The sequence below is a fragment of the Mycobacterium sp. 1164985.4 genome, from assembly GCF_001668575.1.
In the GTDB taxonomy this organism is placed as follows: domain Bacteria; phylum Actinomycetota; class Actinomycetes; order Mycobacteriales; family Mycobacteriaceae; genus Mycobacterium.
Map to the genome: position 1 here is coordinate 57241 of NZ_LZMD01000085.1, position 56635 is coordinate 113875.

The window sequence follows — 56635 nt, forward strand, 5'->3', positions numbered from 1 at the left end:
CGCACTCTTCGAATTGCGGTCCGGCCGGATCCCGGGGACCCGTTGCACGGCCTCGCCGCGGGCCAGCCGATCGGCATGCTGGCCATCGACTTCGCCTCGCGCCGACGCGTCCGGGTCAACGGCATCGTCAGCGACGTGACCGCCGACGGCCTGACCGTCGACGTCGACCAGGCGTTCGGCAACTGCCCGAGATACATCCAGCCGCGCGATCTTTCCCCCGTGCAACCGTCTGCGCCGCCGCACGGGTACATCCGCTCGGACAAGCTGCAACCGTCACAGACGGCGCTCATCACCCGGGCGGACACGTTCTTCCTCGGCACCGAGCATCCGACCCGCGGCGTCGACGCGTCGCACCGGGGCGGCCCACCGGGTTTCGTCAGGGTCGAGGGCAGCCGGCTGTGGTGGCCCGACTATCCCGGAAACAACATGTTCAACAGCCTGGGCAACATCGCGGTCGATCCCGCGGCGGCCGTTCTGTTCATCGACTTCACGACCGGTGCCACCGTTGCGATCTCGGGCACCGCGGCGGTGGCGTGGCCCGATGATGACGACGGGACCGATCGGGGCGTGACGTTCACCGCCGAGGCCGTCGTCTCCGGCACGCTGCGCTAGCTGCTGCTCAGCCGGATCCGCCAGCGCACGAACGTCGTATAGCCGACACAGATGAGCGCGAGCATGGCCATGTCGAAGAGCCATGTCCCGGACGTGTGGTCCCAGTGCCGGTCGTTGGGTGTCAGCGGGCCCGGCACCAGCCGGATGAGGTCGATGGTCGAGGCGGACGCCGCGAAACCCCAACGGGCAGGCGTGAACCAGGACATCTGATCGAGCACGATCCGGTCCGTCACCGGGATCATGCCGCCCGAGAACACCAGCTGCGACATGATCGCGACGACCAGCAGCGGCATGATCTGTTCGTTGGATCTGGCCAACGCCGAGAGCGCCAACCCGACCATCGCCGCGGCCACCGTCGTCACCGCGATGTCGACGAACAACTCGATGCTGCGGTTACCGAGCAGCGAGCCGCTGTCCACCGCGCCGGGGCCCCAGCCCTTGCCGATGATCGCGATCACCGTGACGATCGCCGACTGCACGATCGCGAACAGCGTGAACACGAACACCTTCGCCAAAAGGTATGCGGTGGTGGACAATCCGACGGCCTGCTCGCGACGGAAGATCGCCCGCTCACCGATCAGTGCCCGAATGGTCAGCGCCGTGCCCATGAAAATGGCGCCGACGTTGAGCATGACCAGGATCTGACCCGGCTCGTTGGGTGCGGCACCGCCCTGCATCGCGGGCACCGGGACACCGAACCCGACGTCACCGGGCACCGAGAGCGACAGCACGCCCATGATGAACGGCAGCAGCATCAGGAACGCGAAGTAGCCGCGATCGGAGATCACCAGTCGCACCTGGCGCCGCGCGATCGTCGAGAACTGTCGCCGCACGCTCGTACTGGTGGGGCTGCCCAGATCGGACGGCTCCTCGGTGGGTGGCGCCGGCGGTGGGGGCCCGTGCTGAGACAGGAAGCGCTGGTTGGCTGCGTCGGGATCGCTGGCCACGCTGCTGAAGATGTCGGCCCAGTTGGTCGTGCCCATCGACGGGCCGATTTGGCTGGGCGGGCCGTAGAACGCGGTCTTACCGCCCGGCGCCAGCAGGAGCACCGAGTCGCAGACGTCGAGGTAGGTCAGCGAGTGCGTGACGACCAGCACGACGCGGCCGGCGTCGGCCAACTGCCGCAGCATCGTCATGACCTGGCGGTCCAGGGCGGGGTCCAGGCCCGACGTCGGCTCGTCGAGGATCAGCAGCGACGGGCCCGTCAGCAGTTCGAGCGCCACCGAGGCCCGCTTGCGCTGGCCGCCGGAGAGCTTGTCGACACGGGTCTCCAGATGCTTGGTCATCTCGAGTTCCTCGAGCACCTGCATGACGACCTGTTCGCGGTCCGCCTTCGTGGTGTCCGGCGGCAGGCGCAGTTCCGCGGCGTACATCAGCGCCTGGCGCACGGTCAGCTGACCATGGACGACGTCGTCCTGCGGCACCATCCCGATTCTCGAGCGCAGCGAGGCGTACTCGGCGTGCACGTTGTGACCCTCGAACGTCACCGTGCCCGTCGTCGGATGGGTATAGCCCGCGACCAATCGCGCGAACGTCGACTTGCCTGCGCCCGAAGGGCCGATCACGGCGGTCAGGGTGCCGGGCCGCGCGGCGATCGAGATGTTGTTCAGCAGCGTCTTGTTGTTCTCGATGGTCCACGTGACGCCGTGCACCTCGAGCCCGCCGGTGCGGGTCGCGGCCTCGGTCTCGGTGCGACGGACCAGCGTGCCGTCCGAGAAGACGAGGTCGATGTTGCCGATCGTGACCGTGTCGCCCTCGCGAAGCAGCGCCGACTCGACCCGTGCACCGTTGACGAACGTGCCGTTGATGCTGCGGTTGTCGACGATCTCGGTCCCGTCGGCCGTCGGCACCAGGGTGGCGTGGTGACGCGACGCCAGCACATCGGGCACGACGATGTCGTTGTCGGTGGCGCGCCCGATCTTGACCGCGCCGGGCACGTTGTCGGTAGGCCGGCTTCCGGGCCGCAGGATCCTGAGCATGCTCGTGGCGAGGTTGCTTTCGCTCGAGCGCGGCGCGGCCGTCGGGCCCATCATCGTCGCCGACTCGAGCGCAGGTGAGGACATGGGCTGCCGCGCGGGCCGCTGGGGGCTCGTATACGCAGCCGGCTGCGGCGTGCTCGGATACCGCGGCGGGGGAGGCGCACTCGGATAGGTCGGTGGCTGACGCCCCTGACCCGGCGGTGGCCCGTACGGCCGCCCGGTGTGGGGACCCGAGACATGCGGCGGCGGAGCCGTGGGGTAGTTGCCCGTCGGCCGGTTGTTGGCGATCGGCACGGCCACCGTCGGTGTGCGGCCCACCGCACCCTGGTGGCGGCCGACCTCGAACGTCAGCCGCGGACCGTCGGGATTGCCGATGTTGACCGTCTGACCGTCGGAGATGTCGACCGCCGGGACGCGGCGGTTGTTGACGAACATCCCGTTGAGGCTGCCGTTGTCGATCGCGACCCAGCGGCCCTGATCGAAGCGCAACACCAAATGCGCACGCGAGATAAGGGGGTGGGCGATACGAACGTCGGCGCGGAGGTCACGGCCGACGACGACGTCATTTCCCGCCGCGAAGGTCCGGGTCGATCCGTCGTACCGAACGGTCAGCGCGGGTGGGGCGGGTCGGCTCATCGACGCCAACTCTAACGGTAGGGACGTCGGAGGCGGAGGTCCGACTACGCGGTCACGGCCGGGGAATGTTCCACCTTGCGGTGTCGGTGATCTGATGCAGCGCCGCGATGCGGTCCTCGCGTGTGGTGATGACGTGTGCGAACGCTGCGTCGACGGTGCTTCGGCAGTCTTGGGCGGGACCCCAGTACCGGCCGATGACCACGACGCGATCGTCGTCGACCGCCAGATACTCGGACGGGTCGACGTGCATGTCGTACAGCGCTCCGATGCGGCCCCAGACCCCGGCGATCATGTCGGCCGGACCGTGATGCCGTCCGCCGACACCGTGTGGCATGCCGGCGCTGACGGTGCCGATGAAATCGTCGGTCAACAATTGGAAGAGCGCTGGACCGTCGGCACGTGCGAGCGCGCCGTACAACCGCCGGGCGACGTCGATGGAAGTGGACACGACTACCTCCTTGAGTATTAGAGATTAGTCTCTATTATAGGCTGTGGCAATGCCGAGGCCCGCGCGCTTCAGCGCCGACGTTCTCCTGGACGCCGCCGCGGCACTGCTCGCCGAGCAGGGGCCCGCCGCGGTGACCGTGTCCGCGGTGGCGCGTGCGGCGGGGGCGCCGAGCGGGTCGATGTATCACCGGTTTTCGGGTCGGGCGGCGCTGTGCGGGGAACTGTGGATGCGCACCGAGGAGCGTTTCGGTGAAGGGTTCGCGGCGGCGCTGAATGGTCCGGGCGACACACGCGCGCGATGTGTTGCGGGCGCCCGTCACACGGTCCAATGGTGTCGCGACCACCGCACCGAGGCGGCGGTTCTGCTCGCGGGTGCCGATGCGCTGTGCGCCGCCGAGTGGCCCCCCGAGTTGCACGAAAGAAGGCGCCGCCTGCACCGGCGCTTGCGGCGCCTGCTGTCCGGACTGCACGCCGACGGCGACCGGGTGAACGCGGCGGTGATCGACATCCCCTATGCCGTCGTGCGCCGACACCTGCTGGCGGGGACGGCGATTCCGGCAAGCGCGGATGCGATCGTCACCGAGTGCGCCGAGGCCCTCGTACCGGGCGACTGACGAAAGTTTGCCGGTCATCCGGCGAGTCGCGCGCGGTTGGTGGTGAAACGTGGTCACCATAGGGCATGGTGTCTCGGGCGCCTTTCGTGGTCGTCGGCATTGCTGGGCTTTGCCTCGCCGCGGCGTTCCTGGCGCCGACGGTCGACGCGCAGAGCGCGATCGCCATCGACGACCGCGGGTTCGTCGATTCGAAGGCCCGGTGCGAGGCGCCGTGGCAGCCAGTGGCTTTCGGCCGCACCCAGTTCGCGCTCGTGGCGATCTGCGAGCGGGGTGGCAGCCACGAGTACCGCGGTGTGCGGATGAAGGACGGCCTGGTGCTGACCGCCCCGGCGATCGAAAAGACCGACGGGGTGTTCACCGCCGAGAACGACGGAGCCACCTATACGTTCTCGGCGAAGGAACTCGTCGTGAGCGCGGACGACCGAGTGTTGGTCACCGAACCGATGGTGGCCTACGTCGAACCGCGGCCCGCCGTCGACGGCTGATAGTTGTCTGGCGCCCCCGTCAGCACGCAATGGGTGTGGCTGTAGATCGTCGGCATGCACTTGTTGCAGTGATCGCAGATCGACCGCACCGAGCTGTCCGCCTGGATGCGGTTCAGCAGATCCGGTTCGGCCAGCAGAGCGCGGCCCATTGCCACGAAGTCGAAGCCTTCGGCCATCGCCAGGTCCATCGTTTCGCGATTGGTGATGCCGCCCAACAGGATCAGCGGCAGCTTCAGCTCGGCGCGGAACTGCCGGGCATGGCGTAACAGGAACGCCTCGCGGTAGGGGTACTCGCGCAGGAACTTCTTGCCGGTCATCCGGATGCCCCACCGGATCGGCGGTTTGAAGGCGTTGGCGAACTCCTTGACCGGTGCATCGCCGTGGAACAGGTACATCGGGTTGACGAGCGAGCTACCCGCGGTCAGTTCGATGGCGTCCAATCCGCCGTCCTCTTCCAGCCACTTCGCTGTCTGCAACGCCTCCTCGACGGTGATGCCACCGCGCACGCCGTCGGACATGGTGAGCTTGGCCGTCACCGCGATCGGGTTGCCCTTCTTTGCGACGGCCTGGCGCACGGCCCGAACGACGCCGCGCGCGACCTTGGCCCGATTCTCCAGCGAGCCGCCGAACTCATCGGTGCGGCGGTTGAGCAGCGGACTCAGGAACGAGCTGGCGAGGTAGTTGTGGCCGAGGTGGATCTCGACCGCGTCGAACCCGGATTCGATCGCCAGGCACGCGGCGTTGGCGTGCGCCTCGGTGACCTCGCGGATGTCGTCGCGCGTGGCCTTCTTGGCGAACCGCATCGAGAGCGGGTTGAAGAAGCGCACCGGCGCCAGCGCCTTGGCCTTGTTGGTCCGTGCGTTGGCGACCGGTCCCGCGTGTCCGATCTGCGCGCTGATCGCCGCGCCCTCGGCGTGGATCGCTTCGGTCAGCCTCGTCAATCCCGGCACGGCCTCCGGCCGCATCCAGATCTGCCAGCCGTCGGTGCGTCCGCCGGGGGCCACCGCGCAGTAGGCGACCGTCGTCATGCCGACCCCGCCTGCGGCGGGCAGCCGGTGATAGTTGATCAACTCGTCGGTGACGAGCGCGTTCGGCGTCGATGCCTCGAACGTCGCCGCCTTGATGATCCGGTTGCGCAGCGTCACCGGGCCGAGTTTGGCCGGGGTGAACACATTGGGCTGAGTGTTCATAGAAAGCGAGCATGCCAGACTGAGACCCGTGGGTGCGATCACACTGGACGGTAAGGCCACGCGCGACGAGATCTTCGTCGACCTCAAGGAGCGGGTCGCGGCGCTGACCGCGGCCGAACGCACGCCCGGACTGGGCACGGTGCTCGTCGGCGACGACCCCGGCTCCCACGCCTACGTACGCGGCAAGCACTCCGACTGTGCGAAGGTCGGAATCAACTCGATCCGCCGCGACCTGCCCGCCGACATCAGCCAGGCCACGCTCGACGAGACGATCGACGAGCTCAACGCCAACCCCGAGTGCACCGGTTACATCGTCCAGCTTCCGCTGCCCAAACACCTCAACGAGAACTCCGCCTTGGAGCGCATCGACCCGGGCAAGGACGCCGACGGCCTGCACCCGACCAACCTGGGTCGCCTGGTGCTCAACGAGCCGGCCCCGCTGCCGTGCACCCCGCGGGGGATCGTGCACCTGCTGCGCCGCTACGAGGTGGAGATCGCCGGCGCTCACGTCGTGGTCATCGGTCGCGGAGTAACCGTCGGACGCCCGCTCGGGCTGCTGTTGACCCGACGCTCCGAGAACGCGACGGTCACGTTGTGCCACACCGCAACTCGTCACCTGCCGGAGTTGGCCCGCGAGGCGGACATCATCATCGCCGCGGCGGGCATGCCGCACATGGTGACCGCCGAGATGGTTCGGCCCGGCGCGGCCGTCGTCGACGTCGGGGTCAGCCGCGACGAGAACGGCAAGCTTGTCGGTGATGTCCACCCTGACGTATGGGATGTCGCGGGCCATGTGTCACCCAATCCGGGCGGTGTGGGTCCGCTGACGCGCGCGTTCCTGCTGACGAATGTGGTCGAGCGCGCGGAGGTACTGGCCGCGACGTGACGCCAAAGGAGTTCGCGCGCAAGGTTTTCGCCGGCCAATGGCCGTTCTGGTCGGTCGGCCTGATCTTCGCCGCCGCGTTCGTCCTGGTGGTCGCGGGCTATTGGCGGCGGGGCGCGCTCGTGATGGCGATCGGGGTCGGCGTGGCGGCGGCGTTGCGGCTGCTGCTGAGCGATGACCGTGCCGGACTGCTCGCGGTGCGCAGTCGCGGCGTCGACTTCGTCACGACCGCGATCGTCAGCGCCACCATGCTCTACATCGCGTGGACCATCGACCCGTTGGGTACCAGCTGACTCACAGGAAATTGCCCGGCATGCAATCTTGCACAGTAGGCAAGTTTGTGGTTACCGTGTTCGTATGGCCGGACTCCGGGAGCGCAAGAAGCTCGACACGAGGCGCGCGCTGAGCGACGCCGCGCTCAAGCTCGCGTTGGAGCGTGGATTCGATGGTGTGACCCGCGAGGCGATCGCCGACCTCGCGGGCGTATCACTGCGCACCTTCAACAACTACTTCAGCGGGAAGTACGAGGCACTGGCCTACCGTCAGACCCAACGGCTGCGGCGCAGCATCGCCGTGCTGCGCGACCGGCCCGCCGACGAGCCGCTGTGGACGTCTATCACCGAGTCCGTGCTCGCACCGCTGGAAGAGGACATGAGCGACGTCGACGGCGCGGAGCGCCGGATACCCAGTCGTGAAGAGTTCGCCGAGATACGAAAACTTCTGATGCGACCCGAGATTCGCGACGCGGTTTCGAGGGAGTTGTTCGATGAGTGGATGGAGGTGGTCGCCGAGCGCACGGCAACCGATCCGCAGCGCGACATGTACCCGCGGCTCGTCGCGGCCGTCGTGCGCGCCGTCGGCGACGCGGCAACCGAGATCTACGTGCGTGCCGATCCGCCGGTGCCGATCACCACGCTGATCCGTGCGGGGTTCGCGGAAGTGGCCGCGGGACTACCGGATCCGAGCACGTCGTGACCGTCGATAGCGTCGTCATCAGCGGAGCCGGCCCCAACGGACTGCTGCTGGCGTGCGAGCTCGCGCTCGCGGGTGTGCGCCCCGTGGTGCTCGACCGGCTCCCGGGTCCGAGTGACGAGCCCAAGGCCAACGGCCTTGTGGGCCAGGCGATCCGGCAACTCGACATGCGTGGGCTCTACCACGCTTTCGGCGGTGACGAGGGACCCCCGCGCCCCGCAGGCGGCTGGCCATTCGCAGGGATGGCGCTGAACTTTCTCGACATCGAACCGAACCCGATGCATGCGTTGCTAATTCCGCAGCCGCGGCTGGTGCGGCTATTGGAGAAGCACGCACGCGGGCTCGGTGTCGACATCCGGTGGGGGCACGAGCTGGTCGACCTGGAACCGGGTACCGAGTCCGTTGCGGTGACGGTCGCGGGGGACGGGCGGCCCTACGAACTGCGCACGCGCTATCTGGTCGGCGCCGACGGCGGCCGCAGCTTCGTCCGCAAGCGTGCGGGGATCGGATTCCCCGGGCACACGTCGCCGATCGAGAGCCGCGTCGCCCATGTCGGACTGCCCGACGAGTTCCTCGTTCCCGGCCAGGGATACGACATTCCCGGCTTCGGCCGCCTGAGGTTCGGCTACAACCGCTTCGAACGCGGAAGCATCATCCTCTTCCCGCTCGAGCCCGACCGCCCGCTGCTGGGCACCATCGAATACGGCAGGGCCAGTCAAAGCGCCGACGACATGACGCTCGACGAGTTGCGCGCCAGCGTCCGCCGTCTCATCGGGGTGGACGTGCCGTTGGACACACCGAAATCGGCGGGCCCGCACGCCCTTCGGCGGCTCGAGAACATCAACTCGCGTCAGGCCGACCGCTACCGGGCCGGCCGGGTGCTGCTGCTCGGCGACGCGGCGCATGTCCATTCGCCGATGGGAGGGCCGGGCCTGAACCTGGGGTTGGCCGATGCGGTCAACCTCGGCTGGAAGCTGGCGGCCGTCGTAAGCGGCTGGCACGTCGACGATCTGCTCGACACCTACGAGTCCGAGCGTTATCCGGTCGGCGAACGGGTGATGATGCATTCGCAGGCTCAGCTCGCGCTCTCGGCGCCTGGACCCGACGTCGAAGCGCTGCGGACACTGTTCGGCGAGCTGTCCCAACAGCGCGGTGTCTCACAGCATCTCGCAGATCTGCTGGCCGGCTCGGACGTGCGCTACGAGGTCGGCGACGACCATCCGCTGTCAGGGCGGATGGCGCCGGAGCTGACGCTGACTGACGGCCGTCGCCTCGCCGAACTCCTGCACCGCGGCCATGCGGTGCTGCTGGACCTCGACGGCGGGGTTGCTGCGGCGGTCGGCGAGCCGTGGGTCAAGCGTGTCGACCCGATCACCGCATCGGCGCAGGAGCGGCCCGCTGCGGCCATGCTCGTCCGGCCCGACGGGTATGTCGCCTGGGCCGCTGAGCGATTCGACGACGCGGGGGCCGACGCTCTGCGGATCGCTCTCACGCGCTGGTTCGGTTACCCGCTGCCGAACGTGAGCCAGGGCTGGTCGCGGAACAGGCCGACGCTCAGGCCAGCGAAGCGCGGATGCACACCGTGACGTACGGCAGCGCGAGCCCCGTCGAGTTGGCCAGTGCCGGATGGGTCGCCAACAGCTCGCGCACCCGGTCCAGCGTCCTGGTGCGCACCTTCTCCGGTGACGTGATGCAGTAGCTGCGCGACGCGACCAGGTCGATGAGAGCTTGCGGGGTCAGGTAACTCGTCCACTCGACCTGATGGCGTTCGACACCGGTGAACGGTTCGGGCAGCGCCACGGTGTTGCTGAACGGGTCGTGCTCTTGGCCGATGATGCGGCCGAGGTCTTTCACCCAGCCCAGCCGCTCGTCGCGGGTGTTCCACACCAGACCGAGCCGGCCCCCGGGGCGCAACACGCGCGCCACCTCCTTGACCGCGCGATCGGGGTCGAACCAGTGCCATGCCTGGGCCACCAGCACGGTGTCCACGCTGTCGTCGGGCAGCGGGATCTCCTCGGCGGTGCCGAGCAGTGCGGGCGTCTCGGGCAGCGAACTGCTCAGCAGCTCAAGCATTTCCGGGATCGGGTCGACCGCCACGACGTCGAGACCGCGCTCGACAAGGCGAGTGGTCAGCTTGCCCGTGCCCGCGCCGAGGTCGAGCACCTTGGAGGCATCCGACGGCAACAGCCAGTCGATCGCCTCGGGCGGATACGACGGCCGACCGCGTTCGTATGCCGCGGCTTCCGCGCCGAACGACAGCGAGCGATCGTGCTCCGACCCGCTCACCGAGATGCCAGCTCCAGCGTTCGGCGGATCAGCTTGTACACCGCGTCCGTCTCCACCAGAAAGCCGTCATGCCCGTAGATCGAGTCCACGACATCCAAACCGGCACAGCCCGGCAGCAATTCGGCCAGCTCCTCCTGCAGCCGCAGGGGGTAGAGCCGATCCGAGGTGATGCCGCCGACCACCGCGGGCACCGGGCAGCCACGCAAGGCGGGCTCGACACCTCCGCGGCCGCGACCGACGTCGTGACCCGACAGCGCCTCGGTGAGCGCCACGTACGTGCCGGCGTCGAACCGCGACACCAGCTTTCGGCCCTGATGCTCCAGATAGCTCTGCACGGCGTAGCGGCCGCCGACGGCGGGGTCCTCACCGTCCTGCGGATCGTTGGCGAACCGGGTGTCGAGCTCTTCCTCGCCGCGATAGGTCAGATGCGCGAACCGGCGGGCGATCTCCATGCCGACGTCGGGGGAGAGCCGGGTGCCGTAGTAGTCGCCGTTCTGCCAGTTCGGGTCGGCTTTGATGGCGGCGACCTGCGAGCACTGGGTGCCGATCTGATCGGCGGTGGCTCGCGCGCCGACGGCCATCACCAGCCCCGACCGCACCCGGTCGGGATGGCCGACCATCCACTCCAGCGCCCGGGCGCCGCCCAGCGAGCCGCCCATGACCGCGGCGACCTGGGTGATGCCGAACGCTTCCAGCGCGGCGATGTCGGCGCGAACCTGGTCCCGCACGGAGACGACCGGGAAGCGGGAACCCCACGCCTTGCCGTCGGGATGCAGCGAGCTCGGGCCGGTGGAGCCGCGGCAGCCACCGAGCACATTGGTCGCCACGGCGCACCAGCGGTCGGTGTCGATCGGCCCGCCTGGCCCCGCAACACCGTCCCACCAGCCGGGGGTCGGGTGGTCGGGTCCTGCCGGACCGGTGATGTGCGAATCGCCGGTCAGTGCATGCAGCACGACGACGACGTTGTCGCGCGTTGGCGACAGCTCGCCCCAGCGCTGCACGGCGATCGACACATCGTCGATGACCGCGCCGTTCTCCAGCGTCAGCGGGCCGATGTCGACCACGCCGATTTCGCCTTCGACGGGCAGACTCAAGGTGGGTACCTCCGAAATCGTCATCAGAACGCCGCCGCGGTGTTCGGATCGGCCTTGGCCGCGGAGCTGAACGGCTTCGCCGCCGCGAAACCCTGCTGGAGGTCGGCCAGGATGTCGTCGATGCCCTCGATGCCGACCGCCAGGCGCACCAGCCCCGGCGTGACGCCGGCGGCCGACTGCTCCTCCGGCGACAGCTGGGCATGCGTAGTGGACGCCGGATGGATCACCAGCGAGCGGACGTCGCCGATGTTGGCGACGTGGCTGTGCAGGGTCAGCGCGTTGACGAAGGACTTGCCCGCGTCGACGCCGCCGGCCAGCTCGAACGCGAGCACAGCGCCGGTGCCCTTGGGCGCCAACTTCTTTCCGAGTTCGTACCAGGGGGACGACGGCAACCCGGCGTAGTTCACCGAGATCACGTCGTCGTGGCCCTCGAGGTACTCGGCCACCTTCTGGGCGTTGGCGACGTGGCGCTCGACGCGCAGGCTCAGTGTCTCCAGGCCCTGGGCGATCAGGAACGCGTTGAATGGCGACGCCGCCGAACCGAGGTCGCGCAGCAGCTGTACTCGCGCCTTGAGTGCGAACGCCGGCGGGCCCAGTTCGGCGAACACCACGCCGTGGTAGCTGGGATCGGGTTCGGTGAAGCCGGGGAACTTGCCGCTCGTCCAGTCGAACGTGCCGCCGTCGACGATGACGCCGGCGATCGCGGCGCCGTGCCCGCCCAGGTACTTGGTGGCCGAGTGCACGACGATGTCCGCACCGTGCTGCAACGGCTGGATCAGGTACGGGGTGGCGATGGTGTTGTCGACGATCAGCGGCACCCCGTTGCCATGGGCGACCGCGGCGACGTTGGGGATGTCGAGCACGTCGATCTTGGGGTTCGAGATCGTCTCGGCGAAGAACGCCTTCGTATTGGGCCGTACGGCCGCACGCCAGGAGTCGGGGTCGTCGGGATCCTCGACGAAGCTGACCTCGATGCCGATCTTCGGGAACGTGTAGTGGAACAGGTTGTACGTGCCGCCGTAGAGTCGCGGGCTGGACACGATGTGGTCGCCCGTGTTGGCCAGGTTCAGGATCGCGAAGTGTTCGGCGGCCTGACCGGAGGCCAGAAACAGCGCCGCGACGCCGCCCTCGAGCGCGGCTATGCGCTGCTCGACGACGTCCTGCGTCGGGTTCATGATCCGGGTGTAGATGTTGCCGGGCTCGGCCAGGCCGAACAGCGCCGCGGCGTGATCGGTGCTGTTGAACGTGTACGACGTGGTCTGGTAGATCGGCAGCGCCCGCGCGTTGGTCGCCGGGTCGGGCGTCTGGCCGGCATGGACCTGTTTGGTCTCGAACGCCCACCGAGCGGTGGGGTCAGTGTCATCGGTGCTCATCGAATCTCCTGTTGTGAGGGGCCGGGAAGGGGCATTTCACGCACTCAGCGGTAACTGCGCACGCCGGACCTCCGCTGTCATCTCTGGGGGCCCGTCACAACGGACCCGCGCTTGCCGGTAGCCGCTTGTCAGCGGGTACTCAACCTGGTCATCACCCGGGGCACCCCACCGCGGTTGGAGGGTTGCCGACCAGCAAGCCGGGGCTTGTCGCTGGCACTCATGACCGATGAGAAGCGTATCTCATATTGTTCACGGCGTGCCAGCGAGGTGATCTCGGCGAGGCGCGCCCGAAGCTACCGGTCAGTAGCAGATCACACACCCGAAAGCGGACCCCCTGGCTCACACACGGGGTCACCTCCGAGGGAATACTGGTAGTCGACTGACCGACTAGCGAGCCGGGAGAACCCCACATGACTGCCGAGCAGCCGACCATCATCTACACGCTGACCGACGAGGCGCCGCTGCTGGCGACCTACGCGTTCCTGCCGATCATTCGGACCTTCACCGAACCGGCGGGCATCAACGTCGAGACCAGTGACATCTCGGTGGCGGCACGCATCCTCGCGGAGTTCTCCGACCGCCTGTCCGAAGAGCAGCGCGTGCCCGACAACCTGGCCAAGCTGGGGGAGCTCACCGAGAAGCCCGACACCAACATCATCAAGCTGCCGAACATCAGCGCGTCAGTGCCGCAGCTGCTGGCCGCCATCAAGGAGCTCAAGGCCAAGGGCTACGACCTGCCGGACTATCCGGGCGAGCCCAAGAACGACGAGGAGAAAGAGATCAAGGAGCGCTACGCCAAGGTGCTCGGCAGCGCGGTCAACCCGATTCTGCGGCAGGGTAATTCGGATCGGCGCGCCCCCAAGGCGGTCAAAGAGTACGCACGCAAGCACCCGCACAGCATGGGCGAGTGGTCGATGGCGTCGCGCACCCACGTGGCGACCATGAAGAAGGGCGACTTCTACCACGGCGAGAAGTCGATGACGCTCGACAAGGACCGCAAGGTCAAGATGGTGCTCGAAACTAAGAGCGGCGAAACCCTCGTGCTCAAGCCCGAGGTCAAGCTCGACAGCGGCGACGTGATCGACAGCATGTTCATGAGCAAAAAGGCGCTGTGCGAGTTCTTCGAAGAACAGATCGAGGACGCCTACAAGACCGGCGTGATGTTCTCGCTGCACGTCAAGGCGACGATGATGAAGGTGTCGCACCCGATCGTGTTCGGCCACGCGGTGAAGGTCTTCTACAAGGACGCGTTCGCCAAGCACCAGAAGGTGCTCGACGAGCTCGGCGTGAACGTCAACAACGGGATGTCCGACCTGTACGACAAGATCCAGGCGCTGCCCGCCTCACAGCGTGAGGAGATCGTCCAGGACATCCACGCCGTGCACGAGCACCGGCCGGAGCTGGCGATGGTGGATTCGGCCCGCGGCATCACCAACTTCCACTCGCCGAGCGACGTGATCGTCGACGCCTCGATGCCGGCGATGATCCGGCTCGGCGGCAAGATGTACGGCGCCGACGGGCGGACCAAAGACACCAAGGCGGTGAACCCCGAGTCGACGTTCAGCCGGATCTATCAGGAGATGGTCAACTTCTGTAAGACCCACGGCCAGTTCGATCCGACGACCATCGGCACCGTTCCGAACGTCGGGCTCATGGCGCAGAAGGCCGAGGAGTACGGCAGCCACGACAAGACCTTCGAGATCCCCGAGGACGGCGTCGCCAACATCGTCGACGTCGACACCGGCGAGGTGCTCCTGACCCAAAACGTCGAGACCGGCGACATCTGGCGTATGCCGGTGGTCAAGGACGCCGCGATCCGGGACTGGGTCAAGCTAGCCGTGACAAGGGCGCGTGCTTCGGGCATGACCGCGCTGTTCTGGCTCGACACCGAGCGGCCGCACGAGGTGGAGCTGCGCAAGAAGGTCAAGGAGTACCTCAAAGAGCACGACACCGAGGGCCTGCACATCCAGATCATGCCGCAGGTGTGGGCCATGCGATACACGCTGGAACGGTTGATTCGCGGCCAGGACACCATCGCGGTGACCGGAAACATCCTGCGCGACTACCTGACTGACCTGTTCCCGATCCTGGAGCTGGGCACCAGCGCGAAGATGCTGTCGATCGTGCCGCTGATGGCCGGTGGCGGCATGTACGAGACCGGTGCGGGCGGCTCGGCGCCGAAGCACGTTCACCAGCTCGTCGAGGAGAACCACCTGCGCTGGGATTCGCTGGGCGAATTCCTCGCTCTCGGAGCGTGTTTCGAAGACATCGGGCGCAAGACCGGCAATGAGCGCGCCGTCCTGCTGGGCAAGACGCTGGACTCGGCGATAGGAAAGTTGTTGGACAACAACAAGAGTCCGTCGCGCAAGACCGGCGAGCTGGACAACAGGGGCAGCCAGTTCTACCTCGCGATGTACTGGGCGCAGCAGCTCGCGGAGCAGACCGACGACAAAGAGCTGGCCGACCACTTCGCCGACCTGGCCAAGTCGCTTGCCGAGAACGAGGACGCGATCGTGTCCGAACTGGCCGAGGTGCAAGGCGATTCGGTCGACATCGGCGGGTACTACTACCCGGACTCCGAGAAGACCACCGCGGTGATGCGGCCGAGCAAGACCTTGAACTCGGTGCTGGAGGGTGCGACGGCGGAACCCGTCACGAAACTTTAGCCGCCGAGCGCCTCGCGCGGCGGTTCTACATGGCGGTCGACGAACTCGAGGATCAGGTCCGCCACGCGCTGCGGCGCCTCGAACATCGGGATGTGGCCGACGTCTTCGAGATGCGTGATCTGCGGGCTCGACTGCAGGTGTGCGGTGAAATGGCGGGTGAACCGGGGATGCGGCAGTACGCGGTCCTTCTCGCAGATCACCAAGTGCGTGGGGCAGTCGCTCTCGGCCAGCTCCATCAGGCCGGGCGTCAGCAGCGACTTCACCAGCAGCTGGTAGTAGGCCGGACAGTGCGTGACGTCGTCGATGATGTCGATGAGGTCGTCGTCGGACAGGCGGTCCGGCGTGGCGCTGATCGGGAAGTGCGCCAGGTAGCGCGTGAACGGGAACTTCAGCACCCGCTGTCCGAACGCGAGCGTGAACAGCCATACCGGGAAGCCGGCGACGAACTTGCCGACGATCTCGAACTTGGCGGGCGTGAACTTGCTCCAGCCGCCCGCGGGCGCGATCCCGGTCAGCGTGCGGGCCCGGCCCCGGCGCTCCAGCTCGAAGGCGACCCAGCCGCCAAGCGAGTTGCCCACGACGTGCGCGGTGTCCCAGCCGAGCGCGTCGAGTCGACGTTCGACATCGTCGGCGAGCTCTTTCGTATCCAGGAAGCGGTGCCCCTTCACGCCGCCGTTGTGCCCGGGCAGCGTGGGTGCGAACACCTCGTAGCGGCCGGTGTCGGCAATCAACGGGACGACCTTCTTCCACACGTTCTGCGACATCATGAACGGGTGTAGCAACAGCATGGGTTCGCCGGAGCCGACGTGGAGCGGGTCGCGCGGCAAGTTTCTAGCCATCAGCCCGACACTAAGGTGATACCGCCGGTACCGCAAGTACGTCGGTATGGTCTGCCGCTGTGACCTCGCTGATCGTCAGCACCATCAACGTCAACGGCATCCGCGCCGCGGTCAAAGAGCGCTCGCTACAGAATCGCGGCCTGCTGCCCTGGCTGGCGTCGACCACCGCCGACGTGGTCTGCCTGCAGGAGACCCGCGCCGACGACGCCCAGCTGGCCGCCGCGCTGGCGCCTGTACTGGACGACGGCTGGCATCTCGCGTCGGCCGAACCGCACATCAAGGGCCGCAGCGGCGTCGCCGTGCTCTCGCGTCACCCGATCGGCGCCTCCCGCCTGCTCGATTCCGACGAGTTCGGCGCGCACGGCCGCTACCTGGAGGTCGACACCGCGGGGACGACGGTGGCGAGTGTCTACGTTCAGACCGGTGAGGCCGAGACCGACCGTCAGCTCGAGAAGGAACGGTTCATGGCCGAGCTCGCCGCGCGAATGGCGACGTTGACCGACTCGGACGCCGTCGTCTGCGGCGACTGGAACATCGCTCACACCGAGAACGACATCAAGAACTGGAAGGGAAACCTCAAGAAGTCCGGTTTTCTGCCCAGCGAGCGTCAATGGCTCACCGAACTGCTGGCCTCGGGCTGGGTCGACGTGGTTCGCGAGCTCCACCCCGACCAGCCGGGCCCGTACGCGTGGTGGTCGTGGCGGGGCCGCGCCTTCGACAACGACGCCGGCTGGCGGGTCGACTATCAGCTGGCCACGAAGGCCCTGGCGACGCGGGCGGTCGCGGCCCGGGTGGAGCGCGCCGAGGCGTATGCGCTGCGCTGGTCGGACCACGCGCCGGTGACGGTCGAATACGGGCCGCGTGAAATGATCGGTCGATCATGAGCAGTTCGTCGAAACCCGTCGTCTTCTCCGGTGTCCAACCCACCTCCGATTCGCTGCACCTGGGCAACGCGCTGGGCGCGATCCAACAGTGGGTCGGCCTTCAGGACGACCACGACGCGTTCTTCTGCGTGGTCGACCTGCATGCGATCACCATCCCGCAGGATCCCGAGCGGCTGAGGCGCCGCACCCTGGTCACCGCCGCGCAGTACCTGGCGCTGGGCATCGATCCGAACCGCAGCACGATCTTCGTGCAGAGCCACGTTCCGGCGCACGCCGAATTGGCTTGGGTGCTGGGCTGTTTCACCGGGTTCGGGCAGGCGTCGCGGATGACGCAGTTCAAGGACAAGTCCCAGAAGGAGGGCAGCGAGGCGACCACGGTCGGGCTGTTCACCTATCCGGTGCTGATGGCCGCCGACGTGCTTCTCTACGACACCGATCTCGTGCCGGTCGGCGAGGACCAGCGCCAGCACCTCGAGTTGGCACGCGATGTGGCGCAACGGGTCAACTCCCGTTTCCCGGACACCTTCGTCATTCCCGAGCCGATGATTCCGAAGGCGACGGCGAAGATCTACGACCTGCAGGATCCGACGTCGAAGATGAGCAAGTCGGCGGGGACCGAGGCCGGCCTGATCGGCCTGCTCGACGATCCGAAGGCCTCGGCCAAGAAGATCCGCTCCGCGGTCACCGACAGCGAGCGCGAGGTGCGGTTCGACCCGGACGCCAAACCGGGGGTGTCGAACCTGCTCACCATCCAGTCGGCGGTCACCGGCACCGACATCGACAAGCTTGTCGAGGGGTACGCCGGACGCGGCTACGGCGACCTCAAATCCGACACCGCGGAGGGAGTCGTTGAGTTCGTCACCCCGATCAAGACCCGCGTCGACGAACTGCTCGACGACCCCGCGGAACTGGAATCGGTACTGGCGACGGGCGCCGAACGGGCGCGCGACGTGTCTGCGGCGACGCTGCGGCGGGTATACGACCGGTTGGGGTTCCTGCGCCCGGGCGGCTGAGGTTTTCGGGAGGTTGGCGTGACACAACCCGCCGAGCCGGAAGGATTCGTCGGGCGGCTGCGGTCGCGATACGAATGGTTCGACCACGTCATGCGGGCGCATCAGCGCTACAACGACAGCAAGGGCGACTTCTACGCCGCCGGCATCACGTACTTCACGGTCTTCGCGATGTTCCCGTTGCTCATGGTCGGATTCGCCGTCGCCGGCTTCATCCTGGCCAGCCAACCGGAACTGCTCGCCGACGTTCAGGACAAGATCCGGGCGTCGGTCTCCGGAGACATCGCTACCCAGCTGGTCGAGCTCATGGACTCCGCGATCGAGTCGCGCACCTCGGTCGGCATCATCGGGCTGGCGACCGCGGCGTGGGCGGGGCTCGGGTGGATGGCGAACCTGCGCGAGGCGCTGAGCCAGATGTGGGGCCTGATGCGGCGCGACACACCCGGGTTCGTGCGCACCAAGCTGTCGGACCTGACCGCCATCGTCGGCATGTTCGTAGCGATCGCCGGCACCATCGCGTTGACCGTGGTGAGTAGCTCGGGACTGGCCCGTAAGGCCGTCGAATGGATTGGGCTGGAGGGTGTTCCGGGCATGAGCATCCTGCTGCGACTGGTGTCGCTCGTGGTGTCGGTGTTGATCAGCTGGTTGCTGTTCACCTGGATCATCGCGCGGCTGCCCCGCGAATCCATCAGCTTCCGATCCGCGTTGCGCGCGGGGCTGCTCACGGCGGTGGCGTTCGAGGTCTTCAAACAGGTGGCGTCGATCTACCTGCGTTCGGTGGTGACGGGTCCGGCTGGGGCGACGTTCGGTCCGGTGCTCGGCCTGATGGTGTTCGCCTACATCACTGCGCGGCTGATCCTGTTCGCGACGGCGTGGGCGGCCACGTCGATCGAGAACATGGAGGCCGCACCCGTCTTCCCGCCCGACGCCGCGCAGATTACGCCGCGGGTGCAGGTGCAGGAGGGTGTCGGAGTGGGCGGGGTGCTGGCCGCCGCGGCGGCGGGGGCGCTTGGCGCGCTGGGCGTTTCGCGGCTCCGCCGCCGTTAGCTGACCAGCTTGAGCCCGACGACGCAACCGATGATCCCCGCGATCAGGAGCGCCTTGACGGACGACGCGCTCTCCGCCCCGGTGAACATCGCGTAACCGACGGTCAGCGAGGCGCCGATGCCGACCCACACCGCATAGCTGGTGCCCGGCGGCAGGCTGCGCATCGCGATGCCCAAGCCGGCCATCGAGAGCACCAGCGCCACCAGGAACACCATCGACGGGCCCAGCTTCGTGAACCCCTCGGTCCTGCCGAGCGCGGAAGCCCATACCGCTTCGAGAACGCCGGACACCACCAGAATCAGCCACGCCATCCGGCCCACCGTACCCAAGGCGTAACGTGCCGCTGCGTGCCTCTTTTGACGCCCTGGTCGCAGCGGATGGGTCTGTCCGCGCCGATCGTCAACGCCCCCATGGGCGGCACCGCAGGTGGTGCACTGGCCGCCGCGGTCTCACGGGCCGGTGGCCTCGGCATGATCGGGATGGGTAGCTCGGCGACCGCCGCGGCGCTCACCGCCGAACTGCCGCACGTGGGCGGGTTGAACGTCGGTATCGGTCTCGTGCACTGGGTGGCGGCGGCGCAGCCCGAACTGCTCGACGTTGCGCTCGCCGCCAAACCTGCTCTGCTGGCCGTCAGTTTCGGCGACGAGTGGTCCTGGATCCGCCGCGCCCACGACGCCGGGGTGCCGGTCGCCGTGCAGGTGGCCGACGTCACCGGCGCGCGGCGGGCGGCCGACGCCGGCGCGGACGTGGTCGTCGCGCGGGGGGCCGAGGGCGGCGGACACGGCGAGGTGCGCGTCGGCACCCTTCCGTTGCTTGCGGAGGTGCTCGACGCCGTGACGGTGCCCGTGCTCGCCGCCGGAGGCATCGCGTCGGGCCGCGGGCTGGCCGCGGTGCTGGCCGCCGGGGCGTCGGGCGCCTGGCTCGGCACCGCGTTCACCACCTGCCTCGAAGCGGCGACCTCCGCCGCGGCGAAAAACCTGCTGCTGGGTGCGGCGGGGGAGCAGACCGTCACCACGCGGGTCTTCGACGTCGCCCTCGAATACCCTTGGCCGGCAACAATTCCCGAGCGTGTGGTGCGTAACGAATTCGTGGACCGCTTCGACGGTCACGAGAACCTTGTGGACGCCGACGCCCGGGCCACGCTCGAAGCGGCCGCGGCCGCGGAGGATTATCGGGTCGCGCCCGTCAACGCGGGGCAGGGCGTCGGCATGGTCCGCGAATCACGTTCCGCCGCAGAGGTGATCGAACGGCTTTGCGTCGACGCCGAGCGGCTGTTGCGGCACTGGGCCTAAAGCTGGGGCCGGCGGTTCAGGGACCGCGCGCCCATGATCAACGAGAACACGATCACGCTGCCGACGACCGCGACGCCGACCCGCACCGGCATCGCGTCGATGTCCGACATCATCGGCGAGGCGTTGACCGCGGGGTTGGCGGCGGCATCCACCTTGGTCCCGAGCAGCGAGGGGTCGGGCTCGATCAGCGTGCCGACGCTGGTGCCCGGCGCCGTGGCGAACCCGTAGTCGAGCAGGTGAGCCGCCTGCTCCCACGGGGCGATCGGCTGGCGGGTGCCCTTCATCAGCACGGCGACGAGCCGGCGGCCACCGTGATCGGCCGCGCCGACGAACGTCTGGCCCGCGTCGTCTGTGTAGCCGGTTTTACCGCCCATCGCCCCGGGGTAGTTGAGCAGCAACTTGTTGTCGTTCTCGATCGGGTAGCCGGCGTCGCCGCGGCCGGGGAAGTCGAACTCCCGGGTCGAGACGACGTCGGCGAAGATCGGGTTGCGCCAGGCGTACCGGTAGAACAGCGCCATGTCGTAGGCCGAGGTGCTCATGCCCGGTCCGTCGAGCCCCGACGGTGTTGCAACCCTGGTGTCGAGCCCGCCCAACTTGCGGGCCAAGTCGTTGAGCTTGTGAAGGGTCGCGTCCCAACCGCCGAGCTGGCGGGCAAGCGCGAACGCGGCGTCGTTGCCGGAGTACATCAGCAGGCCGTGCAGCAGGTCGTTGATCGAGTAGTGGCCGCCTTCGCCGACCCCGACCTTGGTGCCCTCCTGTGCGGCGTCCTCGGCGGTTCCTGCGACGACCTTGTGGATGGGCAGGTCCTTGATGGCCTGCATGGCGACCAGCACCTTGATGATGCTGGCGGGCCGGTGCCTGCCGTGCGGATCCTTGGCGGCGATGACGTCACCGGAGTCGAGGTCGGCGACCACCCAGGCCTCGGCCGAGACGTCGTTGGGCAGTGGCGGGGTGCCCGGCGCGGTGATGACGCCGCAGCCGGACAGCTTGTCGCCGCCCATCGGCGTGGCGGGCACCGGTAACGGTGCCGGTGGTGCGTCGCCGGGTTTGGGCACCTCGGACGCATCGACCGCCGGGGGCGTCGACTCTCGGTACGGACACGTACTCGCCTCCGGCGCCGTGGGCGGCTGAGCGCTCGCCACAGCCGGACCCCCGACCACGAACAGGGCCGCGGCCAGCGCGGCGGCGCGGTGCAGCGGTTTACGAAACTTCGCCATTGTGACCGCACATTAAGCCGCGAAGGGGCCGAAGCCGCGTAGGCGCGCTGTGACTGATGTTACTTGAGTTTCATTTGTGACTTAGCGCAGCGACAGGGACGCGAGGTCGGCATGCGCGACGGCGGGAAATCCGATGCTGCCCATCCAGAGTCGGCCGTCGGCCTCCACCAGGCCGGTCACCATGCCGAACTGCGGGTGCTCGCAGCGGATACCCGCGACCACATCGCCGGTCTCCGGGTCGAACGCCACCGCCCACACTTCCGGTTTGATCTGGGGCTGCAGTTTGTCGGGAAGCCTCCACAGCAGCTTGCGCAGCGCGGGCCAGCGCGGTGCGAGCCATTCGGCGGCGGCGTTGAGCGGCGAGACCATCGCGCACCAGATGCGGCCGTCCGCACCGGTCGACAGGTTGTCCGGATGGCCGGGCAGGTTCTCGCGCAGCGGGGTCACCGACCCGGCGCGCTCGCCCGTCAGCCAGAACTTCGACAGCCGCCGCCCCATCGTCTCGGCGAACACCAACGCCGACCCGTCGGCCGTCGGTGTCACGCCATTGGCGAAGTACAAACCCGCGGCCGCGGTCAGCACGGTGCCGTCCGCGTCGCGGCGGAACAGGCTGCCGCGCGGCCGCGCCTCCATCACCGCGCCCTTGAAGTGGGCGTAGTCGAACGCGCTCGTCGACTCGGTGAAATAGATTGTGCCGTCCGGTGATTGGGTGACGTTCGAGCAGAACATCAGCCGCCGGTCGTCGACCTCCGCCACGAGCGTCTGGACCGTGCGGTCGATGGGGTTCAGCGACATCAGGCCGCCGGGGCTGGTACATACCAGGATCCGACCGTCGTGTGCGACGTGCATGCCCAGCGGGCGGCCCTCGGTGGTGGCGACGACGTCCGCGGCGCCGCCGGGGGCGATGCGCACGATGCGGCCGTCGTCGACGCCCGCCCATATCGCGCCCTCGGCGTCGACGACGACGTCCTCGGGCGCGTGGCCGGGCACGGGTACGACGGTCAGCTCCGCCGACGGCAGATCCGGTAGTGGGTCGACCGGCGGCGGTTGCCAGCGGACGGGGTCGATCGGCGGCTTGTGGGATCCGGGCGCGCTCACAGCGCCGACGCTACGCTTCGGCAGCGCCGCGCTCAGAGCAGTCGGCCCGCCTCGGACAGCACATCGCGCATGATCTGGTAGATCGCATCGAACTCCTTTTGGCCGCTGATCAGCGGCGGAGCCAGCTGAACCACCGGGTCGCCGCGGTCGTCGGCCCGACAGTACAGGCCGGCCTCGAACAACGCGGGCGTCAGGAAGCCGCGCAGCAGCCGCTCTGATTCCTCGTCGTTGAACGTCTCCTTGGTGTCCTTGTCCTTGACCAACTCGATGCCGTAGAAGTAGCCCTCCCCGCGGATGTCGCCGACGATCGGCAGGTCGTACAGCCGCTCGAGGGTGGCCCGGAAGTTCGGGGCGTTCTCCTTGACGTGGTCGTTGAGGCCCTCGCGCTCGAAGATATCGAGGTTGGCCAGCGCCACCGCCGATGACACCGGATGCCCGCCGAAGGTGTAACCGTGCGCGAACGTGGTCTTGCCGTCGTTGAACGGTTCGAACAATCGGTCGCTGGCGATCATTGCGCCGATCGGCGAGTAGCCGGACGTCAAACCCTTGGCGCAGGTGATGATGTCGGGCACGTAGCCGAAGTCGTCACAGGCGAACATCGACCCGATCCGCCCGTACGCGCAAATGACCTCGTCGGACACCAGCAGCACGTCGTACTCGTCGCAGATTTCTCGCACCCGCTCGAAATAGCCTGGGGGAGGGGGAAAGCAGCCGCCCGCGTTCTGCACCGGTTCGAGGAAGACCGCGGCGACGGTGTCGGGCCCCTCGAACTCGATGGCTTCGGCGATACGGTCGGCGCAGTACTGACCGAACGCCTTCTCGTCGTTCTGGTACGGCGCAGGCGCGCGATAGAAGTTGGTGTTGGGCACGCGGAAGCCGCCAGGCGTCAGCGGTTCGAAAGGCGCCTTGAACACCGGCAGGCCGGTGATGGCCAGCGCGCCCTGCGGAGTGCCGTGGTACGCGATCGAACGCGAAACCACCTTGTGTTTACCGGGTTTGCCGGTGAGCTTGAAGTAGTTCTTGGCCAGCTTCCACGCCGACTCGACGGCCTCACCGCCGCCGGTGGTGAAGAACACCCGGTTCAGGTCGCCGGGCGCGTAGCCGGCGACGCGTTCGGCGAGTTCGATCGCCGTGGGCGTGGCGTAGGACCACAGCGGGAAGAACGCCAACTGCTCGGCCTGTTTGGCCGCGGCTTCGGCCAACTCCTGGCGGCCGTGGCCCACCTGGACGACGAAGAGCCCGGACAGGCCGTCGATGTAGCTCTTTCCGTGGCTGTCCCAGATCGTGACGCCCTCGCCCCGGGTGATGATGGGCGGTGTGATGCCCGCACCGTGGCGGGCGAAGTGGCCCCACAGGTGGCGGTTGGCTTTGGCTCCGAGCTCGGACGAAAGGGTTGTAGTCATCTAGTGCCCCAATTGTATTGCTGTTTAACAAGTTTCAAGTAGACAAGTGTTTCGGTGGATATCACTCCCGGCAGGGCGCGGATCTGGGTGTTGAGAAGGTCGAGGAGGTCGTCGTCGTCCTCACAGACCACCTCGACGATGGCGTCGAAGGACCCGGCGGTGAGCACGACGTAGTCGACGGATTCGATGGCCGCCAGTTTCTCGGCCACCTTGGTGGTGTCACCGGTGCAGCGGATGCCGATCATCGCCTGCCGGGCGAAGCCCAACTGCATCGGATCGGTGACGGCAACGATCTGCATGACGCCGGCGTCGACCATGCGCTGCACACGCTGGCGGACGGCGGCCTCGGACAGGCCGACGGACTTGCCGATGCCCGCATACGAGCGGCGGCCGTCCTGCTGCAGCTTCTCGATGATCTGCTTACTGAGGTCATCGAGCTGGAATGCGGCACCCGGACGGGACTGGTTGAGCCGGAACGAGACGGGGCCGAGACTGTGCGTTGCACCCGGAGAAGGCATGCCAGTGATTGTGCACGGAATCCGTCGTAGCGGGCAACCACAGCCATGAAATCACTCGTTTGACGGCCCTGCCGCTATGGGATTGCGTAGCTCGACGGCGGGGCGTCCGTTAGCGTAAAGCCATGACTGCGTCTTCCGTTTCCACCAGTGTGGCGGGCAGCTGGATCGACGGCGCCGCGGTGACGACGGGTGGCCCCGCCCACCAGGTCGTCGACCCCGCCACCGGCGAGGCCGTCGCCGAATACACGCTGGCCACCCCCGCCGATGTCGACAGCGCGGTGACCTCGGCGCGTGCGGCGCTGTCCGACTGGGCGACCGCTACCCCCGCCGAGCGCTCGGCGGTCCTGTTCAAGCTGGCCCGGCTGACCGGTGAGCGCGCCGACGAGCTGGTCGCCGAGGAGGTCAGCCAGACCGGTAAGCCGGTGCGGCTGGCCGCCGAGTTCGACGTGCCCGGCAGCGTCGACAACATCGACTTCTTCGCGGGCGCGGCCCGCCACCTGGAAGGCAAGGCGAGCGCCGAGTACTCCGGGGACCACACCTCGAGCATCCGGCGCGAGGCGGTCGGCGTGGTCGCGACCATCACGCCGTGGAATTATCCGCTGCAGATGGCGGTGTGGAAGGTGTTGCCCGCGTTGGCCGCCGGATGTTCGGTGGTGATCAAACCCTGCGAGCTGACGCCGTTGACCACCCTGACTCTCGCGCGCCTCGCCAAGGAGGCGGACCTGCCCGACGGCGTGCTCAACGTCGTCACAGGAGTGGGCTCCGACGTCGGTACGGCGCTGGCCGGCCATCGCGACGTCGACGTCGTGACGTTCACCGGTTCGACGCCGGTAGGTCGCAGGGTGATGGCCGCCGCGTCCGTGCACGGCCACCGGGTGCAGCTCGAGCTGGGCGGCAAGGCGCCGTTCGTGGTGTTCGACGACGCCGATCTCGACGCCGCCGTCCAGGGTGCGGCGGCCGCCGCGCTGATCAACACCGGCCAGGACTGCACGGCCGCCACCAGGGCAATCGTGTCGCGCGAGCTCTACGACGACTTCGTCGCGGGCGTGGCCGAGCTGTTCTTAAAGGTCGTCGTCGGCGACCCGCAGGATCCCAACACTGACCTGGGCCCGCTGATCTCTGCGGCGCACCGCGCCAAGGTGGCGGGCATGGTCGAGCGGGCCCCCGGCCAGGGCGGGCGGATCGTCTGCGGCGGGTCGGCACCGGACCGGCCCGGTTCGTTCTACCTGCCGACGGTGATCGCCGACGTCGACGAGCAGTCCGAGGTGTACCGCGACGAGATCTTCGGTCCGGTGCTGACGGTGCGCTCGTTCACCGACGACGACGATGCACTGCGACAGGCCAACGACACCGACTACGGGCTGGCCGCCTCGGCGTGGACGCGCGACGTATACCGCGCGCAGCGGGTGTCGCGGGAGATCAAGGCCGGTTGCGTGTGGATCAACGACCACATCCCGATCATCAGCGAGATGCCGCACGGCGGTGTGGGTGCCTCCGGCTTCGGCAAGGACATGAGCGACTATTCGCTCGAGGAGTACCTCACGGTCAAGCACGTGATGAGCGATATCACCGGGGTAGCCGAAAAGGAATGGCATCGAACGGTATTCGCCAAGCGCTAGAGGAGTAGCCTCGAATCCATGACCGCCAGCACGCGGGTCGACGAGTTCGAGGAACTGCGACCGCACCTGCTGTCCGTCGCCTACCGGCTCACGGGCACAATGGCCGATGCCGAGGACATCGTGCAGGACGCCTGGTTGCGGTGGAGCGCCGCACAACACGAATCGATCAAGGACCTGCGGGCGTGGCTGACGACGGTGGTCAGCCGGTTGGGGCTGGACCGGCTACGTTCGGCGGCGCATCGACGCGAAACCTATGTGGGCGAATGGCTTCCGGAGCCGGTTGTCGTCCCGCTGGACAGCGACGATCCGTTGGCGGCGGTGGTTGCGGGCGAGGACGCCCGGTTCGCCGCGATGGTGGTGCTCGAGCGGCTCACGCCCGACCAGCGGGTGGCTTTCGTGCTGCACGACGGCTTCTCGGTACCCTTCGCCGAGATCGCCGACGTGCTCGGAATCGGCGAGGCGGCGGCTCGGCAACTCGCGTCGCGCGCTCGTCGGGCCGTTGCCGATGCGCCGCCACCGGTTCCCGACGAGGCCCACAACGAGGTGGCGGGCGCGCTGATGGCGGCGCTGGCGTCGGGCGATATGGAAGCCGTTGTGGCACTGCTGCATCCGGACGTCACCTTCACCGGCGACTCGAACCGCCAGGCACCCACCGCACCGCGCGTCATTTACGGACCGGAGAAAGTGGCCCGGTTCCTGTTCGGGCTGGTCCGGCGATACGGACCGCAGTTCCTGTCGTCGAGCCAGCTGGCGAACGTCAACGGACAGCTGGGCAGCTACCTCTCCGGCTCACCGGCCAACGACGGCTACCCGGAGGTCATGCCGCGCGTCACCGCGATGACCGTGCGCGACGGCAAGGTCTGCGCGATTTGGGATATCGCCAACCCGGACAAGTTCACCGGTTCACCCTTGAGGGGTCGTCCGTAGCCGTCGTCTCCTCGCGCAAGCGCTCGTCGGAAGCCCACGGAACGCGGCACGAGTCGCCGGAGCCGAAGCCCTGCTCGGTGATTCCCAGTGCCGAGTACATCCGCGCCCGCATGTTCTCCACGCCGATCTGATACGTCAGCTCGATGACGCCGTCGTCGCCAAACCGCTTGCGAAGATCGTCGACCTGCTCATCGGTGACGGTGTGCGGGTCGGTGGTCATCGCGTCGGCATAGGCGATCGCGGCGCGCTCGTCGTCGGAGAACAGCGACGAGGTCGCATAGTCCTCGATGTGCTTGAGCCGGTCGACGTCCAGGCCGTCGAGACGCTGCAGCATCGCGCCGAAGTCGACGCACCACGAGCAACCAACTGTGCGGGCGGTCCAGAAGACCGCGAGCTCGCGGACGCTCTTGGGCAGCTTTTTCGACCCGGATTGCAACATGCCTTCGTGCACCACGTTGGCGAGCATCAGCCTCGGGTGGTGCGCCGCCACGGCGAAGGGTTCGGGAACCTCACCGAACCGGCGCTTGGCGACCCGGTACAGGAGCTTGGTCAGCAGCGTCGCGCGCTGAGGGGGGAGGGGTTCGATGCGGGTTTTCTGTGCGTTTTCAGTCATACCCATTAGACGAAGCGGTCGACGGATGTGTGACAGCCGAATGTGCGACATCGCGTCCGTGCTGGTGACACGATGTTCAGGTGGACGCAGGACGGGGTCCGGCCGGCACAGCTACCGCCGGGGACCTTCGTTGCGCCGGATGCGAGGCACCGCTGGCAGCGACCGCGAAGTTCTGCAGTGAGTGTGGCGCCGCTGTCGTGCAATCCGGCCGATCCGCTGAGTACAAGCACGTCACGGTGTTGTTCGCCGACGTGGTGCGGTCCATGGACATCGCGGCGGCGCTCGGCGCAGAACGATTGCGCGAGATCATCACCGACCTCGTCGAGCGCTGCGCCGCGGTCATCCGTCGTTATGACGGCACCGTTGACAAGTTCACCGGCGACGGCCTGATGGCGGTGTTCGGTGCGCCGGTGGCGTTAGAAGATCACGCCGCGAGCGCCTGCCTGGCGGCCCTGGGGCTACAGGAGGAGACCGAACGCCTCGCGGCCGACGTCGCGCGACACGACGGCGTCGAGCTCCGGGTGCGCGTCGGGCTGAACTCCGGCCGGGTCATCACCGGTGAGATGGGTTCGGGCGCATTCGGTTACACCGCGATCGGCGAGCAGGTCGGCATAGCGCAACGCATGGAGGCGGTAGCCGCGCCCGGCGAGGTGATGCTCAGCGAGTCGACCGCGCGGCTGGTGGACGGCGTGGCCGTGCTCGGTGAGCCCGAGCGGGTCCGGATCAAGGGTGCTGACGAACCGGTTGCGGCTCGCCGGCTGATCAGCATCAACAGGGTGCACCGCCCCGATCGGCGCGACGAATCGAAGTTGGTCGGCCGACGGTGGGAGCTGGCGGCCGCCGAGGGGCTGCTCGAGGGCGCGATCGACGGCCACGGCGCCGTGGTCGGGTTGGTCGGACCGCCGGGTATCGGCAAGAGCCGGCTCGCGCGCGAGGTCGCGGCGCTGGCCGATCGGCGGGGCATCGAAGTGGTCCGCTCGTACTGCGAGTCGCACACCAAACAGGTCCCGTTCCATGCGCTGGCCGCGTTCCTGCGGGCGGGTACCGGCGTGGAGCGCCTCGACGCCGCCTCCGCGCGTGCCCGGCTCCGCGCAGCCCTCACCGATGTCGACGCCGAGGACGTGTTGCTGTTCGAGGATCTGCTGGGCATCGGCGAGCCGCATGCCGCGTCGGCGACCATCACCCCGGAGGCCAGGCGGCGGCGGCTGACCGCGATGGTCAACACTTACTGCCTGGCGCGCAAGATACCCGCGGTGTACGTCATCGAGGACGTGCATTGGATGGATGAGGTCAGTGAGTCGATGCTGGCGGACTTCCTGACGGTGGTCCCTCAGACCCACCTGCTGACGGTGATCACGTATCGACCGGAGTACCAAGGGATTTTGACCAGGGTGCGAGGCGGGCACACCTTTACGCTGGCGCCACTTCGAAACGCGGATGTGCGCGCGATAGTCGACGGCCTGCTCGGAGCCACCGATTCGGTCGGAGAGCTGCGGGAGACGATTTGCGAACGGGCGGCGGGCAATCCGCTGTTCGCCGAGGAGATGGTGCGCGAGCTCGCCGAGCGCGGCGTGCTCGACGGCGAGCCCGGACGGTATCGCAACGCGGCGGACGACGTCGATGTGAGCGTGCCCGCGACCCTGCAGACGACGATCGCGGCGCGCATCGACCGCCTGGACCCGAAGGCCAAGCGCACGCTCAGCGCCGGCGCCGTCGTCGGCGCGGAATTCGGATTGGATCTCGTGAGTGCGCTCGGGGTCGAGCCCGCGGTGGAGGATCTGCTCGAGGCGCAGCTCATCGAGCAGATCAGGTTCGGGCGTCGGCCCGAATTCGTGTTCCGCAATCCACTGATCCGCACGGTGGCGCTCGAATCACAGCTGAGATCCGAACGCGCCGAACTGCATCGGCGCCTGGCGGCCGCCATCGAAGAGCGTGGCTCCGCGGGTGAGAACGCGGCGTTGATCGCCGAACACCTGGAAGCGGCCGGTGATCTGACGGCTGCCTACAACTGGCATCTGCGGGCAGCCACCTGGTCGATGCAGCGCGATGTCCGAGGCGCGCGGGCGGGTTGGGAGCGCGCCGCGCAAGCCGCCGACGCGCTGCCCCTCGAGGACCCGAACCGCACGGCCCTGCGCATCGTGCCGAAGACGATGCTGTGCATGTCGACATGGCGGGTCGGCGGGGGCCTGGCCGACACGGGATTCGAAGAACTCAGGGAACTGTGTGAGGGTTCCGGTGACGACCTGTCGCTCGCGATCGGAATGTACGGCCAGATCGCGTTGCTGAGTTTTCAGCATCGCCACCGGGAAGCATCCACGCTGGCGTCCGAGCAATTCGAATTGCTCCAGGGATGCGACGGTGCGGTGAGGGCGCTCACCTACATCCATGCGGGAGCGATGGCGAAGGTTCTCGCGGGGGAGGCGCGGGAGGCGCGTCACATCGCGGATTGGGCGGCCGGACTGCTCGAGGGTTACACCGGCGCCGACATGAGCAACGAGCAGATCGGCACGGCTCTGGCGACGGCGTTGATCTGGGGATCGGTCGCCAAATGCGTCCTCGGCGAGCCCGACTGGCTGCAGAGTGCACGCCGCAGTGCCGCGCTGGAGCGCGAGTTTCACCCGGTCGGCGCGACTTTGGTCTTCATCATCGGCATCGGCTACTCGTTCGGTATCCACACAAAGGCCATCGTTCCGGACGATCGCGCCGTCGCAGACACGGAGGAGGCTGTTCGGAAGGGACGGGAGATCGGCGACGACCTCGCGCTGGCCACCGCTTGTTCGGCCCTGGGTCTGGTTCTCACCTCGCAGGCGACGGAAGCCGAGCGGCGACGTGGATTCGAGGTACTCCAGGAGTCGCGCGACCTGTACGAACGCAGCTCGATTTTCGCGCCCGCGGTCATCCCGAGAATCCGGATCGCCGAGATCACCGCTGTCTCAGGCGATCTCGACGGCGCGATCGAGGACCTGAAATCGCTCCTCGACACGCTTGTGCGAGGCGAGGAGAGAGTTCTGCGCGTGGAGGCCACCGCTGTTCTGGTGGAGTCGCTGCTTCGGCGATGCGGACCCGACGATCTCCGCGATGCGGCCGAGCAGATCGACCGGTTGGCGGACACGCCGACCGACCCCGGAATCGTGGTCAACGAGATCCAGCTGCTGCGCATGCGTGCCCGGCTGGCCCGCGCCCGAGGCGACGACAGCGGCTATCGCGACCTCGTGGAGCGTTATCGATCCTTGGCGGTATCGCTCGGCTTCGCCGGACACATCGAGATCGCCGACGCGATGCGTGGTTCCTAGCGCGCGAACATCAACGCGCGCTTGACCTCCTGGATCGCCTGCGTGACCTGGATGCCGCGCGGGCACGACTCGGTGCAGTTGAACGTCGTGCGGCAGCGCCACACCCCATCAACCTCGTTGAGGATGTCGAGCCGTTCGGCGGCCGCCTCGTCGCGGCTGTCGAAGATGAACCGGTGTGCGTTGACGATCGCGGCGGGGCCGAAGTACGACCCCTCGCTCCAGTAGATCGGGCAGCTCGTCGTGCAGCACGCGCACAGAATGCACTTCGTGGTGTCGTCGTAGCGGGCCCGGTCGGTCTGGCTCTGAATGCGTTCACGCGTAGGGGGATTGCCGCTGGTGACCAAGTACGGCTTGATGGCGCGGTAGGCGTCGAAGAACGGCTCCATGTCGACCACGAGGTCCTTCTCCACGGGCAGCCCGCGGATCGGCTCGATGGTGATCGTCAGCTGCTTGTTGGGGTTCTTCGGCAGCATGTCGCGCATCAGCACCTTGCACGCCAGCCGGTTGACACCGTTGATGCGCATCGCATCCGAACCGCACACACCGTGTGCGCAGGACCGTCGGAACGTGAGAGTGCCGTCCAGATACCACTTCACGTAGTGCAGCAGATTGAGCAGCCGGTCGGTGGGCAGGCATGGAACGCGAAAGCTCTGCCAGCCACCCGAATCCGCGTACGCATCGGGATTCTCCGGATTGAACCGGGCGATCTTCAGCGTCACCATCACCGCGCCCTCGGGTACGGGCGGCAGTTCGGGATCCTTGGTATCGACCTCAGGCGCTAGGGTCATTTCTCCTCGCACAAGTGCTCGTCGGGAGCCATTTGATCAGTACTTCCGTTCCATCGGCTCATAACGTGTCTGGACCACGGGCTTGTAATCCAGCCGGATGTCGGACAGAAGGTCCGCGCCCTCCTTGTAGGCCATGGTGTGGCGCATGTAGTTGGTGTCGTCGCGGTTCGGATAGTCCTCCCTGGCATGCCCGCCGCGAGACTCCTTGCGGTTCAACGCCCCGACGACGGTGACCTCGGCGAGCTCGAGCAGAAAGCCCAGCTCGATCGCCTCGAGCAGATCGCTGTTGTAGCGCTTGCCCTTGTCGTGCACCGTGATTCGCGAATACCGCTCCTTGAGGGCGTGGATGTCGGTGAGCGCCTGCTTGAGCGTCTCCTCGGTGCGGAACACCGCAGCGTTGTTGTCCATCGACTGCTGCAGGGCGCCGCGGATGTCGGCGACCCGCTCGTTGCCGTGCTCGGAGAGGATGTCGCCGACCCACTGGACGACCATGCCCGCCGGGTTCTCCGGAAGAGAGACGAAGTCGTGGCCGAGCGCGTAGTTGGCCGCGGCGATGCCCGCGCGCCGACCGAACACGTTGATGTCCAGCAGCGAGTTGGTGCCAAGGCGGTTGGCGCCGTGCACGGACACGCACGCACACTCGCCCGCGGCGTACAGGCCGGGGATGACCGTTGTGTTGTCGCGCAGCACCTGACCGTTGACCGTGGTCGGAATGCCACCCATCACGTAGTGACACGTCGGGTAGACCGGCACCAGCTCCTTGACCGGGTCGACGCCGAGGTAGGTGCGGGCGAACTCGGTGATGTCGGGCAGCTTGGCCTCGAGCACGTCCTCGCCCAGGTGGCGCACGTCGATGTAGACGTAGTCCTTGTTCGGGCCCGCTCCGCGGCCCTCGAGCACCTCGAGCACCATCGAACGGGCGACGATGTCGCGCGGCGCGAGGTCGACGATCGTCGGCGCGTAGCGCTCCATGAAGCGCTCGCCCTCACCGTTGAGCAGCCGCCCGCCCTCGCCGCGCACCGCCTCGGAGATCAGGATGCCAAGGCCGGCCAGTCCGGTCGGATGGAACTGGTGGAACTCCATGTCCTCCAACGGAAGTCCCTTGCGGAACACGATGCCGAGTCCGTCGCCGGTCAGCGTGTGGGCGTTGGAGGTGGTCTTGTACATCCGGCCCGATCCGCCGGTGGCGAAGACGACGGCCTTGGCGTGGAAGACGTGGATGTCGCCGGTGGCCAGCTCGTAGGCGATGACGCCGGTGGCGACGGGGCCGGACTGCGTCTCGGTGATCGCGATGTCGAGCGCGTAGAACTCGTTGAAGAACTCGACGTCGTGCTTGACGCAGTTTTGATACAGCGTCTGCAGGATCATGTGGCCGGTGCGGTCGGCGGCGTAACAGGCCCGGCGCACCGGGGCCTTACCGTGGTCGCGGGTATGCCCGCCGAAGCGGCGCTGATCGATGCGGCCCTCGGGGGTGCGGTTGAACGGCATCCCCATCTTCTCGAGGTCGAGCACCGCGTCGATGGCTTCCTTGCACATGATCTCGACGGCGTCCTGGTCGGCGAGGTAGTCGCCGCCCTTGACGGTGTCGAACGTGTGCCACTCCCAGTTGTCCTCTTCGACGTTGGCCAGTGCGGCACACATGCCGCCCTGCGCCGCGCCGGTGTGGCTGCGCGTCGGATACACCTTCGTCAGCACGGCGGTGCGGGCCCGCGGGCCCGCCTCGACGGCCGCCCGCATACCCGCGCCGCCCGCGCCGACGATGACGACGTCGTAGCGATGTTCCTGAATCATGTAAAGCTCCCGCTTACGTAATGTTCGCGTCGAAGGTGACCAACACGTAGCTGCCCAGCACCAAGGTGAATCCGGTTGCCAGCAGCAGCACCGAGTTCAGCCAGAATTTCGTGGTGTTTTTGCGTGCGTAGTCGCCGATGATGGTCCGCAGGCCGTTGGCCCCGTGCAGCTGGGCCAGCCACAGCAGCGCCATGTCCCAGATCTGCCAGAACGGTGACGCCCAGCGTTGCGCGACATAGTTGAAGTCGATGCGGTAGACCCCGTCCTGCCACATCAGCATCACGAACAGGTGGCCCAGCGCCAGGAAGACCAGCGCCACACCCGAGAACCGCATGAACAGCCAGGCGTACTTCTCGAAGTAGGGGATACCGCGCGGCCGGCGCGGCGCACGCGGGTGGTCCAGGCTGGCCGGCCTGTCGTGCTCCTTCTCCATCACCGGGGCGATGCGGCCCTCGCGGTGGTGCGGTGTCCAGGCCCCCTGCGGCCCGCCGGCTGGCGCGCTCACAGGAACCGCTCCGCCATGTGCATGCCGATGATGCCCAGCGACGGGATGAACACCGCCAGGAAGATCCCGACCACGATCCACAGCATCACGCGCTGGTAGCGCGCCCCGTGCTGCCAGAAGTCGATGAGGATCACGCGGATGCCGTTCAGGGCGTGGTAGAGCACCGCGACCACCAAACCGATCTCCATCAATCCGATCAGCGGGGTCTTGTAGGTCTCGATGACCTCGTTGTAGGCCTGCGGGCTGACCCGGACCAGTGCGGTGTCGAGCACGTGAACGAACAGGAAGAAGAAGATCGTCGCACCGGTGATGCGGTGCAGCACCCAGGACCACATGGCGGGATCGCCACGGTAAAGGGTTCGCCTGCGCGGCCGCGACCGCGGAGCCGCGGAGGCTCCGGGCGGTCCCCCGGAAATCTGAGTACTCATCTGGCCTCCAACGCCTTCGGTGGACGATTGGGCTCTGGAGCTGCACCGGGTGACGTTCGGTCCGGTTCGCGCACTTCACCCAAACCTCGGGGCGAGCCTAATCCCAGTCGTACTGCTAAACGAACTACGGTTTAGCGGTCGATGTCTTGAAAAACGCCGAAGTTAGGGTTACCTATTCCGTTTGCGGGCTTCGCACAGGGGACATCGGAATGCATTCAGAACCGCTATGGCGAGGGTGGCGCGATGTCGGATATTGACTGGAATATGTTGCGGCAGAAGGCAACTGAGGCGACGGCCGGCGCCTATGCGCCGTATTCGGGCTTCCCGGTCGGTGCGGCGGCGCTGGTCGACGATGGTCGGTCGGTCACCGGTTGCAATGTGGAAAATGTCTCATATGGCCTAGGTCTCTGTGCGGAGTGCGCAGTGGTCTGCAACCTGCATTCGAGCGGCGGTGGCCGGCTGGTCGCACTGTCGTGCGTCGACGCCGCCGGGGAACTGCTGATGCCGTGCGGCCGGTGCCGGCAGGTGCTGCTGGAACATGGAGGACCTCAGATGCTCATCGACCACCTCCGCGGTCCGCGCGCGCTGGCCGAGCTCCTGCCCGACGCGTTCGGCCCCGCCGACCTGGCACGGCGCGGCCGACTGCCGGGCGAGGAATCTCCGTGACGCAGTTCACATTTGACGCGCCCACCGTCATCCGGGTGAAGCGCGACGGCGGGGAGCTCTCCGACGCGGCGATCGACTGGATGATCGACGCCTACACCCACGGCCGGGTGGCCGACGAGCAGATGTCGGCGTTGTTGATGGCGATCTTCCTGCGTGGCATGACTGCGGCCGAGATCGCCCGGTGGACGGCGGCGATGGTGGACTCCGGCGAGCGGCTGGACTTTACAGATCTTCGTCGCGATGGAAAGCCACTGGCGTTGGTGGACAAGCATTCCACCGGTGGGGTGGGCGACAAGATCACCATCCCGCTGGTACCCGTGGTGATGGCGTGCGGCGGTGCGGTGCCGCAGGCGGCGGGGCGCGGACTCGGTCACACCGGCGGCACCCTCGACAAGCTCGAGTCCATATCCGGTTTCACCGCCGAGATCTCCAAACATCAGATCCGCGAACAGCTTTGCGATATGGGTGCCGCCATATTCGCCGCGGGGGAGCTGGCCCCTGCCGACCGGAAGATCTACGCGCTGCGCGACATCACGGCGACCACCGAGTCGCTGCCGCTGATCGCGAGCTCGGTGATGAGCAAGAAGATCGCCGAGGGCGCCCGCGCGCTGGTGCTCGACACCAAGGTCGGCTCGGGTGCGTTCCTGAAGACGGAGGAGGAGTCGCGCGAGCTGGCCCGCACGATGGTCGAGCTGGGCACGGCGCACGGCCTGGCCACCAGGGCGGTGTTGACCGACATGTCCACCCCGCTGGGTCGTGCAGTGGGCAACGCAGTCGAGGTGGCCGAATCGCTCGAGGTGCTCGCCGGGGGTGGCCCGGCCGACGTGGTGGAGCTGATGCTGACGCTGGCCGCCGAGATGCTCGACGCCGCGGGTATCGACGGCGTCGACCCGGCACAGACGTTGCAGGACGGCTCGGCGATGGACCGGTTCCGTGAGCTCGTCGCGGCGCAGGGCGGCGATCTGACTGCGGACCTGCCGGTCGGCCCTCACGCCGAGACCGTCACCGCGCCGCGCGATGGCAGGATGGAGAGCATCGACGCGATGGCGGTGGGTATGGCGGTGTGGCGGCTCGGAGCGGGACGTTCGGCTCCCGGTGAGCGTGTGCAGCCCGGCGCCGGGCTGCACCTCCACCGAAAAGTTGGCGAACCGGTGAGCGCAGGCGAGCCGCTGTTCACGCTGTACACCGAGACCCCCGACCGCTTCGAAGGGGCGATCGCCGAACTGGACGGCGGCTGGTCCGTCGGCGACGCCGCACCGCCGCCGCGGCCGTTGATCATCGACCGAATCACGAGTGGAGACTGACCGGAGAGCGACATGACGACGCCGCTGACGCTGGACTCGATCAAGCAAGCGCCCAAGGCGCTGCTGCACGACCACCTGGACGGCGGGCTGCGCCCGGCGACCGTCCTCGAGCTCGCAGAGGCGACCGGTTACGACGATCTGCCCGCAACCGAGGTCGACGACCTGGCGGCGTTCTTTCGCACCGCGGCACACAGTGGATCGCTGGTGCGCTATCTGGAGCCGTTCGCCCACACCGTCGGGGTGATGCAGACGCCCGAGGCCCTGCATCGGGTGGCCTACGAGTGCGTCGAGGACCTCGCGGCGGACAACGTGGTGTACGCGGAGATTCGTTTCGCGCCCGAACTGCACATCGACGGCGGACTGTCGCTGGACGCCGTCGTCGACGCGGTGATGGCGGGGTTCGCCGACGGTGAGAAGGCGGCCGCCGCGGACGGACGGACCATCACCGTGCGCTGCCTGGTGACCGCCATGCGGCACGCGGCGCGCTCCCGCGAGATCGCCGAGCTGGCGATCCGGTTCCGCGACAAGGGCGTGGTCGGGTTCGACATCGCCGGAGCCGAGGCCGGATATCCGCCGACGCGCCACCTCGACGCATTCGAGTACATGCGAAGCAACAACGCGCGCTTCACGATTCACGCGGGGGAGGCGTTCGGCCTGCCGTCGATCCACGAGGCGATCGCGTTCTGCGGCGCCGACCGCCTCGGCCACGGCGTCCGCATCGTCGACGACATCACCGTCGCACCCGATGGCACCGCGCAACTGGGCCGGCTCGCGGCGCTGCTGCGCGACAAGCGCATCCCGTTCGAGCTGTGCCCGTCGTCGAACGTGCAGACGGGAGCTGTCGCCAGCATCGCCGAGCATCCCTTCGATCTGCTGGCGCGGCTGCGGTTCCGCGTCACGGTCAACACCGACAACCGGCTGATGAGCGACACCACGATGACTCAGGAGATGCTGCGACTGGTCGAGACCTTCGGCTACGGCTGGAGCGACCTGCAGCGGTTCACGATCAATGCGATGAAGTCGGCGTTCATCTCGTTCGACGAGCGGCTGTCGATCATCGACGACGTCATCAAGCCGCGCTACGCGGTCCTGATCGGATAGCCCGCCTTCCTGCGCGAGCGACCTGTAGGGCTATTCCTGGCGCAGTCGGGACTCGACGAACGCCTCCAGCGCCTCCCACTGCTCGACGGCCTTGGCGTACGGCGGGCTGGGCGCGCGCACGGTGTCCGGCTCAAGGACGTGCGCGACGAGCCTGCCGAGCGGCTGCTCCGGGTCGAGGGCCTGGTCGACGGTCGTGTCCTCCGCGTAGTCGCCGACATCGCGAAGAAGTTCGACGGCGAGTTCCAACTGGTCGTGGTCCAGGGCATCGGGCCCGTCCGCGAGGTCGTCGACGATGCCGGTGAGCACGTAGACGTTGTCCTCGGTGACCTCGACCTCCAGCGAGCCGTCCGTGGCGGCCGTGCGGATGTCGTCGTAGGTGGCCAGGCCGGACAGATCGTGGTCATGCTCGTCGGCCAGATAGCGCGCCAGCGCTCGCTCCGAGCCGAAGACGCTGATGCGGCCGTTGCGGCCGAGGAACACCGGCTGGTCGTCGAGGTAGCAGCGCAGCGTGTAGTACGTCCCCGCGCTCGTCATCACGCGCACCGGATCGATGCCGACCTTGAGCCAGAAGTCTTCGTCGCCGCCCAGAACCTGATTCTGCGCCTGCGCGGTCAGAGCGTCGGACTCGTCCTCGGCGTCCTCGTCGTCATCGGCGGCGTCGGTCTCCGCGACCTCGTCGATCGCCTCGTCCTCTTCGGGCTCGGGCGCCGGTTCGGCCAATTCGGCTTCGGCCTTCTCGGACGCGACGGCGTCGACGTCCGGGGTGGTGACCAGCTCGTCGAGTGCGTCGACGACGTTGTCCCAGGCGCGGGCGATGACCGCCTCGATCTCGCCCCACCGCTTGCGTCCGCTACGGCCGGAAAACGAGTCGATTCCGCCCCCGAGCGTGCCCAGCACCGGGTTGCCGTTGAAAAACCTTGTGACGACCGGGAGTTCGCACACCGAGCCGAGCGAGGAGACGATCACGAGCGTGCGGTGCAGCTGGCGCACCCGCTCTTCGCTGACCTTCTCCGCAACGATCTCCGGCACGCCGATGACGTCGTACTGGTGCTCTTCGGCCGGGTCGAGACGGTGCGCGTTTGCCTCGGTGAGCTTGTCCCACGCGGGGTGGTCGGTCAGGTCGTTGTCCTTGTTGGTCCTGACGAATGCGACCAGGTCGGCGACCGATTCGAACACGTAGAGATCCTCGTCCTTGCCGAGGAAGGCCTCCCACTCGTCGCCTCCATCACGCCAGCGTGGAGCCCATAACGTATAGAGGTCGCCCTTGGTCAAGCCGAGCCGAATCGACACGATGTCAGCAGCCATGGCGGACAGGATAGCTACCCGGGCCGGAAGCGCTTCGTCGAGCACTGTCAAGTGGCACTAGCCCTTGCGTCGGTTGCGTCGCATCACGGCTGGAATTCAGTTCAGAAAACAGGGGATCAACGTTTGTTATGGGACCAAATGCTCGATATGAGTTGGTACAGCAGCCGGCCGGTCGACGGTGGGCTGAACAAGCGATCGTTTTGGGGTCGGTTCATTGCCTGTGCTGCGAAGTCACGAACGAGCAGTGCCCAAAGTTTTGGGCTGCGCATCCGCAACATCACTTGCAGGTCGTAGCGCGGTGTCAGCAGGTTCCCGTGCCAGCAGGACAGCGAAATCGAGCTATCGGAGGAGGCGAAGTAGTGCCACCAGGCACGGGGAAGATACAACACGTCGCCCGGTTCGAGCGTGGTCTGGAAGAGTTGGGCACGTGCGAAGCGCGGATGGGCTTCAAGGTCGGGATGCTCCGGTGCGACTTGGCTCTTGCTGTGTGAATCCGGGAAGAGGTGCAGATTGAACGCTTCCTCGGGTGCCGCGAGAATCACAATCTTTGTTCCATAGACCTGCACAAAGATGTTGTCGACGTTGTCATAGTGCAGGCCCGAACGCGTGCTGCCCCCCATCCAGAAGGCCACTTCCTTGATATCGGCCGGTGCGAAAGATGAGAAATCGAAATCGCGTTCGAGACCCGGCAGGCTGTCGATCGGCTGCTGGCCTATGTAGCAGCGATCGCCGCGGTTCATCAGCTCCACGAATTCACGCACCGTCATGGTTTCGCTGAAGTCTTCGGCTCGATGGTTGTAGGGCACTTCTGTGTCGGGCAGCCCGACGCTAGCTGTGACTTCGACATCACCGACAACCTCGGCAAGATAAGCCGGAGACCAGCGACTGACTGCGGTCCATTCGGCGGCCGCGCCCTCAAGCAGAAGCGGACGCTTCTCGCGACGATGCATTTCTAGAGCGGCAGGAATGTCAGCGCCGCTCGCACGCGGGATGCCGGCCCGCGTCGGTCCTTCGATCCGTTGGAACTGTTGTTGCATCCGTGCCCCCGGCAATGATTTCGCGGCTACTGCAGTGTTCCGAACATTAGCGCAAATGCATTTCAGCGGAGGGACGGTTCGAAAATGCGGTTTCAGTGTGGAACAGGCGCTTGATCCGCCGCATGGAGCATTGAGCGCGGCAGTGCGTCGCGAATATCTGTACACACCAACGGTTCATGACCACGTCGCCGCACTTCTTTGGAGACCCGGCTATCTGATTCAGCCCGTCGGTCGCCAAAATCCCTGAAATCCCTGACCCGCGTTAGCAGTTCGGATTGATGAAAGCTGGACCGGATCGCCGGCCTCGATCATCTGGCCGTTCCCGACGATCATCGCGACGTGGCCGTCCCAGACGGCGAGGTCGCCGGGCCGCAGGTCGCCCGGCGAGACGGGCGCGCCGACGTCCTGCTCCTGGGCGAGCCGGGGCAGCGTCAACCCGGCCTCCGAATACGCCCACTGGGTCAGGCCGCTGCAGTCGAGGCCGACGCCCGGCGTGGTGCCGCCCCAGTCGTACGGCACCCCTAACTGTGTCAGGGCATATCGAACGGCGCTCGCGGCCACCGCGTTCGGTGCGGTCGCCGTGCTGCCGTCCGGCAGCCGCACCGCGACACCGTCGCCGAATGTGGCGGCGTCCGGCGGCTCGGGGCGGGAAACGTCGGCGATGTCGCGCACCAGCGAACCAAGGCCACCCGCCCCGGAACCGAGCCCGCCCGCACTGGACCCCAGCCCGCCGGTCGGCACGCCTCCGCCACCGAATCCGGGGGCGCTGAAACCCGCAGGCGCGGTGGGCGCCGGTGTGACGGGAGGAGTCGGCGGCGCGGCGGAAAGCCCCGCGGCATGCCCGTCCAACTCGGCGCGCAACTCTTCGACGACGGCCACGGCCTCGGCGAGCGATCGCCGCGCCTCGGCGACCAGCTCCTCCGTTGCTCCCGGGGAGTCGAGGTACGGCTCCAACGCGGCCGCCCGCGCCTCGAATTCGTCCACGATCGCGCGCAGGCGCTCACGGGTGCGGGTTACCGCCATGCCCGCCGCCTCGGCCGTCGCGCCCAGCCGTCCCACCCGCTCCGCGAGCTCGTCGAGCCTTGCGGCGGCCGCGGAGAACACGCCGGCCGCCGCGTCGGCGCCCGACCCCGCCCAGTGCTGCACCGTGCGACTCCACGTGTCGCCGGTCGACGCCGACACCTCGCTCAACGCGTCGCGTACATCGCGCAGGGCGCTTGCCAGGTCGGCTCCCGAGCCGGAGCCGACCAGCGACTCGAGGTCCCGCAGCGGCGCCGTCAGCCCGGCCACCAACGCACTCGGCATCGGCTACAGGCCGAGGACCCGTGCGCCCGCGCGGTCGTCCGCGTCGTCATAGGCGAGCGCGGTGCGGTAAGCGGTGTCACCGGTCGCCGAGGCGACATCGCGCAGCGAGGCGACCATGCGTGCCTCCTCGGCGACGGCGCCGGCCAGCGCCGCCAGGAACGGCTCGCCGACCGGGCCGAACGCGGTCGCGATCGCGGGCACGGCGGCCAATTTCGCGGCGATGGCGCCCAGTCGGTCGGCATGCGCGGCGGTGGTCGCGGCCAGGGTTCGGACGGCGTCGGTATCGGCGTGCATGTGGATAGGACGCACCGCGACGCGTCCCGGTTCCCGCTATGGTCGCCCCATGGATGTGCGCGTGGTCGATCACCCGCTGGCGGCCGCGCGACTGACCACGTTGCGCGATGAGAGCACGAACAACGCCGCGTTTCGGGCCGCGCTGCGCGATCTCACGCTGATGCTGGTGTACGAAGCCACCCGGGACGCCGCCGTCGAAACCGTCTCGGTGCGCACCCCGCTCACCGAGACGACCGGATGCCGGCTCGCCAACCCGCCGTTGCTCGTGCCCGTCCTGCGTGCCGGACTCGGCATGGTCGACCAGGCTCATGCGCTGATACCCGAGGCGCGGGTGGGTTTCGTCGGCGTCGCACGCGACGAGGAGACGCATCAGCCGACGCCGTACCTGGAGTCGCTGCCCGAGGACCTGAGCACGCAGCCGGTGATCGTGCTCGACCCGATGCTCGCGACGGGCGGTTCGATGGTGCACACCGTCGAGCTGTTGTATTCCCGCAACGCCGTTGACATCACGGCGATCTGTGTCGTCGTCGCTCCGGAAGGCCTTGCCGCACTGGCGAAAGCGGCTCCGGACATCCGGCTGGTCACCGCGACCATCGACGAGGGGCTCAACGAGGTGGCCTACATCGTGCCCGGCCTCGGCGACGCCGGGGACCGCCAGTTCGGTCCCCGTTAAAGGCGCGCGGCGACCTCCCGCAACTCGTCCTGCACGCGTCGTGCCCGTTCCCGCGCCGCCCCCAGATCCCTCACCTGGGCGCAGCGAACCTCGATGTAGGACTTGACTTTTGGCTCGGTTCCCGAGGGGCGCACCACGATGCGCACTGAGACATCGTTGTCGCCGCCGGTCATGATCAACGCGTCGGTGCCGTCCTCGGGCAGCAGGTCGGTGACGGTCACGTCGTATCCGGCGAGCGTCTCGGGCGGGGTCTCCCGCAGCCGGGTCATCACCGCGGCGGCCTCGTGGGTGGTCTCGACGGGCCGTGACACCGCGGTCGTCGTGTGCACACCGTGGCGGCGGGCCAGGTCGTCGAGCGCGTCGAGCAGTGTGTGCCCGCGGTCGCGCAACGCGACGATCAGATCGCAGATCAACACCGCGGCGCTGATGCCGTCCTTGTCCCGGACAGCGGAAGGATCGACACAGTGTCCGATCGCCTCTTCGTACGCATACACCAGCGTGCAACCGCGCAGGTCGTCGTCGGCTCGCGCCAGCCACTTGAAGCCCGTCGGCGTCTCGACGTGTCGGGCGCCGTGTTCCCGCGCGATCGCCGAGAGCATGCGCGACGACACGAGCGTGCTGGCCACCACGGTGGTCTCCATCACCGGTCCCGGCTCGACCTGCGAGAGGATGTAATCCCCGAGGAGCCAACCGGTTTCATCGCCGGAGAGCATGCGCCACCCGTCGGGCGTGGGAACGCCGACCGCACATCGGTCGGCGTCCGGATCCAGCGCGATGGCGACGTCGGCGTCGACGTCGGCGGCCAATCGCAGCACCGCTTCGACCGCCTCGGGTTCTTCGGGGTTGGCGGTGCTGACCGTGGGGAAGTCGGCGTCGGGCGCGAACTGGTCATCGACGACGTGCACGTCCTCGAGGCCGGCGCGCACGAACGCGTCGAGCGCGAACTCGCCACCCACACCGTGTAGTGGGGTGAACGCGATGCGCACGGAACCGTGGGTGTGGCGGATGGTCGCGGCGCGCTCGACATAGCGCTGCACTTCATCGACGCCGCCGGGCGTGACCGCCGCACGGGGGATCTCATCGGCGTGAGGTGCTTCGGCCATCGCCGACTCGATCTCGCGGTCGGTGGGTGACGCGATCGGGTAGCCGCCGCCGAAGAACACCTTGAAGCCGTTGTCGGACGGCGGGTTGTGCGAGGCGGTGATTTGGATGCCCGCCGCCGCGGGACGATGGCGCACCGTGAACGCCAGAACAGGGGTGGGCACGGCCGCGAGGAACAGTGTGACCGGAAAGCCCTGGGCCGCGAGAACTTCAGCGGCGGCCAGCGCGAAGTCGTCGGAACCGTGCCGGGCATCGCGCCCGACGATGACGTCCTGGCCGGCCAGGCCGCGGTCCTTGAGCACCTTGGCCACCGCCCAGGTGGCGCGCAGCACGACGGCGAGGTTCATTCCGCTCGGTCCGCCGCGCAGCGGCCCCCGCAGACCCGCGGTGCCGAACGTCAACGGGTGGGCGAACCGCTGCTCGAGCTCGTCTTCGGAACACTCCGACAGTTCGGCGGCGGTCTTGGGATCCGGGTCGTGCGAGATCCACTCCTGCGCGGTACTCGTGGTCGGGGACGCAGTCATGGGCGTAGTGTGCCCAATTTCACGGCCGCATATTCCGGCTTCTGCGCGGTCAGAGGCGCGCGACCACCGCCGCGAGCAGGGCGCCCATCCGCACCGCCGACTTCCGCCCCGCCTCCAGCACTTCTTCGTGATTCAGCGGCTGCCCGGTCATGCCCGCGGCGAGGTTGGTCACCAGCGACACGCCCAGCACCTCGGCGCCCGCCTCGCGCGCGGCGATGGTTTCGTGCACGGTCGACATGCCGACGAGGTCGGCGCCCAGCGTGCGCAGCATCCGGATCTCGGCGGGCGTCTCGTACTGCGGACCGGGCAACCCGGCGTAGACGCCGTCGGCGAGCTTCGGGTCGATCTCCCTCGCCAGTTCGCGCAGCCGCGGTGCGTACGCGTCGACCATGTCGACGAACCGGGGTCCGACCAGCGGTGAACGGCCGGTGAGGTTGAGGTGGTCGTTGATCAGCACCGGCTGGCCGACCGCGAAGTCCTCGCGCAGGCCGCCTGCGGCGTTGGTGAGCACGACCGTATGTACGCCGCCTGCGCATGCGGTGCGCACGGGATGCACGATGTGGCGCAGGTCGTGGCCCTCGTAGGGATGGATGCGGCCGACGAACACCAGCACCCGGTGATCGGCGATGCGCATCGACAACACCTGGCCGCCGTGGCCTTCCGCCGCCGGGGGCGTGAACCCTGGCAGCTCCGCGACCGGCACCACCGCGACCGGATCACCCAGCCGTTGCACCGCAGGAGCCCAGCCCGAACCGAGCACCACGGCGACGTCATGGCGGTCGACGCCGGTGCGCTCGCCTAGGGCGGCCGCGGCCTCGGCGGCCAGTGCCTGCGCATCGGTCACAGTCGGCGAGCTTATCTGTCGGAACCGACGCCCGGCCCCGATGAGATGGCGCAGTGAGATACTGCCAAGATGCCAGCACTCGCCGCGTCGGACGTCGTCGAGGACGCCGTCCAGCGGCGCCGCGACGACCTGGTCGAACTCTCACACTCGATCCACGCCGAGCCCGAGCTCGCATTCGCCGAACACCGCAGCTGCGCCAAGACGCAAACGCTTGTCGCCGAGTACGGATTCACGGTGACGAAGGCGCCCGCGGGGCTCGAGACCGCGTTTCGCGCCGACTACGGCAGCGGACCACTCGTGATCGGCGTGTGCGCCGAGTACGACGCGCTCCCCGGCATCGGTCACGCCTGCGGGCACAACATCATCGCGGCCTCGGCCGTCGGCACCGCACTGGCGTTGGCGGACGTGGCCGATGAACTGGGTTTGACGGTGGTGCTTCTCGGGACCCCGGCCGAGGAGGCCGGCGGGGGAAAGGTGCTGCTGCTGAACGCCGGGACCTTTGACGACATCGCCGCGTCGGTGATGCTGCACCCCGGCCCGCTCGACATCGCCGCCGCGCGCTCGCTCGCGCTGTCGCAGGTCGCGGTCCGGTACACGGGCAGGGAAGCGCACGCCGCCGTGGCTCCCTACCTCGGCCTCAACGCCGTCGACGCGATCACCGTCGCGCAGGTGGCGATCGGCTTGCTGCGCCAGCAGATGGCGCCGGGTCAGATGGCGCACGGCATCGTCACCGACGGCGGTCAGGCCACCAACGTCATCCCCGCGCACGCCGAGATGCAGTACACGATGCGGGCCAACGATGCGGCCTCGCTGCGCGAACTCGAACAGCGGATGGCCGACTGCTTCCTGGCCGGTGCGGTGGCCACCGGCTGCAGTCACGACGTCGCCGAGACCGAACCGAGCTACCACGAACTGACCCCGGACACCTGGCTGGCCGATACCTTCCGCGAGGAGATGCGGCGGGTGGGCCGCGAACCGGTGTCATCCGAGCTGGAGGCGGCGTTGCCGCTGGGCTCCACGGACATGGGCAACGTCACGCAGGCGATGCCCGGGATCCATCCGATCGTCGGCATCGACGCGGGTGGTGCCTCGGTGCATCAGCCGGCGTTCGCCGAGGCCGCCGCGGGCCCGAGCGCGGACAAGGCGGTGGTCGAGGGTGCGGTCATGCTGGCCCGCACGGTCGTTCGCCTGGCGCAGACGCCGCAGGAGCGTGACCGGGTGCTGGAGCTGCAGGCGAGGCGGGCGTCATGAGCGTGCTGCCCCACGCCGCCGCGCGGTGGCTCTCGGCCCACTTCGACGATCTCGTCGAATGGCGCCGCCACATCCACATGCATCCCGAGCTGGGACGCCAGGAGTTCGCCACCACTCAGTTCGTGGCGTCGCGGCTGGCCGATGCGGGCCTCAACCCGAAGGTGCTGCCGGGCGGCACCGGGTTGACGTGCGACTTCGGTCCCGAGCACGGGCCGCGGATCGCGCTGCGTGCCGACATGGACGCGCTGCCGATGGCTGACCGGACCGGCGCGGCGTACGCGTCGCTGGTCCCCAACGTCTCGCACGCCTGCGGGCACGACGCGCACACCGCGATCCTGCTGGGCGCCGCGCTGGCGATGGCGTCGGTGCCGGAGCTTCCCGTCGGGGTGCGGCTGATCTTTCAGGCCGCCGAGGAGCTGATGCCGGGCGGCGCGATCGACGCGATCGCCGCGGGCGCGCTGACCGGGGTGTCGCGAATCTTCGCGCTGCACTGCGATCCTCGGCTGGCGGTCGGCAAGGTCGCGATGCGGCCCGGGCCGATCACCTCGGCGGCCGATCAGCTCGAGGTGACGTTGCATTCGCCGGGCGGGCACACCTCGCGACCGCACCTCACCGGTGACCTGGTGTACGGGCTCGGCACGTTGATCACCGGTGTGCCCGGTGTGCTGTCGCGCCGCATCGATCCGCGCAACAGCACCGTGATGGTGTGGGGTGCGGTGAACGCGGGCGTCGCCGCCAACGCGATCCCGCAAACCGGAACGCTGGCGGGCACCATCCGCACCGCCAGCCGCGACACCTGGGAGACCCTGGAGTCGATTGTGCGCGAGGTGATCTCGTCGCTGCTGGCGCCGCTGCACATCGAGCACACCGTGCAGTATCGCCGCGGCGTTCCGCCGGTGGTCAACGAGGAGATCTCGACGCGCATCCTCACCCACGCGATCGAGGCGATCGGCCCCGATGTGCTGGCAGACACCCGCCAGTCCGGCGGCGGCGAGGACTTCTCCTGGTATCTGGAGGAGGTCCCCGGCGCCATGGCCCGGTTGGGCGTGTGGACCGGCCGCGGACCCCAATTGGATTTGCACCAACCGACTTTCGACCTCGACGAGCGCGCGCTCGCGGTGGGGGTGCGGGTTCTCGTCAACATCATCGACCAGGCCGCCGCGTTCTGATTCCCGCGAGCGCAAACACGGTCGCTCGCGGGAAAGGAGTCAAGACCCCGGGCCGATGTTGAGCGCGGGGCGGGTCCGCAGATCGTGTACGTACTCCGGTGGTGCGCCTGCGATCTCGGCGGCGTCGGCCATCACACCGAGATAGCGCGCCGACGGTAGGCCGCCTTCCCATGCGTCGACCACGTACAGCCAGGCCAGCACCGGTTCGAAATCGGTGTCCGACGATATGCGGTGCACCCGGCAGCGGATCTTCTTGTGGAACCCGAGCTCCGAACCTTCCCAACGGTCCAGGTTGGCCTCGTCGTCCTTGGTCATGTCGTAAAGCACCACGAAGACCTTCGACGTCGGATCCTCGACGACGGTCGCGAGCGCACCCTCCCAGCCGATGTCCTCCCCGCCGAACGTCAGGCGCCAGCCGTGCAGCCAGCCCGTTCCTGCCATCGGTGAATGAGGGGCGCGCTGCAACATCTGCTCCGGATGCATGTTCGATCCGTAGGCGGCGTAGAGCGGCACCAGGAAAGACTAAGCGTTAGCGCGCCGCGTGGGCGATCAACCTCCCGCTTCGTTAGGTTGGGGGCGTGGCAACCCGCATCGTGATCATCGGCGGCGGGCCCGCCGGCTATGAGGCCGCACTGGTCGCCGCGACCCGCGGACCCGAAGTTGCCGAGGTCACCGTCGTCGACGCCGACGGCATCGGCGGGGCCTGCGTGTTGTGGGACTGCGTGCCGTCCAAGACCTTCATCGCCTCGACGGGCGTGCGCACCGAGCTACGCCGCGCCCCCGACCTCGGGTACGCGCTGGAGTTCTCCGACGCCGAGATCTCGCTGTCCAAGATCAACGAGCGCGTCAAGACGTTGGCCGCCGCGCAGTCGGCCGACATCGCCGAACGGCTGCGCAACGACGGCGTCAACCTGATCGCGGGCCACGGCGAACTGGTCGACGACATGCCGGGGATGGCCACCCACACGGTCAAGGTGACCGAGCACGACGGCACCGTCAGCACGCTGAAGGCCGACGTCGTGCTGATCGCCACCGGGGCCAGCCCCCGCGTGCTGCCCGGTGCCGAACCCGACGGCGAACGGATCCTGAACTGGCGCCAGCTCTACGACCTCGAGGAGCTGCCCGCGCATCTGATCGTCGTCGGCTCCGGCGTTACCGGCGCGGAGTTCGTCAACGCCTACACCGAGCTCGGGGTGAAGGTGACCGTCGTGGCCAGCCGTGACCAGATCCTGCCGCACGAGGACTCCGACGCCGCAGGCGTACTCGAAGACACGCTGAGCGATCGCGGTGTGACGTTGGTCAAGAACGCGCGCGCCGAGTCGGTCACCCGGAACGGCTCTGGCGTGCGGGTCACGATGACCGACGGCCGCACCGTCGAGGGCAGTCACGCCTTGATGACGGTCGGTTCGGTGCCCAACACCAGCGGCCTGGGCCTGGAACGCGTCGGCATCGAGCTGGGCAAGGGCGACTATCTGAAGGTCGACCGGGTCTCGCGCACCGGCGTGCCCGGCATTTACGCCGCCGGTGATTGCACCGGGCTGATGCTGCTGGCCTCGGTGGCCGCCATGCAGGGCCGCATCGCGATGTACCACGTGTTGGGCGAGGGACTCGAACCGATCCGGTTGCGCACCGTCGCCGCGGCCGTGTTCACCCGGCCCGAGATCGCCGCGGTTGGCGTGCCGCAGTCGAAGATCGACGACGGTTCGGTGGCCGCGCGCACGATCACGCTGCCGCTCAACACCAACGCCCGGGCCAAGATGTCGGGCCTGCGGCGCGGCTTCGTCAAGATCTTCTGTCGCCCGGCGACCGGGGTGGTGATCGGCGGCGTCGTGGTCGCGCCGATCGCATCGGAGCTGATCATGCCGATCGCGCTGGCGGTGCAGAACGGCAACGACGTCGAGGACCTGGCGCAGACGTTCTCCGTGTATCCGTCGCTGTCGGGATCGATCACCGAAGCGGGCCGGCGCCTGATGGCGCACGACGATCTGGACTAGTTCCACGTAGCCTGGGATGCGCGACCGTACCGACGAGTAACTAGGAGCCATTCCCGTGAGTGACCCGATCCCGGCGAACGGGCAGACGCTTCTGGGTCCCCAGCAGCGGGCGGAGGCCTGGGAGCGGCTCGGCAGTGAGCAGTTCGACGTCGTGGTGATCGGCGGGGGAGTCGTCGGCGCGGGCGCCGCCCTGGACGCGGCGACGCGAGGGTTGAAGGTGGCCCTGGTCGAGGCGCGGGATTTCGCGTCGGGCACGTCGAGCCGGTCGTCGAAGATGTTCCACGGTGGGCTGCGTTATCTCGAGCAGCTGGAGTTCGGGTTGGTGCGCGAAGCGCTGCACGAGCGGGAGCTGTCGCTGACGACATTGGCACCGCATCTGGTCAAACCGCTGCCGTTCCTGTTCCCGCTGACCAACCGGTGGTGGGAGCGGCCGTACGTGGCAGCCGGCATCTTCCTCTACGACCAGCTGGGTGGCGCGAAATCGGTTCCGGCGCAGAAGCATCTGACGAAGTCGGGAGCTTTGCGGCTGGCGCCGGGACTGAAGCGGTCGTCGCTGATCGGCGGCATCCGGTATTTCGACACGGTGGTCGACGACGCGCGGCACACCATGACGGTGGCCCGCACGGCCGCGCACTACGGCGCCGTGGTGAGGACGTCGACGCAGGTCGTCGCGTTGCTTCGGGAAGGTGACCGGGTCACCGGGGTAGAGGTCCGCGACTCCGAGAACGGCGCGGTCACCGAGGTGCACGGACACGTCGTCGTGAACGCCACGGGCGTCTGGACCGACGAGATCCAGGCCTTGTCCAAGCAGCGTGGGCGATTTCGGGTGCGCGCCTCCAAGGGTGTGCACATCGTGGTGCCGCGCGATCGGATCGTCAGCGAGGTGGCGATCATCCTGCGAACCGAGAAGTCGGTGCTGTTCGTGATCCCGTGGGGGACGCACTGGATCATCGGAACCACCGACACCGACTGGAATCTCGATCTGGCGCATCCGGCGGCCACCAAGGCCGACATCGACTACATCCTGCAGACGGTCAACACGGTGTTGGCGACGCCGCTCACGCACGACGACATCGACGGCGTGTACGCCGGGCTGCGGCCGCTGCTGGCGGGCGAGAGCGAGGAGACCTCGAAGCTGTCCCGCGAGCATGCCGTCGCGGTTCCCGCCCCAGGCCTGGTCGCGATCGCCGGCGGCAAATACACGACGTACCGGGTGATGGCCGAGGATGCCATCGACGCGGCGGCCGAGTACATCCCGGCGCGGGTCGCACCGTCGATCACCGAGAAGGTCCCGCTGATGGGCGCGGACGGATACTTCGCGCTGATCAACCAGACCGAAAGCGTCGGAAAGCATTACGACCTGCATCCGTACCGGGTGCGGCACCTGCTGGACCGATACGGCTCGCTGATCGGCGAGGTGCTGCAGATGGCTGAGGACCGCGTCGAGTTGTTGACACCGATCACCGAGGCGCCGGTGTACCTGAAGGTCGAGGCTTTCTACGCCGCGGCCGCCGAGGGTGCGCTGCACCTCGAGGACATCCTCGCGCGGCGGATGAGGATCTCGATCGAGTATCCGCACCGCGGGGTGGACTGCGCGCGCGAGGTCGCCGAAGTCGTTGCGCCCGTGCTGGGCTGGAGTGACGAGGACATCGACCGCGAGGTCAAGACATACCTGGCGCGGGTGGACGCGGAGATCCGCTCGCAGCAGGAACCCGACGACGAGTCGGCTGACGCGTTGCGCGCGGCGGCGCCCGAGGCGCGCGCCGAGATTCTCGAACCGGTGCCGCTGAATTGAGGCGGGTGGCGCCGTTACCGGTGCGGGACGGACTGGGACCGGCGCGGGTGCGGTTGCGCGGCGGGGCGGTGCTGGTCGAGTTGGCCAGCCGGTTCGGCGAGGCTGCAGCCGCCAAGGTGCTTGCGGGCGAGGTAGTTCGCGCTGATGGCACGGTGGTGACGGCGGGGACGGTGATGCCGCCGGGCGCGTTCGTCTATCTGTACCGCGAACTGCGCGAAGAGCTTCCGGTGCCGTTCGACATGCCGATCCTGCATCGCGATGACGACATCGTTGTGGTGGATAAACCTCATTTTCTCGCGACGATGCCGCGGGGTCGCCACGTCGCGCAGACGGCGTTGGTGCGGCTGCGCCGGGAACTGGACCTTCCGGAGTTGTCGCCCGCGCATCGGCTCGACCGGTTGACCGCCGGCGTGCTGCTGTTCACGACGCGTCGCGAGCTGCGTGGCAACTACCAGACCATGTTCGTGCGAGGCGATGTGCGCAAGACGTACCTCGCGAGGGCAGGCGTCGATCCGGAGCTGGCGTTTCCCGTCACGCTGTGCAGCCGAATCGTCAAGCGACGCGGCCAGTTACAAGCGGTCGAGGAGCCCGGCGAGCCGAACGCCGAAACCGTCGTCGACCATCTTGGCGACGGGCTGTACCGGTTGACGCCTCGCAGCGGCCGCACCCATCAGCTTCGGGTGCACATGGCCTCGCTGGGTCTGCCGATCGTGAACGATCCGCTGTACCCGGAGGTGATCGACGTCGCGCCGGACGACTTCTCGCGGCCGTTGCAGTTGTTGGCGCACCGCCTCGAGTTCACCGATCCGGTCAGCGGGCGTCAGCGCGAGTTCGTCAGCTTGCGCACGTTGTGACTCACCGCCGCTGCTCGACCGGTTCGTTCACCTGTGCTCCCGTCGCGATCACCGCGCGGTTGCGTTCGGCGACCGTGCGCATCGATACCTTGACCAGCCAGCGGTCGTAGGTCATGAACCCGTTGACCTCGTTCTCGACGTCGGTGGTCTGGGTGTAGACGGCGCCGGACAGACCGCCCTTGCGGATCTCGTCTTCGAGATCGCGGCTCACCTGCACGTAGCGGTCGGTCAATCGCGCTCGGCTGTCGGTCATTTCGTAGGCCTGGGGTTTGCCGGGCCAGCGGTTGCCCTCGGGAACCAGCCCGAGCCCGCCGTACTCGCCGTTGACGACGACGCGGTGCTCGAGCGGGATCGGGCGGTTGCCGAGCATCGTGCGCTCGTCGTGTGGGGTCGCGGGGTTGTCATGCAGTACCGGGCGACCGGGACCGACGTAGGTGTGGTCGTCGTACACATCGCCGGCCCTGCTGTCGGGCCGCGACTTGCAGCAGTTCACCCCGCTGTTGGCGTTCACCATCCGGGTCGGATCGGCTGCTTTGGCGACACCCGCGATCCTCGCCGTGTCGAACTCGCCCCATCCCTCGTTGAACGGAACCCAGCCGACGATCGAAGTGACGCTTCGCAACTGGTCGATCATCTCGACAAGCTCGCGCTCGAAATTGGCCTTCGCCGCAGGCGACGGTTCGGGTGCCGGGCCGACCGGAATGTCGAGGGAGACGTCCAGCGACGGCATGTCCTGCCACACCATAAGCCCGAGCTTGTCCGTCCAGTAGTACCAGCGTGCAGGTTCCACCTTCGCGTGCTTGCGCACGAAGTTCATGCCGAGTGCCTTGGTTCGTTCGAGGTCGAACCTCAGGGCGTCGTCGGTGGGCGCGGTGTAGATCCCGTCGGGCCAGTAGCCCTGATCGAGCGGGCCGTGCAGGAAAGTGATCTTGTCGTTCAACGCGATTCGCGGCCGGCCCTGGGGATCCTTGACCGTGGTGATCGTGCGCAGACCGCCGTAGCTGGCGACCTCGTCGACGACCTTGCCCTCCGGCGTGACCAACCGCACCGTGAGGTCGTAGAGGTACGGATCGTCAGGTGTCCACAGCCGTGGGTCCGGTACCGGCACGCGCACGGGCTTGCCCGGTTCACCGGAACTGCGGGCCAGCGTCGGACCATCGGGCGCCGACACGATGACCTCGGCGCGTTCTTCGGTCGTCCCGGTGGAGCGCGTCGTGACGGTGAAACCCTTCAGATCCGCTGTGATGTCGAGTTTGTCGATGTGTGCGGCGCGCACCGGTTCCATCCACACCGTCTGCCAGATACCGGATGCGCCGGTGTAGAACAGACCCTCGGGATCGTTGCGCTGCTTGCCGACGGGGAACGGTGCGGCCTCGTTGCGATCCTCAGCGCGTACGACGATCTCCTGTGTGCCTGTCCAGCGCAGCGCGTCGGTGATGTCGGCGCTGAACGAGGTGAACCCGCCCTCGTGGTGCGCGACGCGCTTGTTGTTGACCCACACGGTCGCGGTCTGGTCGACAGCGCCGAAATGCAGGAGCACGCGCTGGCCGCGCCAGGTGCCGGGCAGCTGAAAGCTCTTGCGGTACCACATCTGGTCGTCGTGACGCTGGACCCCCGACAGCGCCGACTCCGTGGGGTAGGGCACCAGGATCTTCTCGTCGTACGCGGCGGTCGACGGGGGAGTCGCCAGGGCGGTTGCCTGCGATCGCCCGGTGTAGGCCCACACACCGTTGAGGTTCAGCCAGCGCGCCCGCACCATCTGCGGGCGGGGATACTCCGGGAGGGCGTTGTTGGGGCCGACCAGATGTGACCACGGTGTCGACAGCGGCGGACTCTTGCGCTGCCACGCCTCGGCCGCGTTCGCCGGCGCCGCGAAGACCGCGAACGCCGCCGCCATGGCGAGGGGTAGGGCCGTCATCCGGCTGAGATTTCTGCGCACGCGGTGCCGGTTGTTCGACAGCTCGGTGTTCACGGCCACGACTGCTAGTCCCCCCTGCTGGAAACCATCGACGGAATGCGGTTGGGTGCTGTGCACCAGACGCCCATGGCAAACCTAGTCAGTGGTAGGCCGCGAGGAATCAGGTGTTTCCCTATGCTTTGCACCGGCATGCTGAACGAACGCATTCGTGCAGGCATATGCGCACCGATCGGAGAATCGATCAAGAGCACCTGGATGCGTGAGCACTGGTGTGCCACACCATAAATGCAAAGTCAAGACGTTCGTCAAGCCTAACATCGATCCACCAACGGCGCCACGGTGCGCGCGCAAGTGCACTGCGTTCGGAGCTCGGCGTAATGGCGCTGCGCCGAGGCAGATTGACGAAGCTTAGCAAACGATGAATAGGTGAGCTAGATGTACGGCGGGTGATCCTGTTCGGAGCCGGATGCGGCCACCATACAGGAAGGAATGGTTCGACCATCGCAGGAGACATCGACGCGTCGACGGACTTCGTTACGGCGACGCGCCGATCGGGCGTTCGGCCTCCTGACGCGTGCGTCACTGCCACAATCAGGTCGGCGACGGCGGTTGCCTTCGCCGAAGGGAGGATATGTGCGCAAGGTAGTGCTGTGCGCTGCTGCGGCCCTGTTCGCCGGGGGCCTGGTGACCGTGCCCCCGCCGAGCGCCGAAGCGACGCTCTGCGGTTCGGTCGGCGGCAGGTTCGTCGACGTGACCGGCTGTGCGGACCCATTGTCGTATCTCAACGAACTTCCCCCGCTACCGCCGGCGCCGAACGTCAATGTGTGCGCGAACGTCGGGCGGCGGATCAGCGTGAGCGGTTGCATCTGACCGCACGTCAATCTGCTTGACTGGCGGCCGTGGACCGCGCTTCGTTCGACCGTCTCTTCGACATGACCGACCGCACCGTGATCGTCACGGGCGGTACCAGGGGCATTGGCCTCGCGCTGGCCGAGGGTTTCGTCCTGGCCGGCGCCCGCGTCGCGGTGGCCAGCCGCAAACCCGACGCCTGCGAGCGGACGGCGGAGCATTTACGCGGCCTCGGCGGACAGGCCATCGGCGTGCCCACGCACCTCGGGGACGTCGACGCGCTCGAGGCGCTGGTGCAGCGCACCGTCGACGAGTTCGGCGGGATCGACGTGGTGGTGAACAACGCGGCGAACGCTCTGGCGCAACCGCTCGGGGAGATGACGCCCGAGGCGTTGGCGAAGTCCTTTGAGGTGAATCTGCGCGGTCCGGTGTTCCTCGTGCAGGCCGCGCTGCCCTATCTCAAAGCGAGTGCGAAAGCCAGTGTGATCAACATGGTCTCGGTGGGGGCGTTCAACTTCTCGGCGGTGACCTCGATCTACTCCTCGAACAAAGCCGCGCTGATGTCGTTCACCCGGTCGATGGCCGTCGAGTTCGCGTCATCGGGCATCCGGGTGAACGCGATCGCCCCCGGGCCGGTGGACACCGACATGATGCGCAACAACCCGCAGGAAGCCGTCGACGCCATGGCGCGCAGCACGTTCCTCAAGCGGCTCGCGTCACCCGACGAGATGGTCGGCACCGCGCTGCTGCTGGCGTCGGATGCCGGTAGCTACATCACCGGTACGGTCATGATCGTGGACGGCGGCGGAACGCCTCGCTAGCGGCCCGCATCTCACCGCTGGTGGAGGCCAGGATCTGGCTGCGGTTCTCCAGGTGCAGGGCCGCCTCCAGGCTCGACGCCTCGAGGTTGGCCCACAGCACCTGCTTCGTCGACTCGAGGCCGAACTTCCCGTAGCCGCACAGTGTCTCGGCGATCGCCATGGCGTCGAAGACGAGGGCTTCGTCGGTCGACACCCGCGACACCAGGCCGAGCCGCAGAGCTTCGGGCGCGTCGACCGCCCGCGCGGTCAGGATGAGGTCGAACGCGGGGCCCGCGCCGATGATGCGGGGGAGCGTGTAGCTGACGCCGATGTCGCAGCCGCCGAGCCCTAACTTGATGAACTGGGTGCAGAAGCGCGCCGACTCCGAGGCGATGCGGATGTCGCAGGCCAGCGCGATGCCCATCCCGCCGCCATATGCGACCCCGTTGACGGCGGCGATGACGGGCTGGCGCAGCCGGTGTATGCGCGCGGTCAGGTCGGCGATGCGTTCCTGCCATCGCATGCCTGAGCGCGGGAACTCCGTTCCCTCGCCCGCCTTGTTGGGATTGGGATCGGTGAGGTCAAGGCCAGAGCAGAAGCCCCGTCCGGCGCCGGTGAGCACGACGACGCGGCACTCATTGTTGGCATCGATCTGCGCCAGCGTCGCGTGCAGATCCTCGACGAGTTCGTAGGACAGCGCGTTGAGCTTCTCGGGCCGGTTCAGTGTGAGCACGGCGATGTCGGGACGCGGGTAGGCCAGTTCGAGGTGCGGCATGCGCACACGCTAACCCCCGCCCGGTTTCACACGCTGCTGCGCCATCCCGCGACGCCGACCGCGATCATCCGCAGCTGTTTGACCGCCACTCGTTTGATCTCGTTGAGCGCGGCCTGGTCGTGGGCGTCCTCGATGGCCTCGGCGATCACGATCATCGCGTTGACGAACAGGCTCGCCAGAATGTTGAGATCTTCACTGCTCCAGGCGTTCAAGCCCGGGAAGCGGGCCAGGTCGATCGCCAGCTCCGAGGTGATGAGGCGGATCTCGGTGCGGATGGCGTACCGCAGCACGGTCACGCCGCTGTTGCGTTCGCGTCCGATGAAGCGCCAGTGTTCGCGGCGTTCGTTCACGCCGTCGATGAGAATGTCGACGCTCGACTCGATGACCCGCTTCGGGTCGAGCCTGCCGGCGCGGGCCCCGCGCAGCATGTCCCGCAGGCTGCGGAACGATTCGTCGATCAACACGAGGCCGAGGGCCTCCATCGACTCGAAGTGCCGGTAGAATGCGGCGGGCACGATGCCCGCTTCGCGGGTGACCTCCCGCAGGCTCAGAGCAGAGAAGCTGCGG

At 67.8% G+C, this 56635-nt stretch carries 52 protein-coding genes, 1 pseudogene and 1 riboswitch (2 of these 54 running past the window's edge); of the genes and pseudogenes, 26 read left to right on the top strand and 27 right to left on the bottom strand.

The window, feature by feature from the left end:
• Positions 1–612, top strand: partial view of a pyridoxamine 5'-phosphate oxidase family protein gene (locus A5650_RS18855; protein WP_067294861.1) — the 3' portion only. Its footprint begins 240 nt before the window's first position; 612 of the gene's 852 nt are visible here — the last part of the coding sequence; its start codon lies off the left edge, out of view; it ends in the stop codon at positions 610–612.
• Here the strand turns inward: A5650_RS18855 and A5650_RS18860 are convergent.
• Positions 609–3227, bottom strand: a complete 2619-nt coding sequence (locus A5650_RS18860; protein WP_067294865.1) for an FHA domain-containing protein — start codon at positions 3225–3227, stop codon at positions 609–611. The genes A5650_RS18855 and A5650_RS18860 overlap by 4 nt on opposite strands.
• A gap of 52 nt (positions 3228–3279) precedes the next feature.
• Positions 3280–3675 carry a nuclear transport factor 2 family protein gene (locus tag A5650_RS18865; protein WP_067294868.1) on the bottom strand — a complete coding sequence of 132 codons (396 nt, stop codon included), beginning with the start codon at positions 3673–3675 and terminating at the stop codon, positions 3280–3282.
• Positions 3676–3724: 49 nt separating this feature from the next.
• On the opposite strand from A5650_RS18865, the gene A5650_RS18870 reads away from it, so the two are divergent.
• Positions 3725–4288: a TetR/AcrR family transcriptional regulator gene (locus tag A5650_RS18870; RefSeq protein WP_067294871.1), complete on the top strand. Its 564-nt coding sequence runs from the start codon at positions 3725–3727 to the stop codon at positions 4286–4288.
• A gap of 68 nt (positions 4289–4356) precedes the next feature.
• Complete coding sequence (locus A5650_RS18875) at positions 4357–4773, top strand: hypothetical protein (RefSeq protein ID WP_156744196.1); 417 nt, start codon at positions 4357–4359, stop codon at positions 4771–4773.
• Here the strand turns inward: A5650_RS18875 and A5650_RS18880 are convergent.
• Positions 4740–5963 (bottom strand): NADH:flavin oxidoreductase, encoded by a 1224-nt coding sequence (locus A5650_RS18880; RefSeq protein ID WP_067294878.1) that lies wholly within the window; start codon positions 5961–5963, stop codon positions 4740–4742. The two genes, A5650_RS18875 and A5650_RS18880, sit on opposite strands and share 34 nt — an antisense overlap.
• A gap of 28 nt (positions 5964–5991) precedes the next feature.
• Here A5650_RS18880 and A5650_RS18885 point away from each other — a divergent pair, with 28 nt between their 5' ends.
• The 4 genes from A5650_RS18885 (at position 5992) to A5650_RS18900 (ending at position 9404) form a co-directional block, all read left to right on the top strand.
• On the top strand, positions 5992–6849 hold the full coding sequence (locus A5650_RS18885; RefSeq protein WP_067294881.1) for a bifunctional methylenetetrahydrofolate dehydrogenase/methenyltetrahydrofolate cyclohydrolase: 858 nt from the start codon (positions 5992–5994) through the stop codon (positions 6847–6849).
• On the top strand, positions 6846–7139 hold the full coding sequence (locus A5650_RS18890; protein ID WP_067294884.1) for a DUF3017 domain-containing protein: 294 nt from the start codon (positions 6846–6848) through the stop codon (positions 7137–7139). The genes A5650_RS18885 and A5650_RS18890 overlap by 4 nt, the downstream gene beginning before the upstream one ends.
• 64 nt (positions 7140–7203) lie before the next feature.
• Positions 7204–7821 (top strand): TetR family transcriptional regulator, encoded by a 618-nt coding sequence (locus tag A5650_RS18895; RefSeq protein ID WP_067294887.1) that lies wholly within the window; start codon positions 7204–7206, stop codon positions 7819–7821.
• On the top strand, positions 7818–9404 hold the full coding sequence (locus A5650_RS18900) for an FAD-dependent monooxygenase (RefSeq protein WP_067294890.1): 1587 nt from the start codon (positions 7818–7820) through the stop codon (positions 9402–9404). Before A5650_RS18895 ends, A5650_RS18900 begins: the two co-directional genes overlap by 4 nt.
• On the opposite strand, the gene A5650_RS18905 is transcribed toward A5650_RS18900, so the two are convergent.
• The 3 genes from A5650_RS18905 to A5650_RS18915 are packed head-to-tail and all read right to left on the bottom strand — an operon-like array spanning position 9373 to position 12571.
• Entirely contained in the window at positions 9373–10104 is a 732-nt protein-coding gene (locus tag A5650_RS18905) for a class I SAM-dependent methyltransferase (RefSeq protein ID WP_067294894.1), read from the bottom strand. The genes A5650_RS18900 and A5650_RS18905 overlap by 32 nt on opposite strands.
• On the bottom strand, positions 10101–11222 hold the full coding sequence (gene metX / locus A5650_RS18910) for a homoserine O-acetyltransferase MetX (RefSeq protein ID WP_067294897.1): 1122 nt from the start codon (positions 11220–11222) through the stop codon (positions 10101–10103). Before metX ends, A5650_RS18905 begins: the two co-directional genes overlap by 4 nt.
• The gene (locus A5650_RS18915) at positions 11222–12571 is read right to left on the bottom strand and encodes a bifunctional o-acetylhomoserine/o-acetylserine sulfhydrylase (protein WP_067294901.1); all 1350 of its coding nucleotides are present in this window, start codon (positions 12569–12571) and stop codon (positions 11222–11224) included. Before A5650_RS18915 ends, metX begins: the two co-directional genes overlap by 1 nt.
• Before the next feature lie 102 nt (positions 12572–12673).
• Positions 12674–12796, bottom strand: a riboswitch (SAM riboswitch).
• A gap of 185 nt (positions 12797–12981) precedes the next feature.
• Between A5650_RS18915 and A5650_RS18920 the strand changes: the two genes are divergently transcribed.
• Positions 12982–15237, top strand: coding sequence for an NADP-dependent isocitrate dehydrogenase (locus A5650_RS18920; protein WP_067294904.1), 2256 nt, complete (start codon positions 12982–12984; stop codon positions 15235–15237).
• Here the strand turns inward: A5650_RS18920 and ephH are convergent.
• Positions 15234–16025: an epoxide hydrolase EphH gene (ephH, locus tag A5650_RS18925; protein WP_082950841.1), complete on the bottom strand. Its 792-nt coding sequence runs from the start codon at positions 16023–16025 to the stop codon at positions 15234–15236. The genes A5650_RS18920 and ephH overlap by 4 nt on opposite strands.
• A 119-nt stretch (positions 16026–16144) precedes the next feature.
• Between ephH and A5650_RS18930 the strand changes: the two genes are divergently transcribed.
• From A5650_RS18930 to yhjD, 3 genes are read left to right on the top strand one after another with little or no spacing between them, the layout of a single operon-like run.
• Positions 16145–16960, top strand: a complete 816-nt coding sequence (locus A5650_RS18930) for an exodeoxyribonuclease III (protein WP_067295437.1) — start codon at positions 16145–16147, stop codon at positions 16958–16960.
• Positions 16957–17973: a tryptophan--tRNA ligase gene (trpS, locus tag A5650_RS18935; RefSeq protein ID WP_067294907.1), complete on the top strand. Its 1017-nt coding sequence runs from the start codon at positions 16957–16959 to the stop codon at positions 17971–17973. Before A5650_RS18930 ends, trpS begins: the two co-directional genes overlap by 4 nt.
• An 18-nt stretch (positions 17974–17991) precedes the next feature.
• Complete coding sequence (yhjD, locus tag A5650_RS18940) at positions 17992–19017, top strand: inner membrane protein YhjD (RefSeq protein ID WP_067294911.1); 1026 nt, start codon at positions 17992–17994, stop codon at positions 19015–19017.
• Here the strand turns inward: yhjD and A5650_RS18945 are convergent.
• Positions 19014–19328: a DMT family transporter gene (locus tag A5650_RS18945; protein ID WP_067294914.1), complete on the bottom strand. Its 315-nt coding sequence runs from the start codon at positions 19326–19328 to the stop codon at positions 19014–19016. The genes yhjD and A5650_RS18945 overlap by 4 nt on opposite strands.
• 66 nt (positions 19329–19394) lie before the next feature.
• Between A5650_RS18945 and A5650_RS18950 the strand changes: the two genes are divergently transcribed.
• Complete coding sequence (locus tag A5650_RS18950) at positions 19395–20309, top strand: NAD(P)H-dependent flavin oxidoreductase (protein WP_197501923.1); 915 nt, start codon at positions 19395–19397, stop codon at positions 20307–20309.
• On the opposite strand, the gene A5650_RS18955 is transcribed toward A5650_RS18950, so the two are convergent.
• The 4 genes from A5650_RS18955 to A5650_RS18970 form a co-directional block, all read right to left on the bottom strand.
• Positions 20306–21526 (bottom strand): D-alanyl-D-alanine carboxypeptidase family protein, encoded by a 1221-nt coding sequence (locus A5650_RS18955; RefSeq protein ID WP_067294921.1) that lies wholly within the window; start codon positions 21524–21526, stop codon positions 20306–20308. The genes A5650_RS18950 and A5650_RS18955 overlap by 4 nt on opposite strands.
• Before the next feature lie 81 nt (positions 21527–21607).
• Complete coding sequence (locus tag A5650_RS18960) at positions 21608–22624, bottom strand: SMP-30/gluconolactonase/LRE family protein (protein ID WP_067294924.1); 1017 nt, start codon at positions 22622–22624, stop codon at positions 21608–21610.
• Between the two features lie 32 nt (positions 22625–22656).
• On the bottom strand, positions 22657–24027 hold the full coding sequence (locus A5650_RS18965) for an aspartate aminotransferase family protein (protein ID WP_067294929.1): 1371 nt from the start codon (positions 24025–24027) through the stop codon (positions 22657–22659).
• Positions 24024–24545: an Lrp/AsnC family transcriptional regulator gene (locus A5650_RS18970; protein WP_067294933.1), complete on the bottom strand. Its 522-nt coding sequence runs from the start codon at positions 24543–24545 to the stop codon at positions 24024–24026. The genes A5650_RS18965 and A5650_RS18970 overlap by 4 nt, the downstream gene beginning before the upstream one ends.
• A gap of 122 nt (positions 24546–24667) precedes the next feature.
• Here A5650_RS18970 and A5650_RS18975 point away from each other — a divergent pair, with 122 nt between their 5' ends.
• Together A5650_RS18975 and A5650_RS18980 are read left to right on the top strand one after the other, a co-directional pair.
• Complete coding sequence (locus tag A5650_RS18975) at positions 24668–26164, top strand: gamma-aminobutyraldehyde dehydrogenase (RefSeq protein ID WP_067294936.1); 1497 nt, start codon at positions 24668–24670, stop codon at positions 26162–26164.
• An 18-nt stretch (positions 26165–26182) separates the two neighbouring features.
• Positions 26183–27091: a sigma-70 family RNA polymerase sigma factor gene (locus A5650_RS18980; protein ID WP_067294939.1), complete on the top strand. Its 909-nt coding sequence runs from the start codon at positions 26183–26185 to the stop codon at positions 27089–27091.
• Here A5650_RS18980 and A5650_RS18985 read toward each other — a convergent pair.
• Positions 27060–27737: pseudogene (locus tag A5650_RS18985) on the bottom strand (carboxymuconolactone decarboxylase family protein); the annotation flags it as partial. The gene A5650_RS18980 and the pseudogene A5650_RS18985 overlap by 32 nt on opposite strands.
• 164 nt (positions 27738–27901) lie before the next feature.
• Between A5650_RS18985 and A5650_RS18990 the strand changes: the two are divergent.
• The gene (locus A5650_RS18990; RefSeq protein ID WP_231992661.1) at positions 27902–30997 is read left to right on the top strand and encodes an ATP-binding protein; all 3096 of its coding nucleotides are present in this window, start codon (positions 27902–27904) and stop codon (positions 30995–30997) included.
• Here the strand turns inward: A5650_RS18990 and A5650_RS18995 are convergent.
• The 4 genes from A5650_RS18995 to sdhC form a co-directional block, all read right to left on the bottom strand.
• Positions 30994–31785: a succinate dehydrogenase iron-sulfur subunit gene (locus A5650_RS18995; RefSeq protein ID WP_067294946.1), complete on the bottom strand. Its 792-nt coding sequence runs from the start codon at positions 31783–31785 to the stop codon at positions 30994–30996. The genes A5650_RS18990 and A5650_RS18995 overlap by 4 nt on opposite strands.
• A 36-nt stretch (positions 31786–31821) precedes the next feature.
• On the bottom strand, positions 31822–33576 hold the full coding sequence (gene sdhA / locus A5650_RS19000; protein ID WP_067091399.1) for a succinate dehydrogenase flavoprotein subunit: 1755 nt from the start codon (positions 33574–33576) through the stop codon (positions 31822–31824).
• A 13-nt stretch (positions 33577–33589) separates the two neighbouring features.
• Positions 33590–34009, bottom strand: coding sequence for a succinate dehydrogenase hydrophobic membrane anchor subunit (locus tag A5650_RS19005; protein WP_067091544.1), 420 nt, complete (start codon positions 34007–34009; stop codon positions 33590–33592).
• A gap of 68 nt (positions 34010–34077) precedes the next feature.
• Complete coding sequence (sdhC, locus tag A5650_RS19010; RefSeq protein WP_082950831.1) at positions 34078–34509, bottom strand: succinate dehydrogenase, cytochrome b556 subunit; 432 nt, start codon at positions 34507–34509, stop codon at positions 34078–34080.
• A 243-nt stretch (positions 34510–34752) separates the two neighbouring features.
• On the opposite strand from sdhC, the gene A5650_RS19015 reads away from it, so the two are divergent.
• Genes A5650_RS19015 through A5650_RS19025 form a run of 3 tightly spaced genes read left to right on the top strand, consistent with a single transcriptional unit; the run spans position 34753 to position 37580 of the window.
• Complete coding sequence (locus A5650_RS19015; RefSeq protein WP_067294949.1) at positions 34753–35175, top strand: cytidine deaminase; 423 nt, start codon at positions 34753–34755, stop codon at positions 35173–35175.
• Complete coding sequence (locus A5650_RS19020) at positions 35172–36479, top strand: thymidine phosphorylase (RefSeq protein ID WP_067294952.1); 1308 nt, start codon at positions 35172–35174, stop codon at positions 36477–36479. The genes A5650_RS19015 and A5650_RS19020 overlap by 4 nt, the downstream gene beginning before the upstream one ends.
• A 12-nt stretch (positions 36480–36491) precedes the next feature.
• The gene (locus A5650_RS19025) at positions 36492–37580 is read left to right on the top strand and encodes an adenosine deaminase (protein ID WP_067294955.1); all 1089 of its coding nucleotides are present in this window, start codon (positions 36492–36494) and stop codon (positions 37578–37580) included.
• Positions 37581–37610: 30 nt separating this feature from the next.
• Here the strand turns inward: A5650_RS19025 and satS are convergent, their stop codons facing one another.
• The 4 genes from satS to A5650_RS19045 form a co-directional block, all read right to left on the bottom strand.
• Positions 37611–38885: a protein export chaperone SatS gene (gene satS, locus A5650_RS19030; RefSeq protein ID WP_067295444.1), complete on the bottom strand. Its 1275-nt coding sequence runs from the start codon at positions 38883–38885 to the stop codon at positions 37611–37613.
• A gap of 116 nt (positions 38886–39001) precedes the next feature.
• Positions 39002–39922 carry a cupin-like domain-containing protein gene (locus A5650_RS19035; protein WP_082950832.1) on the bottom strand — a complete coding sequence of 307 codons (921 nt, stop codon included), beginning with the start codon at positions 39920–39922 and terminating at the stop codon, positions 39002–39004.
• Positions 39923–40141: 219 nt separating this feature from the next.
• Positions 40142–41227 carry a C40 family peptidase gene (locus tag A5650_RS19040; protein WP_067294964.1) on the bottom strand — a complete coding sequence of 362 codons (1086 nt, stop codon included), beginning with the start codon at positions 41225–41227 and terminating at the stop codon, positions 40142–40144.
• A gap of 3 nt (positions 41228–41230) precedes the next feature.
• Positions 41231–41521, bottom strand: coding sequence for a type VII secretion target (locus A5650_RS19045; RefSeq protein WP_067294969.1), 291 nt, complete (start codon positions 41519–41521; stop codon positions 41231–41233).
• Between the two features lie 49 nt (positions 41522–41570).
• Here A5650_RS19045 and upp point away from each other — a divergent pair, with 49 nt between their 5' ends.
• Positions 41571–42194: a uracil phosphoribosyltransferase gene (gene upp, locus A5650_RS19050; RefSeq protein ID WP_067294971.1), complete on the top strand. Its 624-nt coding sequence runs from the start codon at positions 41571–41573 to the stop codon at positions 42192–42194.
• Here the strand turns inward: upp and A5650_RS19055 are convergent.
• Positions 42191–43819 (bottom strand): phospho-sugar mutase, encoded by a 1629-nt coding sequence (locus tag A5650_RS19055; RefSeq protein WP_067294974.1) that lies wholly within the window; start codon positions 43817–43819, stop codon positions 42191–42193. The two genes, upp and A5650_RS19055, sit on opposite strands and share 4 nt — an antisense overlap.
• A 49-nt stretch (positions 43820–43868) precedes the next feature.
• Positions 43869–44663, bottom strand: coding sequence for a purine-nucleoside phosphorylase (locus A5650_RS19060; RefSeq protein WP_067294976.1), 795 nt, complete (start codon positions 44661–44663; stop codon positions 43869–43871).
• A 69-nt stretch (positions 44664–44732) separates the two neighbouring features.
• On the opposite strand from A5650_RS19060, the gene A5650_RS19065 reads away from it, so the two are divergent.
• A complete protein-coding gene (locus A5650_RS19065; RefSeq protein WP_067294979.1) occupies positions 44733–45914 on the top strand; it encodes a M20 family metallopeptidase in 1182 nt (393 codons plus the stop codon).
• Positions 45911–47083, top strand: coding sequence for an amidohydrolase (locus A5650_RS19070; RefSeq protein ID WP_067294982.1), 1173 nt, complete (start codon positions 45911–45913; stop codon positions 47081–47083). Before A5650_RS19065 ends, A5650_RS19070 begins: the two co-directional genes overlap by 4 nt.
• 39 nt (positions 47084–47122) lie before the next feature.
• Here the strand turns inward: A5650_RS19070 and A5650_RS19075 are convergent, their stop codons facing one another.
• Positions 47123–47596 carry a gamma-glutamylcyclotransferase family protein gene (locus A5650_RS19075; RefSeq protein ID WP_064423131.1) on the bottom strand — a complete coding sequence of 158 codons (474 nt, stop codon included), beginning with the start codon at positions 47594–47596 and terminating at the stop codon, positions 47123–47125.
• Positions 47597–47661: 65 nt separating this feature from the next.
• Between A5650_RS19075 and A5650_RS19080 the strand changes: the two genes are divergently transcribed.
• The 3 genes from A5650_RS19080 to A5650_RS19090 are packed head-to-tail and all read left to right on the top strand — an operon-like array spanning position 47662 to position 51726.
• On the top strand, positions 47662–49077 hold the full coding sequence (locus A5650_RS19080; protein ID WP_067294984.1) for an NAD(P)H-quinone dehydrogenase: 1416 nt from the start codon (positions 47662–47664) through the stop codon (positions 49075–49077).
• Positions 49078–49132: 55 nt separating this feature from the next.
• Entirely contained in the window at positions 49133–50872 is a 1740-nt protein-coding gene (locus A5650_RS19085; protein ID WP_067294987.1) for a glycerol-3-phosphate dehydrogenase/oxidase, read from the top strand.
• Positions 50869–51726: a pseudouridine synthase gene (locus A5650_RS19090; protein WP_067294990.1), complete on the top strand. Its 858-nt coding sequence runs from the start codon at positions 50869–50871 to the stop codon at positions 51724–51726. Before A5650_RS19085 ends, A5650_RS19090 begins: the two co-directional genes overlap by 4 nt.
• Position 51727: 1 nt before the next feature.
• On the opposite strand, the gene A5650_RS19095 is transcribed toward A5650_RS19090, so the two are convergent.
• Positions 51728–53644 carry a glycoside hydrolase family 2 protein gene (locus A5650_RS19095; protein WP_353615191.1) on the bottom strand — a complete coding sequence of 639 codons (1917 nt, stop codon included), beginning with the start codon at positions 53642–53644 and terminating at the stop codon, positions 51728–51730.
• 633 nt (positions 53645–54277) lie between these two features.
• On the opposite strand from A5650_RS19095, the gene A5650_RS19100 reads away from it, so the two are divergent.
• Together A5650_RS19100 and A5650_RS19105 are read left to right on the top strand one after the other, a co-directional pair.
• Positions 54278–54514: an RNA-binding protein gene (locus tag A5650_RS19100; protein WP_067294993.1), complete on the top strand. Its 237-nt coding sequence runs from the start codon at positions 54278–54280 to the stop codon at positions 54512–54514.
• A 29-nt stretch (positions 54515–54543) separates the two neighbouring features.
• The gene (locus A5650_RS19105; RefSeq protein ID WP_067294996.1) at positions 54544–55314 is read left to right on the top strand and encodes an SDR family NAD(P)-dependent oxidoreductase; all 771 of its coding nucleotides are present in this window, start codon (positions 54544–54546) and stop codon (positions 55312–55314) included.
• Here A5650_RS19105 and A5650_RS19110 read toward each other — a convergent pair.
• Both A5650_RS19110 and A5650_RS19115 read right to left on the bottom strand, forming a co-directional pair.
• Positions 55280–56068 (bottom strand): enoyl-CoA hydratase/isomerase family protein, encoded by a 789-nt coding sequence (locus tag A5650_RS19110; protein WP_067294999.1) that lies wholly within the window; start codon positions 56066–56068, stop codon positions 55280–55282. The genes A5650_RS19105 and A5650_RS19110 overlap by 35 nt on opposite strands.
• Before the next feature lie 26 nt (positions 56069–56094).
• A protein-coding gene (locus tag A5650_RS19115) for a TetR family transcriptional regulator (RefSeq protein WP_067295004.1) crosses the window boundary here: on the bottom strand, positions 56095–56635 show its 3' portion. Its footprint extends 137 nt past the window's final position; the window shows 541 of its 678 coding nt (coding positions 138–678); its start codon lies off the right edge, out of view; it ends in the stop codon at positions 56095–56097.

What these genes read in the sequence shown, in the direction of transcription:
- A5650_RS19110 (WP_067294999.1), bottom strand. Translation starts at nt 56,068, where the DNA reads ATGCCGCACCTCGAACTGGCCTACCCGCGTCCCGACATCGCCGTGCTC.
- A5650_RS18980 (WP_067294939.1), top strand. Translation starts at nt 26,183, where the DNA reads ATGACCGCCAGCACGCGGGTCGACGAGTTCGAGGAACTGCGACCGCAC.
- A5650_RS18995 (WP_067294946.1), bottom strand. Translation starts at nt 31,785, where the DNA reads ATGACCCTAGCGCCTGAGGTCGATACCAAGGATCCCGAACTGCCGCCC.
- A5650_RS19095 (WP_353615191.1), bottom strand. Translation starts at nt 53,644, where the DNA reads ATGACGGCCCTACCCCTCGCCATGGCGGCGGCGTTCGCGGTCTTCGCG.
- trpS (WP_067294907.1), top strand. Translation starts at nt 16,957, where the DNA reads ATGAGCAGTTCGTCGAAACCCGTCGTCTTCTCCGGTGTCCAACCCACC.
- A5650_RS18920 (WP_067294904.1), top strand. Translation starts at nt 12,982, where the DNA reads ATGACTGCCGAGCAGCCGACCATCATCTACACGCTGACCGACGAGGCG.
- A5650_RS18975 (WP_067294936.1), top strand. Translation starts at nt 24,668, where the DNA reads ATGACTGCGTCTTCCGTTTCCACCAGTGTGGCGGGCAGCTGGATCGAC.
- A5650_RS19070 (WP_067294982.1), top strand. Translation starts at nt 45,911, where the DNA reads ATGAGCGTGCTGCCCCACGCCGCCGCGCGGTGGCTCTCGGCCCACTTC.
- A5650_RS18965 (WP_067294929.1), bottom strand. Translation starts at nt 24,027, where the DNA reads ATGACTACAACCCTTTCGTCCGAGCTCGGAGCCAAAGCCAACCGCCAC.
- upp (WP_067294971.1), top strand. Translation starts at nt 41,571, where the DNA reads ATGGATGTGCGCGTGGTCGATCACCCGCTGGCGGCCGCGCGACTGACC.
- A5650_RS18915 (WP_067294901.1), bottom strand. Translation starts at nt 12,571, where the DNA reads ATGAGCACCGATGACACTGACCCCACCGCTCGGTGGGCGTTCGAGACC.
- sdhC (WP_082950831.1), bottom strand. Translation starts at nt 34,509, where the DNA reads ATGAGTACTCAGATTTCCGGGGGACCGCCCGGAGCCTCCGCGGCTCCG.
- A5650_RS19015 (WP_067294949.1), top strand. Translation starts at nt 34,753, where the DNA reads ATGTCGGATATTGACTGGAATATGTTGCGGCAGAAGGCAACTGAGGCG.
- A5650_RS19035 (WP_082950832.1), bottom strand. Translation starts at nt 39,922, where the DNA reads ATGCAACAACAGTTCCAACGGATCGAAGGACCGACGCGGGCCGGCATC.
- sdhA (WP_067091399.1), bottom strand. Translation starts at nt 33,576, where the DNA reads ATGATTCAGGAACATCGCTACGACGTCGTCATCGTCGGCGCGGGCGGC.
- A5650_RS18860 (WP_067294865.1), bottom strand. Translation starts at nt 3,227, where the DNA reads ATGAGCCGACCCGCCCCACCCGCGCTGACCGTTCGGTACGACGGATCG.
- metX (WP_067294897.1), bottom strand. Translation starts at nt 11,222, where the DNA reads ATGACGATTTCGGAGGTACCCACCTTGAGTCTGCCCGTCGAAGGCGAA.
- ephH (WP_082950841.1), bottom strand. Translation starts at nt 16,025, where the DNA reads ATGCTGTTGCTACACCCGTTCATGATGTCGCAGAACGTGTGGAAGAAG.
- A5650_RS19040 (WP_067294964.1), bottom strand. Translation starts at nt 41,227, where the DNA reads ATGCCGAGTGCGTTGGTGGCCGGGCTGACGGCGCCGCTGCGGGACCTC.
- A5650_RS18950 (WP_197501923.1), top strand. Translation starts at nt 19,395, where the DNA reads ATGGGTCTGTCCGCGCCGATCGTCAACGCCCCCATGGGCGGCACCGCA.
- A5650_RS18895 (WP_067294887.1), top strand. Translation starts at nt 7,204, where the DNA reads ATGGCCGGACTCCGGGAGCGCAAGAAGCTCGACACGAGGCGCGCGCTG.
- A5650_RS19005 (WP_067091544.1), bottom strand. Translation starts at nt 34,009, where the DNA reads ATGGAGAAGGAGCACGACAGGCCGGCCAGCCTGGACCACCCGCGTGCG.
- A5650_RS19065 (WP_067294979.1), top strand. Translation starts at nt 44,733, where the DNA reads ATGCCAGCACTCGCCGCGTCGGACGTCGTCGAGGACGCCGTCCAGCGG.
- A5650_RS18880 (WP_067294878.1), bottom strand. Translation starts at nt 5,963, where the DNA reads ATGAACACTCAGCCCAATGTGTTCACCCCGGCCAAACTCGGCCCGGTG.
- A5650_RS18945 (WP_067294914.1), bottom strand. Translation starts at nt 19,328, where the DNA reads ATGGCGTGGCTGATTCTGGTGGTGTCCGGCGTTCTCGAAGCGGTATGG.
- satS (WP_067295444.1), bottom strand. Translation starts at nt 38,885, where the DNA reads ATGGCTGCTGACATCGTGTCGATTCGGCTCGGCTTGACCAAGGGCGAC.
- A5650_RS18970 (WP_067294933.1), bottom strand. Translation starts at nt 24,545, where the DNA reads ATGCCTTCTCCGGGTGCAACGCACAGTCTCGGCCCCGTCTCGTTCCGG.
- A5650_RS19055 (WP_067294974.1), bottom strand. Translation starts at nt 43,819, where the DNA reads ATGACTGCGTCCCCGACCACGAGTACCGCGCAGGAGTGGATCTCGCAC.
- A5650_RS18870 (WP_067294871.1), top strand. Translation starts at nt 3,725, where the DNA reads ATGCCGAGGCCCGCGCGCTTCAGCGCCGACGTTCTCCTGGACGCCGCC.
- A5650_RS18955 (WP_067294921.1), bottom strand. Translation starts at nt 21,526, where the DNA reads ATGGCGAAGTTTCGTAAACCGCTGCACCGCGCCGCCGCGCTGGCCGCG.
- A5650_RS19025 (WP_067294955.1), top strand. Translation starts at nt 36,492, where the DNA reads ATGACGACGCCGCTGACGCTGGACTCGATCAAGCAAGCGCCCAAGGCG.
- A5650_RS19045 (WP_067294969.1), bottom strand. Translation starts at nt 41,521, where the DNA reads ATGCACGCCGATACCGACGCCGTCCGAACCCTGGCCGCGACCACCGCC.